Here is a 57671-nt window from a genome sequence, read left to right on the forward strand (position 1 = left end):
TTTCGGCGGCGAGCGCCAGGATCGCCGCACCATCGCGCAGTATAGTGCCGTAGTCGGTGCGCGAGAGATTGACGCGCGACACCATCGATTGCTGCGACATCTGCAGCGCGTCGATGAAAATGTTCTTCGAACGCTGGGCGTCACCATAGAGCGCCAGAGCGGCGGCGATATGCGCCTTGGCGAGCGGCGTCGGGAACTGGTTGATCATCGTATCGGCATAATAGCGCAGATCGCTGATCGCGGCCTTCTTGTTGCGGGCAAGAACATAGATGGCATAGGCGATCTGGTCGCCCTGGCCGTTGATGTCGGTGGTATAGGACAGCGTGTTCTGCAGATTTTCGAGCGCCTGCACGAAGGCCTTTTCCGGCACGTCATATTTCATTTCGCGGGCCCGCGTCAGGAAATCGGTGACGTAGGAATCGAGCCAGACATCACCGGAATCCGGTCCCCAGAGGCCGAAGCTGCCGGCCGAGGCCTGGTAGGAAAGCACGCGATAGATCGCGTCCTGCACGCGCTTGTGCACGTCCTCGTCGTTTTCGATGCCGGCCTGCTTCGCCACTTCGGCGAAATAGAGCAGCGGCAGCGCCCGGCTGGTCGTCTGCTCGGCGCATCCGAAGGGGTAGCGGTCGAGGGTCATCAGCAGCGCCGGAATGTCGAAGGCCGCCGAACGGGTGACGTTGACGCTGATTGAGGCGCCGGGCAGCACGCTGTCGGCCAACAGGTTCTTGTCCACCGTCAGCTTGGCCCCCGGCTTCAGCGCCAGCACCCTGCGTTGGGTGATCGGCAAGGATGCCGGACGGACCGGCACATCGACGACCTGGTCGAGCGAGATGCCGGAGGCGTCGGACAGGTTGATCGAGACGCTGCCGGCGCCCGGCTGTTTGCCGATGAGCGAAAGCGTCAGTTCGGATTTCGCGCCCGCTTCGAGGCGGATTGTTTGCGAGGCTGAAGCCTGCTCGATGCCGACCGCATCATTGCCGGTCAGCTGCAGCTTGTAGTCACCGGCCGGCGCATCGGTATTGGCGATGTCGAGGCGCAGATTGGCCTTGTCGCCGGGTGCGAGGAATTTCGGCAGGCTCGCCGTCACGACGACGGGATCGCGGATGATGACGTCCTTGACGCCGTGGCCGACACCCGTCTTCGACCAAGCGACCGCCATGACGCGCGCCGTGCCGTTGAACTGCGGAATGTCGAAGGAGACCTTCGCCTTGCCCTCGGCATCGAGCTTGACCGGACCGGAGAAGAAAGCGACGAGCTTCTGCGTCGGCGGGCTTGCCTGCAGCGCAATGGCGCCGCCGTCGCCGCCGGTCCTGAGCTTACCGGTCGCGCCCAGGGAGCCGTCGATCAGCCGGCCGTAGAGGTCGCGGATCTCGAGACCGAGCTGACGCTGGCCGAAATACCAGTCTTCCGGATTCGGCGGTTCATAGCGCGTCAGGTTGAGAATACCGACATCGACGGCGGCAACCGTCACGTAGGCATCCTCGTTGGCGCCGGCGCCGGTCACCTGCAGGCCGATCTCAAGCGGTCCGCGCGGCAGCATCTTTTCTGGTGTGTCGAGCTTGACCTGCAGCGCGCGCTGCTCGGGATCGACCTTCAGCCACTTGATGCCGATCGATCGCATCGGCATGTGGCTGTCCTGCGCGGCGCCGGGGCGGAAGAGCGTTGCCGTGACATAGGCGCCGGCGCCCAGGTCCGCGGTGACCGGGATGTCGATCTCGCCGCCGGTCTCGCCGATCGTGGCGTTCTCCACGCCGACGAGCTTTTCGGTTCCGGCCGTCACCATCAGTTCGCCGCCGTAGCGCGACGTGATTTTCAGCTTGGCGGTTTCGCCGACCTTGTAGCTGTCCTTGTCGAGGGCGATTTCCAGGCCGTCCGGCGTTTCGGTCGACGTCGAGGCGACGAACCAGCCGGCGTCGAATTCGACGCTGGAGGTCGGGCCGTCGGCATCAGGGCTTTCCACTTCGAGGCGGTAGCGGCCCCAGGTCACCGGCACGGAAATCTTGCCGCCATCCATCGTCGCGTCGACGCTGCCGTTCGAAATCTGCTCGGCGGTATAGACCGGCTCGTATTTCCAGGCAGTCCCCTCGCGATACCATTGGTACTCGCGGTTGAGGCTGTAGAATTTCCAGCGCAGACCCTTCGCCTCCTGCTTCTGCCCCTCGGCATTGACGCCGATCACCGTGAAGTTGGCGATGGAATTCTCGGGCAGCTCGTCGGAAAATTCCGGCTTTATGCCGATCGAAGCGCGATCGTTCTTCACGGGAAGGACAAGCGAGCGCTCGATGGCGCGACCGCCCGCTTCCTGCATGCGCATATAAACGGTGGCGTTGAGCAGCTGCGTCGTTGCCGGCAGGTCGCCGACGGTGAGGTCCGTCGAAGCTTCGCCGTTTTCGTCGAGTTCGGGCAGCCCCTCGATCGGCAGACGCGAATCCTCGTTCGCCTCCTCGTCGGCAAGCCCGAAGAGGAAGCCCTTATAGGCGGCGCTCTCACGCGTCGGCTTGACGACAACATCGCCCTCGAGCGTCAGGCCGACGGCCGGGGCGCCATAGAGATATTTGCCTGAGATGGTGATGTTCGCCGGCGTATCCGGGCCGATCTCCTTGGCCTCGGTCTTGATCTCCATGTCGGTGCGATCGGGCACGAAATCGTCGACGAGGAAACTCTTGCTGGCGATCGCGCTGCTCTTCGGGTCGGTGAAGATGTTCATCGTCCAGGTGCCACGCATGGCGTTTGCCTGGGTGGCGAAATCGACGGAATAACCGCCGAGATTGCTGGTCTGGCTGACGATCCGGCGGTCTTCGACGCCATCCGGCCGGCTGAAGATGAAAGTCAGCGGCAGATTCTCGATGGCATTGCCGTCGGTGTCGCGGGCAAGCGCCTGAGCATGGACGGTTTCGCCGGCGCGGTAGATGCCGCGTTCGGTAAAGGTCAGCACGTCGATCGCGCCGGGTGAGGCGCGGCCGGTAACACCGCGGTCGGAGAGATCGAAGCCGGCCCGCGTCATGTCGAGGAACACATAGTCCGCCGTGCCGTTCCTGGCGGCGATGACGGCGGGCGTCAGCGCCGCCGTTCCGCGGATCAGGCCGGCGGTGAAGGTGGCGCGGCCGTTTTCGTCGGTCGTCGCCGTGCCGAGCACCTCGTTGTTCTTGGCAAGCAGCTGCAATTCGACGCCTGATATCGGCTTTGCCGAGGCAAGCGAACGGGTGAAGACGTTGAGCCCGTCGGTGCCGGCATAGGTGCTGACGCCGATGTCGGAGACGAGGAACCATTGCGTCGCCTGTGAATCCCACTCCTGCGCCGGCGCATTCGGCGCCGTCGCCGTCATCACGTAGATGCCGGGCTTGCGTTCGGGCAGCGCCTCGTCGACGGGGAAGCTGGTGATGATGTCCTTGTTGAGCTCGTTGGCGATGTCGATCGACCCCTGCCAGACCAGCTCGCCGCTCTGTTCCTCGATGTTCTGGGCGCTGTAGCCGTCGAGCTGGGTCAGGAACTGCGAGTTGGTCAAGAGCGGCGCGATGGCGCGGTCGCCGATGCGGTAGAGTTTGAGGTTGGCCGAGGTCAGGTTGACCGAAACGATCGGGATGCCGCGGCGCGCTGTCGAGGGCAACACGAAGCTGTCGCCGGTGAAGCGCACCATCTGGCTGCGGTCCTTGATATAGACGTCGATGGAAACAGGCGCGTCGAGCGTCTCGTCGACCGATGACGGCAGGCCGGTGCGGAAGGCGATCTTGTAGGTCTGGCCGTGCGTCAGGCCCTCGACGCAGATCTGCTTATCCTTGGTCTCGACCGCCTTTGGCGCCTCGCCGTTCAGCGTCACGAAGGGCGTATAGTCGGTGGTCTTGATCAGCGCCTCCGAGAAGGTGGCACAGGCCCGCGGCGTGGCGCTGTCGGCGTCGACCGTGTGTTCGGTGATGCGGAAGCCCTGCGTCGATTTGAGCTGCAGGTAGGCGGTCTGCACCTCGTCGGAGGCAACCAGCGCCAAGCTCGCCTTGTAGGCGTCGAGCGCCGGGCGGTAATTGGCGTTTCGTTCGAGAGCGGTGGCCAGCACGGCGAGCGCCTCGGCGCGCTTGGCCTTGGTGCGGGTCAGCTCGTAGCCGTTCAGCGCGTCGACCACGGCCTGACCGGTGACGCTGCTTTCCGTGCTGCCGAAGGAAATTGCGGCGCGGGCAGATTCGAGCCAGAGATCGGCATCATCGGGCGTGAGCGACAGCGCGCCGTGGAACGCGATCAGCGCGTCCGTCAGGTTGTTGGCCGTCATGTCGAGACGGGCATTGGCCGTCAGGCTGTCGGCGCCCTGGCCCTGCTGGCCGTCTGTCAGGGCAAGATTGTCCTTGAAGTCGTGGGCCTGCTGAATGAGGTCGTTGCTTAGGAAGGTCGGGCGCGGCGCGGCGCCGATATCCGGTTCCTTCTGGGCTGCCGTCTCGACGATCTTGCCGGCGATGGCGCCGGGGAAGGCGTTCATCGTCTTGAAATCGGATTTCAGGAAGCACCATTTCACCTTGGGATTGTAGGTGAAGGCCTTGCAGCTCTTATCGCCGATGCAGGAGGTCTTGCACTGGTCGAGCGAGACGTTCTGCTCGGTGCGAAGATCGAAGCCGAAGAAATCGGCATCCTTGATCGTCTGGATGTCACGCTTGGTCTCCGCAGCGGCGGCTGGAAGGCCGATGGCGATCGCGGAAAAAAATGCGATGGTGGCGAAAGCAAAGAACGAGCGCACGGACATAGGTTCCCCCCGGAATGCTGGCTCAGACCGGCGGCACTCTCCTCACTCCTCATGAGATTGTCAACTCAACTTGGGCGCTGTTTCGCCTTCAAACACACGCTTTCATTTAGTTGTCACATCGGCGTGAGTGAACGGCTTGTGATTTGCCGCTTTGGCAAGGATGAGCAAGGATTTGAGCGACCGCCAGGAGGTAGCGCACATGTCCATGTCTTCCAACCGCTGGAGCCTTGCCGTGCTCCTTGCCGCCACTGCTGTCTTGCTCGACACGGGCATAGCAGGCGCCGCCGAGAAAGCGGTCGTCATTCCGCCGCCGGCCATGGACGAAGCCGTCAGGTCGAGCACCGAGACCGCCATTTTTGCCGGCGGCTGTTTCTGGGGCGTTCAGGGTGTCTTCCAGCATGTGAATGGGATCGAGAGCGCCGTCTCCGGTTATGCCGGCGGCGAGGCTGAAACGGCGCAATACGAAACGGTCAGCACCGGCTCGACCGGCCACGCCGAAGCCGTCGAGGTCAGGTTCGACCCGAAAAAGGTGACCTACGGCAGGTTGCTGCAGATCTTCTTCTCCGTGGCGCACAACCCGACGCAGCTGAATTTTCAGGGACCGGACCGCGGCACCCAGTACCGCTCGGTGCTGTTCGTCACCGCCACCGGGCAGCGAGAGGTGGCCGAGCGCTACATCGATCAGCTCGACAAGGCCCATGTCTTCCCGAAGCCGATCGTCACCAAGGTGTCCGATGCCGCCGGCTTCTATCCCGCCGAGGCCTATCACCAGGATTTCCTGACGCGCAATCCGACCTACCCCTATATCGTCTACAACGACCTGCCGAAGATCGAGAATTTGAAGGCGCTGTTTCCCGCCGACTACCGCAGCCAGCCGGTGCTCGTCGGGAAGACCAAGGGCTGAATTGAGCCTGCTCAGTTTCGGCGGTTGATCCCGGTACGGATCGCAGTCGCTCAAGGCATGATGTCGATGGGCGTATGATCGGGAACGCGGGCCCAAATTTCCCGCATCTCCCTATCGGTGACCGCTATACAGCCATCCGTCCAATCCCACAGGCGATGCATCCCTCCGAGCAGGCCCCAGCCATTCGGCAGCCCGTGGATCATGATGCTGCCGCCGGGCCGATAGCCGTTCACTTCAGCCTCATGTTGCTCTTTCGGATTCGGATAGGAAATGTGCAGGCTGAGATGGGCCACGGATTTTGGATTGCGCCAGTCTATTTCATAACGCCCTTCCGGTGTTTTCTCGTCGCCTTCGCGCTGCTTGGGGCCTGCATCGGCAGCACTTCCAAGTGAAATCTGATAGGTCGAGATCGCAGCGTCGCCTCTGAAAAGGACCATGCGGCGTTCGGACTTGTAAACGCGAATGAGGTCGGCGCGTTGCTCCGGCGGTGCATCCGCGGGCGGCAGGCCCGAGCCGATCCTGGCCATCACTTTGGTATAGGCAAACAGGCTGACGGCCACGATGACCAGGACAACAAATTTAGTTCGCAACGTGATCCTCAATCGCCGAGCCCGATGGAATAATCCGATCGTATCATTGCCCGCTCTCATCCAGAAGTAGGCGGTTGATTCAAGGTGATTGAGCGGCAGGTTTTTGCCTTGCCGGCGTCGTGTTAAGGATTTGTCAACGTTAACAATGCGTTAAGCGGCAAAAATCGCGTTTCACCCCGGAACATATCGTCAGGTTTCCCGTTACGACAATGAGTTTCGGGCAGGGAAGACTGCCGAGCGGCTCCTTCTTTCGAAGTATGTGCGTAACAAGAGGACGAATCATGGCCACCAACGTCGTGCGGCGCTGCCAACGAGATGATCTCATGAAGCAGAGAGTATTGATCGTCGAAGATGAATTCCTCATCGCGCTTGATCTCGGCGCGACCGTGGAAGGCATTGGCATGCAGGTCGCGGGCCTTGCGAATGACCGCGAACAGGCGCTGCGGCTGGCGCCGTCCGCCGATATCGCCTTCGTCGACGTCAATCTCGCCGATGGTCCGACCGGGCCTGAGCTCGGCAGGCGGCTGGCGGAAGAGCATGGGATCGCCGTCGTCTTCATGACCGGCAATCCCGAGATCGTCGCCGGCGGCGTCAAGGGAGCGGTCGGCGTCGTCCAGAAGCCGGTCATGCCTTCGCTTGTCGAACAGCTGGTGACATATCTTGCCGCGCGCCGCGTGGGCATGTTTGCGGTCGTGCCGGCGCAGATGACTGTTTTTACATGATCGCAAGGGGTGATCAGCCGGACATGGCCGCAAGCTGCGGCTCTCCGCCGGCCTTTTCGGCCTTCGGGCAGCCATAGGCCTTCAGAAAGGTGCGCACGGCATTGCGCGCCGCCTTTTCCAGGTCTTCATTGGTGGGTGTGCCGCCGAACAGCGTCATCATCTGCAGGTCGGCATTGGCGAGCGCCACGAACTGCCGGGCGGCGACGTCGTAATCATCGATAGCAAGCGCTTGACTGTGGGCAAGGCGGGCGAGAAGCGCGGAAAGCGCGGTGGTTAGTTTGCCCGGCCCCTGCTGGCGCCAGCTTTCGAAGAGGTGCGGATATCGCTCGCCCTCCGTCTGCACCAGTTTGCGCAGGAATTTTCCATCATGATTGCAGATGCAGTTTTTATTGAGGCGCACGGCAAATGCCGTCAGACCGTCCTCCAGATTGTCGGCGCTGTCAGGAAAGGTCGACAGCACGGAGAAGAGCATGGCATTGGCGCGGTTCATGACGTCCTCGACGACGGCGACGAACAGTGTCTCCTTTTCACGATAATGATTGTAGATCGTCTGGCGGGAGACACAGGCGACGGCGGCGATCTCGTCGATGCTGGCGGCTGAAAAACCCTGGCGGCAGAAGACATCGGCGGCGGCGTCGAGGATCGACATACGCTTGGCGCATTGTCCACGCTGCGTGTGCCCCGCCATCCGGTCTGCCGGTGTCATGCTGTCTTTCATGGAGCGAAGATAAGATGTCTTGACGGTTTAGACAATGGCGTCTAGTTTTACAGGCGTGTCCAAATTTATTGACACTCTTGGTTCCGCCGCTGGAGATATGAGCTCCCAACTTCGTCTTCGCGCGAACGATCATCATTGAACCCAGCGCATCGGCGCGAAAATCGGACTGATTTTCGGAGAGCACGATGCGTCGATTCCAAAGAGTGCGGAGCGACGATCCGGCGCATCCGCTGCGCTTTTACGAAAGATCACCATTATGACGGCTTCCTTCTTTCGCATTGCCCTCATTCTCGGCCTGTTGTCGGCCATCGGTCCCTTTGCCATCGACATGTATCTGCCTGCGCTGCCCTCCATCGGCCAGGACCTGCATGCCGACAACAGCGTCACGCAACTGACCCTGCTCGCTTTCTTTATCTCCTTTGCGCTTGCGCAGCTCGTCTACGGGCCGCTGTCGGACATGTGGGGCCGCAAGCTGCCGCTCTATCTCGGTATCGGCCTCTTCGCCGTCGCGTCGATCGGTTGCGCATTTGCGACCGATATCGAAACGCTGATCGCCTTCCGTTTCGTCCAGGGCATCGGCGGTGCCGCCGGCATGGTCATTCCCCGGGCCATCGTCCGCGACATGCATACCGGCGTCCAGGCCGCGCGGCTGATGTCGCTGCTGATGCTGGTCTTCTCGATCTCGCCGATCCTGGCGCCGCTGACGGGCAGCGCCGTCATCGAGCTCTCCGGCTGGCGCGGCGTATTCTGGGCCGTGACCGGCGCCGCGGTGATCGGCCTTGTCCTGCTTTCCACCCAGCTCGAGGAAACCCGCCCGGCCGAGGAGCGCAACGGCAGCGGCCTCGGCAGCGCCATGAAGGCCTATCGTCTGCTGCTCGCCGACCGCAATTTCCTGACGCTGACTTTCATCGGCGGCCTCGGCATTTCGAGCTTCCTCGTCTATCTCGCCAACTCTCCTTTCGTGCTGATCCAGCATTACGGGCTCACGCCGACCGAATACAGCTTCGCCTTCTCGATCAATGCCGTATCCTTCTTCGCGGTATCGCAGGCGACGGGCTGGCTCGGGGAGCGGTTCGGTCTGGTGCGCGTCATGCGGATTGCCGTCAGCGCCTTTGCGCTGGCCATGATCGTCATGGCGGTGGTGATGGCTTCAGGCTTCAACCAGCTGCCTGTTATGGCGACCTTCCTGTTCATCGGCTACGGCTTCCTCGGCCTCGTCATTCCAACGAGCGCGGTGCTTGCCCTTGAAGATCACGGCGCGATCGCCGGCACCGCCTCGTCGCTGATGGGCACGCTGCATTTCGTGATTGCCGCCGTCGCCATGGTTGTATCGAGCCTGTTCTTCGATGGCACCGCCGTTCCAATGGCCGCGGGCATCGCGCTTTGTGCCTTCTCGGCCTTCGTGCTGACCCAGGCGACGATCGGTCGCCGCGTCGCCGCCGCCGCCGCCGCCGAATAGCCGGAAACAGGCCGCACCCGGCAACGAGTGCGGCCATGCCATCTTTCTACAATGCCCATTGTCGGCGAGCCGATCGAGAGCATCAGGCAGCCTCAAGCCGGCCCTGCTGAATCTTTGCCTATAGACGGGGTTCAGCCCGCCAGTGTGAAGGCGTCGCTTTCGCCTGGAACGAGTTCCATCGGCCAGATCCTGTTGCGCGCGCCCTGCGGATAATGGTCGGCATAGGCCGGCATGGTGGCGAGCAGGGTTTCGCCGAGTTGGGCGCCGAGATCGCGCAGCGACATGCGGAAGGAGGTCAGCGTCGGCTGCAGGAAATGTGTGCGCGATTCTTCGCGGAAACCGACGACGGCAAGGTCGCGCCCGGGCACGATGCCGGCTTCCGCAAGCCGCCGGTACAGTCCGATCGCCATCAGTTCGTGGATCAGGATGATTGCGGTCGGCCTCTCTTCGATCATCAGCAATTCGTGGCCGGCCTGATAGCCGCCCTGTTCACTCGACTTCACACGGATGACGAGGGCGGGGTCGAAGGGAATGCCGTGCCGTTTCAGCGCCTGACGGTAACTGTCGAGGAAGATGTAGCCGAGATTGATGTCGGAGGAGGGGGCCGCCACCGCAATCCGCCGGTGGCCTTTGGCGACGAGTCGGTCGACGCCGCGCGCCGCCACGCCCTCGAAATCGAGATCCATCCAGGTATAGCTGCCGCCGGACGCACTGCGGCCGAGCGCCACGAATGGGATGCGGGCCTTTTCCAGAAACTCGATGCGCCGGTCGGTGCGCCGCGTCGCCGAGATGATCAGCGCATCGACGAGCCGGCGCGCCACCATGCGCTTCAGATATTCATGCGGGTCCTCGTCATCGGGGCAGGGCAGCATGACCAGATCGAGCTTGTGGCGGGAAAAGACGCTCTGCAGCCCGTCGGTGACGCCGAGGAAGAAGTCGTCGCTGTTCTCGACCGTCTCGCGGCTGACCTCGAGCATCAGCCCGATGACGTTGGTCATGCCCTGGCGCAGGCTGCGGCCCGACTGGTTGGCGACATAACCGAGTTCTTCGGCGGCGGCCAGCACGCGCCGGCGCGTGTCTTCATTGACATCCGGCTTGCCGTTCAACGCCCGGGACACCGTCCCGATCGAAATGTCGAGGTGCTCGGCGAGCTGGCGAATTCCTTTCATCTGCAGCGATCTTCCTCCCTGACGACGCCGCCCAAATGCGCAAAGAACGTAACGCCTCGATCCCAGTGTCCGGTCCTTCTTGCCACAGGATTGCGCCCGCGAAAAGCCAGGGAGAGACGTCAGGGCTTGAAGCTCTGGCGGATGATGAGTTCCGGAATGACGCGTTCGTAAGCCGGGGGCGAGTCCGGGTTTTCGAGCCGCCGCTCCATCAGATCGACGGCGCGCTGCGCCATGACCACCGGGTCCTGGCGGAAGGTGGTCAGCTGATAGCTCAGCCAGGAGGATTCCGGCACGTCGTCGAAACCGATGACGGCGATATCCTCCGGAATGCGCAGCCGCGCTTCCAGGCGCGCGACATCCATCAATCCGAAGGCGATCAGGTCGTTGGCGCAGAAGATGGCGTCCGGCTTCATTCTTTTGGATAAGAGGGCGCGGCCGGCGGTGACGCCGCCCTGATAATCCGAATCGTCGCCGCGTGCGACGACGACCGATGCACCGAGCGACTTGGCTGCCGAAACGAAGGCGCTTTCGCGCTCCATGATAGCAGGCGTTCCCGAGTTGGAGCCGATCACTGCCAGCTGACGCCTGCCGCTTTCATAAAAGGCCGTCGCCGCCTTGCGCGAGGCTTCGGAATTGCCGGCGCGCACATGGTCGGCGTCGGGCTCCGAGCGGCCGATGACGACGAGCGGCTGGCCGTTGCGCTGGGCGAGTTCGAGGAAACTCGCCGGCGGCGAGCCGGACAGGATGATGATCGCCTCGGCGCGGTGGCCGATCAGCATCTTCTGGGCGGCGAGCAGTTCGTCTTCCGTCTGGCCGGTGTTGATCAGAATCGGAATGCTGCCGCGCCGGATCAGGGCTTTGGCAAGGGCGGCGGCCAGATGCGCGCGAAAACCCACCTCCGGCCGTGTGGCGACCATGCCGACGAGGCGGCTTTGATTGGCAAGCACGCCGCGCGCCAGATCATTGACGTGATAGCCGAGCTCTTCGGCGGCCCGCAGCACTTTCTCGCGCGTTGCAGGCGCAACGCTCGCGCCTGGCGTAAAGGTGCGCGAGACAGCCGAGCGCGAAACGCCCGCCATTTGCGCCACCTGTTCGGCGCTGACGAAACGCATGCGCTCTTTTCTCAGCACCTTGCCGCCGTTCACGGGACCATCATCCATCGGCTCTCAACTATTGCGCGTCTCTGACAGCCGGATGACAGGCGGCGGGATGGGCGGGATCTTTTGCGTGCTGTTCGTTGGCGTGCCGGCTCACGCTAAGACCGCTCCCCACAAGGGGGAGGGGCTAAGCCACGGTCTCGGCGGCGATCAAAGAAGAGATCTTGTTGGACTTTTACGTGAAACGGTGCGGCATGGAGGGGGTCTTCGGCCCGGACGAGCGGCCGGGATGTCGCACAAAAAACCGAGGCTGCGGGACGCAGCCTCGGCTGGAGGCAAACCGGCGGCGATTAAAACCAATGCCGCTGCAAGAATTCAGGGGCTATTCGCAGACCCGCACGGTTTCGGTATGGTAATAGCCGTCATAGCGGTTGCGGACGTCGCGGTCCTCATACCAGCACCTCGGCGCCGGCTCGACATAACGAGGGCCTTCATCGACGTAGCGAGGGCCGCCATTGGCGAGTGCGCCGCCGATCAGGCCGCCGACGACACCTGCCGCGACGCCGCCGGCGATGATCCGGCCGGTATTGTCGTGATGATGGTGGTCACGCGCCGCAGCAGGCTGAATAGCCGATCCAACAAGGGCCGTCGCGATCAACAGGCTGCTAATAATTCTCTTCATGACATTCTCCTCAGTGGCACTTGCCCCGGATAAGAGGGAAATGCGGCAGGAACGCGTTTGTTCGTTCAATCTTTACGACACGCGTTAACGCAAGTCATCCCCATCAAGTTGCCGGCCCCGCCGCCGTCGTCTCTTCCAGCACGTCCTCGGGAATATCGTCGAACGAGGCGTAGTTGAGATTGTAGAGTCTGGAATAGAGCTTGCCGTTCTTCATCAGCTGGCGGTGGTCGCCGCTTTCGATGATTTCGCCGTTCTGCAGCACGATGATGCGGTCGGCTTCGCGGATCGTCGCCAGGCGATGGGCGATGACGAGGCCGGTGCGGTTTTCGAGCAGCTTCACCAGCGCCTTCTGGATCAGCATCTCGGTATAGCTGTCGATATTGGCGGTTGCCTCGTCGAGCACGAGGATCTTCGCATCCGCCACAAGGGCGCGGGCAAAGCTCAAAAGCTGGCGCTGGCCGAGCGAGAGATTGCCGCCGCGCTCGCCGAGAATGCTGTCATAGCCATCGGGCAGGCGCATGACGAAATCATGCGCGCCGACGGCCCTGGCCGCCTCGATCACCTGTTCGCGCGTCGCTTCCAGCTTATGGTAGCGGATGTTTTCGAAGACGGTGCCGGTGAAGAGGAAGGGTTCCTGCAGCACCATGGCGATCTGCGCTCCGAGCGAATCCTGGGTCAGGTCACGCACGTCGTGGCCGCCGACCAGCACCTGGCCTTGCTGCACGTCGTAGAAGCGATGGATTAGCGACATGCAGCTCGATTTGCCGGAGCCCGTCGGCCCGACCATCGCCACCGTCTCACCGGGATTGACCTTGAAGCTCACATGTTTCAGCACCGGATGCTTCGGATTGTAGCCGAAGACGACATCCTTGAATTCCACCGAGCCGTCCATGTCGCGCGACAGGGTCTTGGCGTCAGGCGCGTCCTTGATGTCGACGGGGACGTCGAGCACTTCGGTCAGCCGCTGGCCCGAAGCCATGGCGCGCTGCATCACCGAATATTGCAGGGTCAGCGAGCGGATCGGGTCGAAGAAGCGCTGGATATAGAAGAGGAAGGCGACGAGCACGCCGACATCGAGCGCCTGGTTGAGAACGCGGGCGCCGCCGACGACGATGACGAGCGCCATCGCCACGCCGGTCAGGCTGTCGACGATCGGCACCATCACCTGGGCATAACGCGCGGCCGTCAGATGCGTTTTGAGATTGGCATGCGCCTTGTCGTCGTAGAGCGTGAAGTTGACGCCCTGCCGGTCCATGCTCTGGACGGCGCGCACGCCGTGGATCGCTTCGGCAAGCGCGCCGTTGGCGACCGAATTGGTCTCGTGCGCGGCCATGAAGGACTTGCGGGCGAGCGGCAGCCAGAACAGCCGGACGACGAACAGCACCGGCAGCACCGAAAGCGTCAGCAGCCCCAGCTTGAAATCGAGATAGAGCATCACGAAGACGATGCCGAAGAGCAGCACGATGTCGCCGACGGACAGCACCGAGGTTTCGAGGAATTCCTGCATCGAGTTGACGTCGCCCTGCAGGCGCGACATCAGCCGCCCCACTTCGGTCTTGTCCATGAAGGAGAGCGAGACGCGCTGGAGATGCGAAAACATCGCCTTGCGGATGTCGAAGAGCACCTCTTCCGCGACATTGCCGACCAGCGTCTCCTGCGCGTAGCTTGCCGCATAATTGATAAGGATGGCGATGGTGAAGGCGGCAACAGCCCAGATCAGCGCCGCATGATTGCCGCCCGGCGACATGCCGTGATCGATGGCGTAACGGATGATCAGCGGGATCAGCAATTGCATCGTCGTGAAGGTCAGCACGGCGACAACAGCCCAGAGGACCTGGGTGCGGTAGGGGCGAACGAAAGCCCAGATGCGCTTGATGATGTTGCCGTCGAAGGCCTTGCCGAACATTTCCTCCTCGACGCGATGCGAACCGACCACCGCCCGCGGCGGACGGCGCCCATCCTCGCGAACGTCGGGACGCTCTGTTTCCAGTTCCTCGGCCATGTCTTTCCTCCTGCGGCCATCATGTCAGGTGGCCAGCACGTTCATTGCGTGTCCCCTTCTCCCCAGCGGGGGGTCCGAAGGACGGTGCCCGAAGGGCGGATGGGGGGGCCGCACGGCACGCCCTCTTTGCCCTTCGCTTCCGCTCAGGGCACTCGTCGCTGTCGCTCCTCGCCCTCTTCGCCTCGCTTTGCTCGGCACTTCTCCCCAGTGGGGAGAAGAGAGGCATCTCATCACGCGCTCAACACCTCGTCGCCCGGCCGCACCTGCAGATCGTAGAGCGCCTTGTAGCGCCCGCCGAGCGAAAGCAGCGCCTGATGCGTGCCGCGCTCGACGATCCGTCCGTCTTCGACGAACAGGATCAGGTCGGCATGCATAAGCGAGCTCAGGCGATGGGCAACGATGATGGTCACCCGGTCGGCGGCGTAGCGGCGCATGGCGCTGCGGATGCGCTGCTCGGTGGCCGCGTCGATTGCCGCCGTCGAATCGTCGAACACCATCACCGCCGGCTTCAGCATCAGGGCGCGGGCGATCGAAAGACGTTGGCGCTGTCCGCCGGAGAGCGACACGCCGCGCTCGCCGACGACGGTGCCGTAACCGGTGGGAAGGCCGAGCACGTAATTGTGCAGTTGAGCGCTTTCGCTGGCGCGTTCGATGCGGCTTTCCTTGGCCCAGGGGTCGCCATAGGCGATGTTGTTCTCGATCGTCGTCGTGAACAGGAAGGAATCCTGCTGCACGACGGCGACAGCCCGGCGCAGCGACTGCAGTGTCGCCTTGCGGATGTCCTGGCCGTCGATGGTAATCCTGCCGCCGCTGACATCGTAGAAGCGCGGGATCAGATGGGCGATGGTCGACTTGCCGCTGCCGGGAGGGCCGACGATGCCGATCGTCTGGCCGCGCCTGGCTTCAAGGGAGACATCATGGAGCACGGTGCGCTTTTCCGAGCCGGGATAGGCGAAGCTGACATTCTCGAAGCGCAGCACGCCCTCCGTCACCGCCAAATCCGTCGCGTCCGGCGCATCCTTGATCGCGATGTCGAGGTCGAGCAGAGCAAAGAGCCGCGAGCCGCAGGTGGAGGCGCGGGCAAAGGCATTGACCATCAGGCCGAGCTGGCGCACCGGCATCTGCAGGATGGTCATGAAGGTCAGGAACGAGGCGAGCGTGCCGACGGTGATCTCGCCCGACATGACCTTGCCGCCGCCGACCCAGAGCACGAGGCCCATGGCGGCGAAGAAGGAGAAGGTCATGGCGCTGGTGTTGACGACGCGGATGCCGACCCGCTGATGCGCAAGCGCCAGCGCGTTCTTCGAGGCGGCCTCGAACTTCGACAGTTCGTGTTCCTGGGCGGCAAAGGCCCGCACGACGCGAATGCCGCCGAGATTCTCCTCCATGATCCGGGTCAGCACCGACAGCCGCTCCTGGAGGTCGAGCCAGGTGGCCCGCAGCCTGAGCTGCGTCACCGAGGAGCGCCAACCGACGAAGGGCACGAAGGAGAGCGCCAGCAGCCCGAGCACGACATCTGTCGACAGCAGCATATAGGCGCCGATGCCGATCAGGATCGACAGCAGGACCATGCGGACCAGCGCGGTGGAAAAATACATGCGCACGCCCTCGAGATCGAGCAGGCCGACGGTGATCAGGTCGCCGGAATGGACCGTATCGTGAAAGCTGAAGGAGAGGCGCTGGATTTTCTCGTAGCAGGCCAGGCGCAGCTCGTAGCCCATGTGGTGACCGACGGATTCGCTGAAATAGTTCTGCACCATGGTGAAGAGACCGCGCAGCACGCTGGCGCCGAGCAATAGCAACGCCGTGGTCAGAAGCGCGTCTTGCGCCGCCTGGCCGGCCGCACCGCCGCCCATCGCCATCTGCGTGTGGTCGACCGCCCGGCCAAGAAGGCGGGGGATCATCAGCTGGAAGGTGGAGGCGATGAGGGTGGCGCCAATCGCCAAGCCGGCCTGCCAGGGATGGCGGAAGGCCATCACGGTGATGCGCACCAGTGTATAGAGGCCTCGGCCCCAGCCTGCCGCAGTTGCAAGCGCCATCGAAGCCGAAGGCTTCGTCGCGCGTGTTGACGCATCGCTGCTCACGGTATTTTTCCAATAGATGTGGTGCTCGGACGCTGGCCCGAAAAGACGGCAAATCCATGAAGGGATTGATAGCACCGTCATTTTTGCCGATTCCAACTGGGCGTTCAAGTAAAGAATTCACCAACTGGTTATTTTTGCGTGAGGCCCTCACGCATCCCTCTCGGGAACTATCGGCGCGCGGGTGGGTTGCAGCAGCAAGGCCCGAGAGGCGCCCGTTACGGAGAGACCCATGCCGCTGAAAGCCCTTGCTCTCAACGCGACGCTGAAGACCAGCGACGCCAAGGATCCGTCATCGACCGACCGGATGATCGCTCTCATCGACAAGGCGATGTCCGAATACGGCGTCGTGACCGAAGTGCTCCGCCTTGCCGATTTCAACGTCAAGCCGGGCGTGAGCTCGGACGAGGGCGCCGGCGACGACTGGCCGGATATTCGCGCAAAGCTGCTCGACGCCGATATCCTGCTGATGGCGACGCCGATCTGGCTCGGCCAGCCGTCCAGCGTCTGCAAGCGGGCGCTCGAGCGCATGGACGCCTTCCTCGACGAGACAGACGATCAGGGCCGTATGGTGTCTTACGGCAGGGTGGCAGCCGTTGCCGTCGTCGGCAACGAGGACGGCGCCCATCATATCTCGGCCGAACTCTACCAGGCGCTCAATGATGTCGGTTTCACCATTCCGGCCAATGCCGTCGCCTACTGGGTCGGAGTAGCGATGGGTTCAACCAATTTCGTCGATCTCGACAAGGTGCCGAAGGTCGTGACCAAGGCCGTCAACATGTTGGCCCGCAACACGGCGCATTTGGCAGGTCTGTTGAAGGCGAAGCCATATCCGGGCGAGGGCGGCTGAGGCCAATCGCGGGCAGCGCTTCAAATATGCATTCAGTTTAACGCGTTAGATCGATTCGGCAATAAAGCTCTTGCCAGGGAGAATTGCCGCATGACCTACCTTCATCGACGCGTGACCGGCCGTTTATGCGTTGAAACTTCGATCAACCCCAGGTGCGGATGAAGCCGCAAAGGAGTTGCGATGACGGTTCAGGGACTTTTTGTGTGTCCGACCGATCGGATGATCTATCTCGTCGACAAGGCAACGGCGAATATTACGTTTCGTTCGAAGTCCTCTCGCTCAGAACGCTTGCGTTCTCCCTTTCTTGTGTAAGGGAGAACGCGTGCCGGTAGTTCTTTCGGTTGCCGCGACGATCGTCACGCCGGCCGTTCAGAAGCACTTGTTCGCCACTTGATGAGATGCTTCTCGGCGATGTCCAGAATGCTGTCGATGATCAAGACAAAGATCGCGAGGATCAGGATGCCCGCGAAGACGCCGACCGCATCAAAATTGCCTTCGGCCTGAGCGATCAGATAACCGAGCCCGGCGGAAGAGCCGAGATACTCGCCGATGATGGCCCCCACAACGGCGAAGCCCACCGAAGTACGCAACGACGACAGAATCCAGCTCGCCGCTGCCGGGAAATAGACATGGCGAAGCAGGTCCCTCCGATTGCCGCCCAAAATGCGGGCGTTCGACAGCACCACCGGGTTGACTTCGCGCACGCCTTGCATCGCGTTGAAGAACGTCACGAAGAATACCAACGTCACGGCGAGCGCCACCTTGGACCACAGCCCAAGGCCGAGCCAGAGCACGAAGATCGGCGCGAGCACGACGCGCGGTATTGCGTTCAGCCCCTTGATGAAGGGGTCGAGAATGCGCGCAGCCGAACGGCTGAGACCAAGCCACACGCCTGCGGCGACGCCGAGTGCCGTTCCGACGAGGTAGCCGAGCACGGTTTCTGTCAGCGTGATGGCGACGTGGCTATAGAAGTCGACGTCGGCCACCCAGGATAAGACCTGGTCGAAGATGTCGAGAGGAGCCGGGAAAAAGAAGACGTCTATGACGCCTGCCGCGACACCGAGCTGCCAGCCGCCGACAATTGCCACGAGCAGCACGATTTGAATGAGGCGTTCAGTCATGACGTTCATAGCTTTTCTCCACTTCACCGCGCAGCGATGACCAGATGTTGCGATAGAGATCCAGGAAGCGCGGATCGAGCTTGATTTCGGCGACATCACGCGGGCGTTCGAGGTTGACGGGGAAGCTGTCGATGACGCGCGAGCGCGGTCCGGCGGCAAGCACGACGACCCGATCGCCAAGGGCGATCGCCTCCTCGAGGTCGTGCGTTATCATCACCACTGCGCGCCGTTCCTCCTGCCAAAGCCGCAGCAGCTCGTTCTGCATCAGGTGGCGGGTATGGATATCGAGCGCGGAGAAAGGCTCGTCCATCAGGATCACCTTGGGGCCGGTGATCAATGCCTGTGCCATCTGCACACGCTTGCGCTGGCCGCCGGAAAGTTGATGCGGATATCGATGCTCGAACCCCTTCAATCCGACCTTCGCCAGCCATCTCATCGAGTGCTCCCGACGTTCGGCAGCTCCGACACCCTTGAACATGGGACCGAGTTCCACGTTCTCGATTGCGGTCTTCCACGGAAGCAGTGCGTCCTGTTGGAACAGGTAACCTATATCGGTCTGGACCCCGCGGACCGGCTGACCGTCGATGGAAACAGTGCCGCTGGCAGGCTTCAGAAGACCGGCAATTGCGTTAAGTATGGTGCTTTTGCCGCATCCAGTCGGTCCGACGATGGCCAGGAATTCGCCATCGGAGACGCTTAGATTAACCTCCTGCACCGCCACATAAGCACCGAAGGACATGGTGATTGCGTCGATGGAAACCATCGGCTTCGAATGATCCGGACGGTTGGTCGGGGGTGCAGTTTTCACGACGGCCAATTCCATGACCTCCTCCTATCAGTTGGCAGCGGCGTTCGGGACCTTGCCGACGAACTCGTTCGTGTAGGTTTTCGCTAGGTCGATTTCACCCGCGGCGACTTTGTCGTTAAAGCTCTTCAGGACGGCGAGCGGGATCTTGATGTCCTCCTCGTTAATGCGCCCGTCCTTCGAGAAGATCGCCTTGGCGTTCTCGACCGCCTTGACGTAGGTGTCACGATCGCCGGAAATGAACTCCTTCGGGAGCTTCTCCACGATTTCTTCCGCGGAGTGGCTGTTCATCCATTCGAGCGCTTTGACCGTCGCATTGGTGACCTTCTGGATCGTCTCGGGATTTTCCTCGATATAACTTTGCGTGGCATAGAGGACGGAGGTCGGGTAAATCCCGCCATAGATCGCTCTGGCACCGTCGTCGCTGCGCCCATCGATCAGGATCTTGCCGACGCCCTTGGCTTCGATGAACGTCGCAGCCGGATCGTAGTTGACGAGCAGGTCGACCTTCTGCTGTTCGAGCGCTGCGACGGCGGAAGAGCCGGAGCCAACACCGATCAGCGACACGTCGCTTGCGGACAAGCCGTTGCGCTGCAGGTAATAGCGAACAAAGAAATCGGAGGACGAACCCGGCGAGGTGATACCGATTTTTGCGCCTTTGATCGTTTCCGGCTTTGCCGGATCGAATTTGCTGCCCTTGCCGCCAGCCAATACGAGCCCTGAATTGCGGGCGAGCTGTACGAAGGCGACGACGGCCTTCTTCTGCGATTGCATCTGGATCGTATGATCGTAGAAGCCGACGGCGATGTCGGTTGAGCCGGCAACAAGCGCCTGAAGCGTCTTAGAACCGCCCGACGCAAAATTTTCTACGGTCACCTCCAGCCCTTCCTTTTCATAAAGGCCAAGCCCCTGGGCGACGGGAAACGGAAGATTATTGAGGTTGTAAGAGCCGACGCTGATACGGACCGGATCCGCAAGTGCGGAGCCGGCGAGCGCGACGGTTGCCGCGAGGGCGAGCATAAGCTTGCGCATGATGATATTCTCCTCCTGTTGTTGGCGCCCTCCTGGCGGCCAGAGCTATTATGCCGCGCAACCCAGTTGCGTGACAGGTTTTGCTAGCACATGTCCCTCGAACAGCCGGCGGGCGGTGCGAAGGATTCCGGCGACGGTCTTGCCGTCCCGTTCATACAGCTTGACGTCCAGGTGGCCGCTGGGGTGCTCGATGGAAAGAACAAGCGGAGGGGCCCTCCGGCCGATCAGAAGCGAAGCGACCGTATCCTTGGTGATGCAGGCTGTGGCAATTCCGACGGCGCCCGTGGTTGCCAGCGACGGATGACATTGATGCGGCATGAAATAACGTACGCTGAGGTCGCCTCCGGCCTTTGGCCGCGATATGAGCACCGGCTTTGGCGTTACCTGGTTGCGCACGTTTCCAAGGCCCATTCGTTCGCCAGCCGCAATCCGCAGCTCTTCCAGCCGTTCCAGCAATTCCCTGTCAGCATTGAGTTCGGCTGCCGATTCCAGGCCGGTTGCGCCGATCGAAACTGCCTCGATCAGGATCATCGGCATGGCGCAGTCGATGCAGGTGACAGCCACGCCGCCGATCAGGTCGATGGCTTTGCCGGTGGGAAAGAGCCGTCCGGTACGAGCTCCGGCTGCGTCCATGAAAGTAAGCGCAATTGGCGCGGCGCGCCCGGGCACTCCGTCGATTGCAGCTTCACCGAGATAGGAGACGCTGCCATTCGGAGTGGGAACTTCGGCCTCGATCAGCTTGCTGGTGTTGACGTTATGGATCCGAACGAGCGTCGTCTCTCCACGCACCGGAACCAGTCCAGCCTCGATGGCAAACGGGCCAACTGCGGCGAGCATGTTGCCGCAGTTCGGCGAGGTATCGACGATCTGTTGGTCGACTCGCACCTGGGCAAAGAGATAATCCACGTCTGCGCTGGGAACGCTGGCAGGTCCGATGATGGCGACCTTGCTGGTAACCGGGTTGCCGCCGCCAATTCCGTCGATTTGCAACGGATGACCCGAGCCCATGATCGACAGCAGAATCTTGTCACGCTGGTCGGTGTCCGCGGGAAGATCCCTGGCGAGGAAGAAAGGGCCTTTCGAGGTGCCTCCTCTCATCAGAACGCAGGGAATAGCCATCAGATCGTTCATCGGTTGTGCTTTCGCCGGAATTATGCCATCACCGTATCAATCGGCGTTGTTTGATCCGATTATTGGAAGAATTTTTTATTTGTAAAATGCTAAGATTTGAAGGATTGATGCGAAATGAGCATTAATTGTGAGATCCTCGACCTAAGAGCCTTCCTGAGCGTCGTAGAACTGGAGAGCTTCAATCGCGCGGCCGATGCCCTGCATATGTCGCAGCCTGCGTTGAGCCGCCGCATTCAAAAACTGGAGCAGGCCATCGGGGCACCGCTTCTGGAACGCACAACCAGGCATGTGTCAGCGACGGCCCTCGGGACGGAACTGGTGCCCCTCGTCCGACGCATGCTGGAGGAGTTCGATGGCTCCCTCTTTGCTGTGCGTGACGTTGGACCCAATCGAGGGGGGTTGGTGACTATCGCATGTCTTCCAACCGCGGCATTCTACTTCCTGCCTACGGTCATTCGCCAGTTCAATGAAGAATATCCGAACATCCGCTTTCGTATCCTCGATCTGCCTGCCACCGACGGGCTTCAAGCCGTGGCAAGCGGGGAAGTGGAATTCGGAATCAATATCATGGGCACCTCCGACCCGGACCTTACCTTCGAGCGGCTTGCGGAAGACCCATTCGTACTTGCAGCGCGCAAGGATCATCCTCTTGCAGCAAAACAATGGGTCGAGTGGGCGGAGTTAGAGCCTTATCACGTGATCACCGTTCATCGGTCGAGCGGCAACAGAACGCTGCTCGACGCGGCACTGGCAAAATCGAACATTAAGCTGCGCTGGTTCTATGAGGTAACTCATCTGTCTACCTCCCTTGGGTTGGTGGAGGCGGGCCTTGGGATTTCGGTGCTGCCTCGAATGGCAACCCCGCGAGAAGATCATCCGTTCCTGATCACCCGCCCTATTCGCAACCCCGAGATATCTCGAACGATCGGTGTGGTTCGCCGCCGCGGCGGCACCTTGTCGCCTGCGGCGGAGCGGTTTCTCAAGATGTTGATAGGCGTATGGGGAGCCTGATTGAACGGTGCCTTCAGGACCGTCCGAGCAGGCCGATCAGACTTGGCAAGCACGACCGCGGCGAAGGCAGCGGCATGGCCACTTCGGGAGAAGTCAAAAATCTTCTGCGGTATCAATGACTTAATCGCGTGTCTAACAAACCTCTTGCCACTTCCGGTTTTTGGCGCTTTCATACACGACTAGTTTAATAGACTATGGCGAGGGATCATGCCCTCGTTTTCTTGGGGGGCCTCGGTGAGGCCCGAGCTGCGGCGCGAATGGCCGCGTAACCCTCATCAACGCGTAAGCCGCTGTTTATGCGTTGAAACCTCGATCGAGCCCAGGCTGCGAATGAAGCGCAAAGGAGTTGCGATGACGGTTCAGGGACTTTTTTCCGGAAGGGCCAAGGCGGCGGCGCAGATCTCAGCCGTGCCGCGCATTGCGATCGTCGGGCGCGGCTTCTCCGGAATGATGACGGCCATTGCGCTGATGAAGACGCTGCGCGCACCTTTCCATCTGCAGTTGTTCGATCCGAATTCGTCGGTCAGTGGCGGCCAGGCGCTGGCCGCCGCCCGCGCCTCGACGATCCTCAACACCCGCGTGCGTGATCTCTCGGTTTCGGTCGGCGACAGCGACGATTTCAACGACTGGCTCTGTAGCAACGCCGCTTTCCGCGCTGCCGTACCGGCCGCCATTCCCGGTTTCCGGCAGATCTTCGTGCCGAAGGAGATCTTCAGCGATTACGTCTATCAGCGCTTTTCGGAAGCGCTCGCCGCACGCCGGGACATCACCGTCCAGGTCTGCAACGATCCTGTGGTGGCGATCCGCCGGAGCCATGGCAACCGCTTCCTGCTCGAAAGCGCCAATCCGGCCAATCCGCTGTTCGATACCGTGATTCTCGCCACCGGCTACGGCCTGGGTGAACCGGACGCCGGCGAGCCGGATCCTTCGCCGGTCAGGGCTCAGCGCCTTGTCGCGCGGCCGCATGCCGTGTTGCTCGGCAGCGGCATTCGCGTCGTCGATCAGTTGCTGCAGCTGCGCGATTCCGGTTTTGCCGGCCAGGTGACGATCATTTCGCGGCGCGGCTTCCTGCCCCAGAGCCATACGCCGAATTCCGCCGATCCGGTGTTTCCGGCCGAAGCGCTGCCGGAGAGCCTGCCCGACATCGTGCGCTTCATCCGCCAGGCCTGTCGCGAGGCGGAAGAGGAGGGGCGAAGCTGGCAATCGGTGATGAACGGGCTGAGGAAACATGCCCGCTCCCTGTGGAGATCGCTGCCGGCCCGCGACAAACATCAGTTCAACCGCCATTTGCGGGCAATCTACGACAGTCACCGCAATCGCCTGCCGGAGGCCATGCACCTGCGCCTGAAACGCGAGCTTGCCGAAGGCCGCACGGTGCTGCGCCGCGGCCGGGCCGGCCGCCGGGGCCTGAGCGGTCTGTTCTTCACGCCGGCCGGCTCCTCTGTCGAGGAGGTCATCCATGCCGAGCGCATCATCGACTGCCGCTGCCGGGCGCCGGATCTTTCCGCGCCGCTGATGCAGAGCCTGTTTTCCGCCGGCCTCGCCATGCCGGACGAACTTTCGCTCGGACTGGCAGTCAATGCGCGCGGCGAGCCTTTCCTGGAGGACGGCTCGACGGTCGCCGGACTTTTTGCCGTCGGCCCGCTCGGCCTCGGCAGCCTGCCCGATATCGATCTCGTGCCGGAGATCGTCTCGCAGGCTTATGCAGCCGCCGAGCGTATCGGTGAGCGGTTCCATCCGCAGGTCAGGGCGGTGTGAAAAAGTGTGATATTTTGGAACCTTCTGCCTGATGCCGCGTTATGAGCGCTGGTAACCGAGAGGGGCAGATGGAAGTGCTGGATCGACATGATACGTCTCTTGACGAAGAGGGGCGCTTTCGTCTTCTGGTCGATGCCATCACCGACTACGCCATCTACATGCTGAGCCCGGAAGGCATCGTCACCAGCTGGAATACCGGCGCTCAACGTTTCAAAGGCTACAAACCTTCGGAGATTCTCGGCGAGCATTTTTCCCGTTTCTATGTGGATGAGGATCGCGCCGCGGGTATCCCCGAGCGCGCGCTCGCCACGGCGATGGAAGAGGGCCGGTATGAGGGGGAGGGCTGGCGCCGGCGCAAGGACGGCAGCCGCTTCTGGGCGCATGTGGTCATCGATCCGATCCGCCACCCCTCCGGCGAACTGGTCGGCTTTGCCAAGATCACCCGCGATCTGACCGAACGCAGGGCCGCCGAACACGCGATCCGCCAGAGCGAGGAGCAGTTTCGCCGTCTGGTTCAGGGCGTTTCGGACTATGCGATCTACATGCTCGATCCCGACGGCAATGTCAGCAGCTGGAATTTCGGCGCCGAGCGCATCAAGGGTTATCGGCCTGATGAAATCATCGGCCGGCATTTCTCGACCTTCTATACGCCCGAGGATCGCGCGGCCGGCCTGCCGGAGAAGGCGCTCCGCGTCGCGCGCGCCGAAGGCCGGTTCGAAAGGGAAGGCTGGCGTGTCCGCAAGGATGGCAGCCGTTTCTGGGGCAGCGTCGTCGTCGACGCTATCCGCGACGAAGATGGCGAAGTGCTCGGTTTCGCCAAGATCACCCGCGACATCACCGAAAAGATGGAAACGCAGCGGGCGTTGGAGCAGGCGCGCGAAGAGCTTTTCCAATCGCAGAAGATGGAGGCGATCGGCCAATTGACCGGCGGCATCGCCCATGATTTCAACAATCTGCTGATGGCCGTGCTCGGCAGTCTCGAACTCCTGAAGAAGCGCATGCCACAGGACCGCTCGCTGACTTCGCTGGTCGACAATGCCATGCAGGGCGCCCAGCGGGGTGCTGCCTTGACGCAGCGCATGCTTGCCTTTTCCCGCCGGCAGGAGCTGCACATAGAGCCGATCGACGTCTCGGGCCTGGTGCGCGGCATGATGGACATTCTGAGCCGGTCGCTCGGCCCCCTCACCACGATCGAGACTTCCTTCCCGATCAGGCTGCCGACAATCCTCACCGACCCCAACCAGCTGGAGATGGCGATCCTCAATCTCGTTGTCAACGCGCGCGACGCCATGCCTTCCGGCGGCCGCATCATGCTTCGCGCGTCCGAGGAAACGATAACCGCAGGCAAGGGGCCACTGTCGGCCGGCCGCTATATAAGAATAGCAGTGATCGATGAAGGCGAGGGCATGGATGCGAAGACGCTGGAGCAGGCGGTCACACCGTTCTTCACCACCAAGGGTGTCGGTAAGGGCACCGGCCTCGGCCTTTCCATGGTGCAGGGTCTCGCAAGCCAGTCCGGCGGCCGGCTCCTCCTCAAGAGCACGCTGGGCGAAGGCACGACGGCCGAGCTATGGTTTCCTGTCGTCATTGCCGAGCAGACTGCCGAAGCACCGGCCGACACGCCGCAAAAACCGGATAACCCGCCGCAGGGGCTGCGCATCGTCGCCGTCGATGATGACGGGCTGGTCCTGATGAATACGACGCTGATGCTGGAGGATCTCGGCCACACCGTTTTCGAGGCCATGGCCGGTCCAGAGGCGCTCGACATTCTGCGCAAAGAGCAGGTCGATCTGGTCATCTGCGATCATGCCATGCCGCGGATGACGGGAGCGCAACTCGCCGAGGCGATCCGCAGCGAGTGGCCTGAGATGCCGATCATTCTCGCCACCGGTTACGCCGATCTGCCCGACGGCGACGGCGCCGCCAATCTGCCCCGCCTGGGCAAGCCCTTCTCGCAGGCGCAGCTTGCCGAAGCGATCAGCCGGATCGCTTGTTGACCGCTCTAGGCGCGAAGCTTCTCGTCACCATTATCCTGAAGGGCAGTGCGGCCGGCTCCGAGTTCAGAGGTCGTCGGAATTTGCTGTTTACCCGTCGCGCCCGGAGTTGCGCCGTCCAGCAGGCGCTTTTCGGTCTCTTGCAGGTCGACGATCGCCTGTTCGATCGTCTCAGCCGGAGTTTCCCGCGCGGCTGCGCGCCACCGATGATGCTGCCACAAGCCGACGAGCAGGCGTCGGCTCGGAACTTCTATCGTCTCATGAATGAACCATGCTCCTGCCGCCGCAACAAAAAGCGCCACCAGGATGAGCGCCGGTTCCGGCATCAGAGCCTCGAAAGCCCGGCCTACAAGGAACATGATGGGGACGTGGAAAAGATAGAGCGAAAAGCTGATCGCGCCGAAGAACCGCACGGGTGGCGCTGCCAGGACATGGGCTGCGATGGGAGGCTGTCGAGCGACCAGCGCCACGATTATGGCTGCGGCGGCCGCGCTTTGCAGGCTCCAGAATTCAGGGGAGAAATCAGGCAAGACATGCCTGTAGGTGAAGAACACCGCCAGAAGGAACAGGGTGAAAGCGCCCGTGAGGGGGGATGGCGTCCACCTATCCCAGTGGGGATGCATCGCCCCGGCAAGGGCGCCGAACAGAAAATAGGGGAGCTTGGAAAGAAGCAGTATGCCTGGTCCCGGCAGCTCAAGCAGACCATCCACCACGACCAGCACCGCCAAACCTGCGATCCCACCGCTATAGCGCTGCGGGCAGGTCAAGCAGAGCCAAAGGATCGGGAAGAACAGATAGAATTGAATTTCGGGTGGAATTGACCAGAAAACGCCGCTTGAGCCTAGAAGAAAGACGTGGCGGAGAAATTCCGTGCCGCCGGTGATCGGCTGAACGAAATTGAGATCTTGCGTGCTCGACAGCATTGCCACGAGCAGGACGGCAACCAGATAGACCGGATAGATACGGGCAAAGCGGCTCACCAGAAAATCCAGGACATTTTCTCTGGTCACCGGCCGCGCGCCATAGAGATGGGCCATCAGAAAGCCGCTGAGGGCGAAGAACAGGCCAACGGCTTCGCTGCCCATCGTCATGTTACGCAAGGCTGTATTCGGAAAGATGAGCCCGATATGCGCCTGCACGACCAGAAGCGCGGCGACACCGCGCAGACCATCGAGACTGGGGATGTAATCCGGCCGGCTCATGTGCAACTTTGAAATGTTCTGTTGAGGCAAGCAGTATCGCACATCGCTTTACAAGAGATTAAGCCGGCGCGCGCAAACTGCCGGCGTGCAACTGTTGCTTGCCGGAGCGCTCGCGCCCTTGCAAAGCGACAGCGAGGCCGGCCTACGCTCGGCCTCTTCCGATCTCGCCGCGAACAACAAACACCAGCAATGCCAGCACCATCACCGCCAGTCCGTACCAGGTGATCGCATAGACGAGATGGTTGTTGGGAAAACGGATGACGGTGAGGCCGCCGACGGGCAGGCCCCCGGGATTTGCAGCGGCGTCGGCATCGATGAAATAGGGCGCGACCGCGCCGAGGCCGCGTTTTTGGGCGATCGCTGCGACATCGCGTGAATACCAACGGTCGGCGGCGACGTCGTTGGATTGGAGCAGCGATCCCTTCGGCTCGGTCATCCGCATCAGTCCGGTGATCTCGATCAGGCCCGATATCTGACCGTCGCGGCGCGACGCGGGGTCGCGCCTGTCCGTCGGCACGAAGCCGCGATTGACGAGGATGGCGGTGCCGTCGGCGAGCATCAGCGGCGTCATCACCCAATAACCCGGGCCGAGCACGGTCGAGGCGTAGACCAGCGTCTCCTTGCCGTTTGCCAGCATTCCCTCGACGGTCACCCGGCGATATTCGTCGCTGCCGGCATTGACCTTCCCCCAGTCGGCGCGCGCCGGGGCCGGCACGGCGGCGTCGTGCACGCGCTGGTCCACGCGGGCGATGAGGTCGCGCTTCCAGCCCAGGCGTTGAACCTGCCAGGTGCCGAGGCCAAAGAGGATGGCGGCAAGCAGCGTCAGGCAGACGGCGAAAAGCGCACGTTTTGCCCGGAAATGCTGTCTTTCCGATTTTTGCGTGGGGGCTTCGCTCATCGACTTAGGGCGGCGCTGCCGCCGCCCCTCATTGCTGTCACGGCATGTTCTTCATCATCTCGGGGCTCATCGGCATCATATTGGAATTGAGATGATGCATGACCCAGAGCGAACCGGAGAGCGCGATGGCGACGATGATGAGGGTGAAGATCAGCGCCATCATCGTCCAGCCGCCTTCGCTCCTGGGGTTCATGTGCAGGAAGAAGACCATATGGACGACGATCTGGATGGCGCCGAGGCCCATCACCAGCACCGCTGTCAGTGCCGGGCTGGCGACGACGCCGGACATGACCGCCCAGAAGGGAATGGCGGTCAGGATGACGGAAAGTGCGAAGCCCGTCATGTAGCTTTTGAACGTACCGTGGCCGGCCTGGTGACCATGGCTGTGGCCGTGATGCGCCTCGTGGGCATCCTCATGGGTGGGTGCTTGCGAACTCATCCGAGAACTCCGAGCAGATAGACGAAGGAAAAGACGCCGATCCAGACGACGTCGAGGAAGTGCCAGAACATCGAAAGGCACATCAGGCGGCGGCGGTTGGCCTCGACCAGCCCGTGCATCGACACCTGCACCATCAGCGTGATCAGCCAGATGATGCCGAAGGTGACGTGCAGCCCGTGTGTGCCGACGAGCGTGAAGAAGGAGGAAAGGAAGGCGCTGCGGGTCGGTCCGGCGCCCTCGTGGATCAGGTGGATGAACTCGTAGAGTTCGAGCCCGATGAAGGCTGCGCCGAACAGGCCGGTGACGGCAAGCCAGAACAGTGTTTCCGCCTTGGCGTTCCGCTCCATCTGCAGCATGGCGAAGCCGTAGGTAATCGAGGAGAAGAGCAGCATCGAGGTGTTGAGAGCGACGATCGGCAGATCGAAGAGATCGGCTGGCGACGGCCCGGCGGCATAGTTGCGGCCGAGCACGCCGTGCGTGGCAAACAGCACCGCGAAGATCAGGCAGTCGCTCATCAGGTAGAGCCAGAAGCCGAGATTGGTGCTCCCTTCCGGATGATGGTCTTCGGTCAGATAGAATTCAGGCTTTTCGGCCGTGTCGATGGTTTGATCGCTCATGGTCATTACACCTGCTCGGCAAGCAGCGCCGTGCGCTTGCCTTCCGTTTCGGTCACCTTGCCGGCGGGAATGTAGAAGTCGCGCTTGTAGTTGAAGGTATGGCCGATCGCCACCACCAGCAGCGCGACGGCGGAAAGGATCACCAGCCACCACATGTACCAGATCAGGCCGAAGGCAAGCGCGACGCTGATGGCCGACAGGATGGCGCCGGTGCCGGTATTCTTCGGCATGTGGATCGGCTTGAAGCCGCCGAGCGGGCGCTCGTAGCCGCGCCTTTTCATGTCGTACCAGCTGTCATGGTCGTGGACCACGGGCGTGAAGGCGAAGTTGTAGTCCGGCGGCGGCGAGGAGGTCGACCATTCCAGCGTCCGGGCATCCCAGGGATCGCCGCTGTCGTCGCGCAATTCCTCGCGTTTCATGAAGCTGACGACGATCTGGATCAGGAAGGCGGCGATGCCGAGCGCGATCAGGCCGACGCCGAAGGCGGCGATGATGAACCAGATCCGCAGCGACGGGTCCTCGAACTGGCTCATGCGCCGGGTGACGCCCATCAGGCCGAGCACGTAGAGCGGCATGAAGGCGAACCAGAAGCCGATCTGCCAGAACCAGAAGCTCATCTTGCCCCAGAAGGGATCCAGCTTGAAGCCGAAGGCCTTCGGGAACCAGTAGTTCACGCCGGCGAACATGCCGAAGAGAACGCCGCCGATGATGACGTTGTGGAAATGGGCGATGAGGAACAGCGAATTGTGCAGCACGAAGTCGGCCGGCGGCACCGCCAGCATGACGCCGGTCATGCCGCCGATGACGAAGGTCACCATGAAGCCGACCGTCCACAGCATCGGCACCTCGTAGCGGATGCGGCCGCGATACATGGTGAAGAGCCAGTTGAAGATCTTCGCTCCCGTCGGGATCGAGATGATCATCGTGGTGATGCCGAAGAAGGAATTGACGGAAGCGCCCGAGCCCATCGTGAAGAAGTGGTGCAGCCAGACGATGTAGGACAGGATCATGATCACGCAGGTGGCGTAGACCATCGAGGCGTAGCCGAACAGGCGTTTTCCCGAGAACGTGGCGACGACTTCCGAGAAGATGCCGAAGGCCGGCAGCACCAGGATGTAGACCTCCGGATGGCCCCAGATCCAGATGAGGTTGATATACATCATCGGATTGCCGCCGAGGTCGTTGGTGAAGAAATTCGTGCCGGCATAGCGGTCGAGCGATAGCAGCGCGAGCGTTGCCGTCAGGATCGGAAAGGAGGCGACGATCAGCACGTTGGTGCAGAGCGCCGTCCAGGTGAAGACCGGCATCTTCATGAAGGTCATGCCGGGCGCGCGCATCTTGACGATGGTGGCGATCAGGTTGATGCCCGACAGCGTCGTTCCCACACCGGCCACCTGCAAGCCCCAGATATAGTAGTCGACGCCGACGCCCGGACTGTAGGCGGCGCCCGACAGCGGCGGATAAGCGAGCCAGCCGGTCTGGGCGAATTCACCGATGAACAGCGACAGCATGATGATGATCGCGCCGGCTGTGGTCATCCAGAAGGAAAAGTTGTTGAGGAAGGGGAAGGACACGTCGCGCGCCCCGATCTGCAGCGGCACCACGAAGTTCATCAGACCGGTGACGAAGGGCATCGCCACGAAGAAGATCATGATGACACCGTGGGCGGTGAAGATCTGGTCGTAATGGTGCGGCGGCAGGTAGCCCTCCGAGCCGTTGAAGGCGATCGCCTGCTGGACGCGCATCAGGATCGCGTCGGAAAAGCCGCGCAGCAGCATGATGACGGCCAGGATCACATACATGATGCCGATCTTCTTGTGATCGACGCTGCAGATCCAGTCGTGCCAGAGCGGACCCCAGAACTTGAAATAGGTGATGGCGCCAAACACGGCGAGACCGCCGATGACGACGCCGATGAAGGTCACGACCAGAATTGGCTCGTGGTAGGGAATGGCGTCGAGGGTCAACCGGCCGAAGATCAACTTCAGGAGGTCAGGATTGGAAAACATGGAACAACCCGTTCATTATGTCTTGCGACGCAAAGCGCCAGGTTAATTGTTGTTGTTGAGCTGCGCCGGCGCCGGATCGGCGCCGTTGCCCGTGTCGGGCATGGAATGGCCGTCATGCTGCATGTCCATTCCGGGCGTGCTGTGCATGCCGGGCATGTCGTGCTGCATGCCGTTGCCATCGCTGCTCTTGGGCGGCTCGACCTGTGCCGGAACGCCCGTTGCCGGCACAGTAGCTCCAGGCTCGACGACGTCTTCGGCGGCATGGCGGTTGTCGTATTGCAGCTTCTCGCGGTTTTCGGCGCTTTCCTTGCCGCCGCCGCCCGTCATGTCGATATGCATCATTTCGTTCATGCACATCTTGCCCGGGGTGGCGCACATGTTGAGGATGGCGTCGTAGAGATCGGCGTCGGCGCCGGCATAATAGCGCACCGGCTCCTTCTCGCTCGGCTTCTCGAGCTTGAGATAGGCGTCGCGATTGAGCATCGTGCCCTGCTGCTTGACCTTGGCCACCCAGGCGTCGAAGCCTTCGCGGGTGAGGCCATGGAACTTGAAGCGCATGTGCGAGAAACCGGCGCCGCTGTAATTGGCGGAGAAGCCTTCATATTCGCCCTCCCGGTTGATGACGGCGTGCAGCTTCGTCTCCATGCCGGGCATGGCGTAGATCTGGCCGGCAAGGGCGGGGATGTAGAAGGAGTTCATCACTGAGGATGCGGTGATCTTGAAATTGACCGGCATGTCGACGGGGGCGGCGAGCTCGTTGACGGTGGCAATGCCGAGTTCGGGATAGAAGAACAGCCATTTCCAGTCGAGCGCCACGACCTCGACGGTCAGCGGCTTTGTATCGGCCGGGATGGCGCGCTCGGCATCGAGCCGGTCGAGCGGGCGGTAGGGATCGAGCTTGTGCGTGGAAATCCAGGTGACGGCGCCGAGCGCAATGATGATCGCCAGGGGTGCCGCCCAGATGACGATTTCGAGGCGGGTCGAATGATGCCATTCCGGCGCGTAAGCGGCGGCCGTGTTGGAGCGGCGGTAGCGCCAGGCGAAGAGCAGCGTCAGGAAGATCACCGGGACGATGATCAAAAGCATCAGCACCGTCGAGATGACGATCAGATCGCGCTGTTGCACGGCGATGTCGCCCGAGGGCGCCATGACCACCATGTTGCATCCTGCCAGGAAAAGCAGCGGCAAGACGGATAGAAGGCGGGAAAACTTCATGAGTTTTTGCACGTCTCTAAGCTCTTGTTGTTTCGTTTTGACCGCGACTAAAGCACTGAACCCGATAGCGACATGAGGCGGAAAGTCGCAGTGCAGCAAAGATGCCGCAGTGCGGCAGAATCGTGTTGCGCTACCGCCTTGAAATCCTGATGAAATTAAGAAGGATTTTTTGCGCGCGCATGTCCACTCAATATATCCGCAAGAGCCGGGCCGGCCAGCTTTAGCAGGGGAAAAATCACCGCCGGGATCACGCAATTTTTCCCGGCCCGGCTCAATTTAAGCCGCGATGATGAACTATTTGCATCTTACGGACTTGATAAGCCTGCGGGTTTGATCAAGATCAGGTTGAGGCGCCGTGCCGAAAGCGCCTCAATGAGGGAGGCATTTCATGGCCACAGCATCGCATTACGGACCGTCATCGTCGTCGCTGGAACGCGACGCGCGGCGCATTCACGACGACAAGCCGGTTTCGCCGGGCAGCATCGCCATCGGCGTGGTGATCGGCCGCATGTCGGAATTCTTCGATTTCTTCGTCTATGGCCTCGCCTCGGTCCTGGTCTTTCCGCAGCTCGTCTTTCCCTTCGCACCGGACCGGCTGACAGCGACGCTCTATTCCTTCGCCATCTTCTCGCTCGCTTTCCTCGCCCGTCCGGTCGGCTCCGTCGTCTTCATGACGATCGACCGGATGTACGGGCGCGGCACAAAGCTCACCATCGCGCTCTTCCTGCTCGGCGGCTCCACGGCCTCGATCGCCTTCCTGCCGGGTTACGCGGAGATCGGCGTCTGGTCGATCGCCCTGCTGGCGCTTTTCCGTCTCGGCCAGGGTTTTGCGCTCGGCGGCGCCTGGGACGGTCTTGCCTCGCTGCTCGCGCTCAACGCGCCGCCCAATCACCGCGGCTGGTACGCGATGATCCCGCAGCTCGGCGCGCCGATCGGCTTTGCGCTGGCAAGCACGCTCTTCGGTTATTTCGTCGCCAACCTGTCCAGCGAGGATTTCCTCTCCTGGGGCTGGCGCTATCCCTTCTTCGTCGCCTTCGCGATCAACGTCGTGGCGCTGTTTGCGCGTCTGCGGCTGGTCATGACCAAGGAATTCGGTACGCTCCTGGAGCAGCATGAGCTGGAGGCCGCACCGATCCTCCAGGTGCTGCGCGTTCACGGCCGCGACATCCTGATCGGCGCCTTCGTGCCGCTCGCCAGTTTCGCCATGTTCCACCTGGTCACCATCTTCCCGCTCGGCTGGATGAGCCTTTACGGCAATCAGCCGATCGGCGCCTTCATGGTGGTGCAGGTGATCGGCGCCCTGGTCGGCGTCGTCGCCATCGTCGCCTCGGGGCTGATCGCCGATCGCATCGGCCGGCGTGCCCAGCTCGCCATCTGCGCCGTCATCATCGCCATCTTCAGCTTTATCGGACCGATCCTGATCGCCTCGGGCAATAACGGCCACGACGCCTTCGTCATCATTGGCTTCGGCGTGCTCGGGCTGTCCTTCGGCCAGGCGACCGGTTCGATCTCGTCGCGCTTCGGTCGCGGCTATCGTTATACCGGCGCCGCCTTCACCTCCGACCTTGCCTGGCTGATCGGCGCCGGCTTTGCGCCGCTGGTGGCCCTCAGCCTCTCCAGCCGCTTCGGCCTGACCTTCGTCGGTTACTACCTGCTCTCCGGCGCCATCTGCACGCTCGCAGCACTCGCCTTCAGCAAGGCGCTGGAGCAGCGGGAATAAGATCGAGACAGTCCGCCGGGAAACCGGCGGCCGTCTTATTCATCTATCGAAGCGAAGAGCGGCATCGTCGAAATGCAACATCTGGTCGTTGGCGATATCCACGGCTTTCCCGAAACCTTTGTCGAGTTGCTGGATGCTGGCAGCTTTCAGCGACATTTGCAACTGGCCGACCTGAGCGGGCGTCCCGATCTGCGTGGAGACGCGCTTCACGACCATCTTTTCAACCGTGACGGCATGCGGCATGCGGTCCGGGCACTTCATGAGATCGACGGACGCGGGTGCTTGGGGATCGGTTTTAGCGCCGGTGGAACGGTCCTGTGGAATGCGGTCAAAGAGGGTCTGGAACTCCAGGCGCTGATCTGCGTGTCATCAACCAGATTGCGCTTCGAAACGTCTCCCCTCGCTATACCCACCATGGTCTTCTGGGGAGAACTCGATCCATACCGGCCAATTGAAAGCTGGAATAACGCTGTTCCCCAGTGCTGGAAAATCTACGCCGGCAAGCAGCATGATTTTTATCGGCTCGATGCGCATACCGCTCAATCTCCGTTGAGGTCGGATATTGCCGCCTTTGTCGAAGGCCGAGTCCCGTTTGAATAGGGTGTATTCTGTGTCGCTTGGCCGCTTCGGCCTGACTTTCCCTTGCCGGCGTTGCACCCTGTAACGACGATCGTGGAAGATATCATGGCAGACACCGCATCCAGGGTGGTCGCGAACGCCCGCGAAAGAGTCTGTTCATGTGCATATTCCCTCCGTTCCCCGCCAGCCTCTCGCAGGTCACGTCCCCTCGCCCCGTTTACCGGGAGAGGGTTAGGGTGAGGGGCAGCCACGCGGCACAAAGGCTGCAGCAGCCGTGGCCTTGCGCCTGACATCTGCTGGACCATTGCAAATACAATGTCAATTATTGAATGCATTGCAATCTATAATTAAATGCGCCAATCTTCGGGATCAGCGAGGATTTGACATGACCGCAGAAACCATCGATCATTCGACGCTTTCCCGTCTTGTCGAGGCAGGGGCGGTCGATGCTGCTCACGTCGTCGGCAAAACCGGCGGCTGGTCCGTCGTCATCCGCTACGGCAAGGCCGAACGCCCGCTTGCCGCCCAGCGCAGCCGCAAGGTGCGCCTGTTCAAGCGCATGGATACCCTGGTTTCCTATCTCAAGGATGTCGGCATCTCCCAGTTCGATGTCGATGCGGCCGATTACGCTCCCGAGACTGTCTCTCGGCCGGATCGTGCGGCAGCCCTGCGCCGCACCCATGAGGCAGCAGAATACGACAAGTGGTTTCGCGAACAGGTCGAGGAGGCGATCCGGGAGGCCGATGATCCTGACACGGTCGGGATTCCGCACGAGACGGTCAAGAAAGAGATGGCGCGCGAACGAGCAGAGTTGGTGGCGCGCCTTAAGGGTAAAGCCAAGTGAAGCTCATCTGGCGTGCGAAAGCTGCGTCAGATCGCAAGCGAGCAATACAGTTTATCGCCGATCAGAATCTCAGCGCCGCGATAAGCCACCTTGACGAGATCGAGCGCCAAACGGATTTGCTCATCGATCAGCCGGAGATCGGCCGGCCCGGACGAATTGGCGGAACGCGCGAACTCGTCATTTCGCGCACGTCCTTTATTGTGATCTATCGTGTTCGTCAGAAAATCAGACGGGTGGAGATTTTGCGCCTTCTGCACGGCGCTCAACAATGGCCACCGAAACGCTGAATATTCTTACTGCGCCATCTGCGGCTGCTTGGCAGCCCGCGCTGCCGTCAGTTCGGCGGTCGTGTGGTTCAGGCGGTCGGCAAGCACGCGCATGATTTCCACGGCCATCTCCGGGAAATCGCTGAGCAGCTTTAAAAAGTGCTCCTTGCTGATGCGCAATACTTCGAGCGGCGAGGTGGCGCGCACCGTTGCCGTGCGTGAGACATCGCAGAGAATGGCGATTTCGCCGACGATGGAATTGAGCTCGACGTCGGCGACCTTGATCTCGCCGGCCGGCGAGGAGACGATGATATCGGCGCTGCCGGAGAGGATGACATAGGCGGCGTCGCCGACATCGCCCTGATGGAAGAGATCCTGACCGGCCTTGTAGGTCATGCGGTCGGAGGTGAAGGCCAAAAGCTTGAGTTTCGCTGGCGCAATCCTCGAAAAGATCGGCACCCGGCGCAGCATTTCGACTTCGTCTCTCAATAGCATGAGCGTTTCAATCCCCTGACGCAGGGTTCTTGGAACCAGGCGCCTCAATTCGGGGCGTTCCCCCGGGAACGCCTACCATCGCCGCCCCAATAGAATATTACGATAACAGTTCCTTGAACATACCGTTTTTCTCGGAAAGTTCCGGATAGTTTCCGGCTTCCGCCAGCCCGCCGCGGTCGAAGAGCAGGATTCGGTCGAACATTTCGGCCATCCGCGCATTCGAAAGAACCCAGATGATCGCTGGGCGCTCACCTTCCTTATGCAGGTCTTCGATGATGTTGCGGGTGATCTGATCCTGAACGCGCTGATCGAGTGCCGACAACGGCCGATTGAAGACGAAATAATCCGAGCGCTTCAGAAGCGCGCGGGCCAGGTTCAGTTTCTGGCGCTGCACCATGGTCAACCGCTTGCCGCCGGAGCCGACGTCGAATTCGAGGCCGATCGACAGGACATCGTCATAAAGGTCGAGTGCGTCGAAGAGCTCGCCCATGATGGCGCGGATGCGGTCGGAGGCGTCGGCCTGCTGATAGGCGATGCGGCCGAAGAGCACATTGTCCATCAGGCTGGCCGACGGCGTGAAACGCTCGGCGTCGTAGCGCTCGATCAGCTCGGCGAGATCGGCCGGAATATGCGCGTGGAACTGCTTGCGGGCGCTGACGATCTTGTCCATCAGCTCGTTGGTCAAAAGGCCGAAGCGGTGGCGCGGCTCGATATAGGCGAAGCTCAGCCGGATGATGGCGGAGCGCTCCTCAGGCGTGGCGTCCTCGAAGCGGCGGCTTTGCAGCTTCTGCAGGAGCGCCTGATAGGTCGGAATGTCGTCCGCCGTCATGAAGGTCAGCTGCTGGAAGAAAGGATGATCCGGCGGCAGGTCGTGGAAGAGTTCGACGGCGTTTTCGGCAATCTCGAGGCCCATGGCGTAGAGATCGGTGCTGAGGCCCGTCTCGCGGAAGAGCTGCTGGAAATAGGGATGGGCGGCGAGCCGGCGGTTGGTCATCAACGGCCGCTTCATGGTGCCGAAGAGCAGGTTCTCACCGACCGTCGCCTGGGCGTTGTAGGCGTCGAAATCGAAAGGCACGACGATGCCGTCGAGACCTTCGTCGCGCAGCCGGTCGCGCAGCGACGCGCGCAGCGCCACGACATGGTCGCTGACCGCCACATGCACGTCGGTATTGACGTTCGAGCGCAGCGCCAGGTCGAGGATGTCCTGCGAGATCAGCACGGCGTCGAGCACCGGCCGGATCGCTTTGAGGAGATCATCCGGTCCATTGGCGCCGGCCGCCTGATAATCCACCCAATCGCTGTTGAGGTCGAGCGTCGGGTTGCCGGCCTTCACCGCCTCGATGGAATGCCATTTATACTCCTGCGCTTCTTTCTCGTCGTAGACGGCGTCGATCATCGGCGCGTGCTTGAGGCCGTAGAGCAGATTGCTGGCGAGCGTGCCATGGAAGAAGAAGGTGTCGGCCGAGGCATAGGAGATGCGGCGACCGGTGATCGATTCCGGCAGCTCGAGCAGGTCGCGTCCGTCGATGGTGATGCGGCCGGAGTCGGGCCAGACCATCCGGCCGAGCGCTTCGGCGAAGGCTTCGGCGCCACTGCCGTTCGGACCGACGATCGCAACCGTCTCGTTCGGCTTGATTTCGACCGAGACGTGGTCGACGAGGCGGGCGCCGCTGTCATCGGAGAGCGTGAGGTTGGTGACGACCAGCGCGCTGGTCAGTGCGCCCACGGGTGCGGTCGCCAATTCCTGGATGTGGCTCTCGATCAAGGGCTCGACGTTGAACTGCTCGTAGACCTGCTGGTATTTCACCTGCACGTCCTGACGCATCTGGTCCCAGTCGATCAGTTCCTTCAGCGGCCCGGGCAGATCCTTGTAGGCCGAGATGACTGCGACGAGCTGGCCGATGTCGAGCCGGCCCTGCAGCGCCAGATAACCGCCGATCGCGTAGAACAGGAAGGGCGTGACCTGGGCGAGGAAGTTGTTGATGAACTTCACCAGGAATTTCCACTGGTAAAGGTCGTAGCGGATCGAGAAGATGCGGCCAAGCCGCCAGGCGATGTCGGCGCGTTCGAGGTTGGACGTGTCGTTGCCGTGGATCGTGCCGATGCCGTCGACGATTTCGCCGACACGGCCGGAAAGTTCGCGCGCCGTCAGCTGCCGCTGGCGGCCGAGATCCAGCAGGCGCTTGCGCATGCGGGGAATGACGACGGCCTGGACGCCGACGATGGCGGCGGCGATCATGCCGAGCCAGAAATTCTGCACGATGATGAAGGCGAGCGCGGTGATCGCCTGGCCGCCGAGCAGGGCGGGCGAGACGAAGGCGTCGCCGGTGAAACCGCCCATCGGCTCCACTTCGTCCTTGATCATGGTGGCGATCTCGGCCGATTTCACCCGCTTGAAATGAGCCGGCGGAAACCGCAGCACCCGGTCGATCAGTTCGAAGCGGATGCGGCGCAGCATGCGTTCGCCGAGCCGGCCCTTATAGGTGTTGATGTAGAACTTGAAGAGCCCGTTTAGCACCACCAGCGCCAGGAACACGAGGCTCAGGGCCATCAGCATCTGGAAGCGGTCGAGCTGCACGCCCTTGAAGAATTCGACATGGCCGATCAGCGGAATGTCATAGGCGATGTGCATGAAGGTCTGGGTTGCGCCGGGGCCTTCAAAGCCGTCGCCCTGGATCGGTCCGTTGACGATCTGCTTCGGCAGGTCGAAGGACAGGAAATAAGGGATCATCGAGGCCGCGACGACAGCCAGGATCCACAGCTGCTGCAGCCGCGTGTTCTTCCAGATATAGCGGGCGAGGCTCTTTTCCATTGGCTAACCGTCAGCGTGCTGGGAAATTTCGAAGGCGCGATCCTGGCGCGGGACGGGAGGAATTGTCGAGAACAGGACCATGCAGCCGGACCGCCGATATCGCAATGAAAACAAGGCGAAGGGACCGGCTGCAGAAAGGCCGATTCTCGCCGGAACTCTGCTTATATCACAGGATTTTTAAATTAGGCGAGCGATTCGGCAATCATCGAGCGAATGATGGCGGCCGTCTTCTCCGCCCCGTCGAGATCGAGCGAAACCGGCTCCTGCCGAGGCGCTGTCAGCGCCTTTTCGACAGCCTCTTTCACATGTGTGGAGGTCAGCCCCCGTTCCGGCAGGATGTCGGCAAGACCCAGCGCCTGCAGCCGTTCGGCGCGCACTGTCTGTTCGGTCTCGCCGCCGGCGACGAAGGGGATGAGGATCGGCCGGCACTCGGTACGCAAGAGGTCGCCGACCGTGTTGTAGCCGGCCTGCGAGATCGATACCCTGGCGCCGCGCAAGAGCGAGGGAAAATCCTTGCGAAAGCGAACCAGAGTCACATTCGGGGCTGCGTCCCGCGACAGTCTGGCGAAATCGGCCTCCGGCAGGTTGGGACCTGAGATCAGCAGCCAGCGAAGATCGCCCGGCAGCAGCGCCGCCGCCTCCTTCGCCGCGCCGATCAGCTCGGCGCCGACCGCGCCGCCGCCGGCCGATGCGATAATGTCGAAGGTTTCCGTCGGTTCGGGCGCCGGCGGCGGCGTAACGAGGCCGGTATAACGCAGCCTGTCGGCGATTTCTGGCGTCAGCGGGAAAGTATCTTCGAGCCTGACGAAGCCGGGATCGCCATGGACGAGCACAGCGTCGAAGTGATGGTTGACCAGGGCGGCGGTCTCCGCGTCGCGGCCGGCCTTGCGGTTTTCCTGCAGGATGTCGCGAACCGAGCTTAGGAGTTTCGGCCGCGGTTCGGTCTTCTCGATCGCAGCGAGCAAGGGCAGGAGTTCGAAGCGCATCTGCCGCCGGCCGAAGGGGAAGGCCTCGATGATGACGACATCGGGCCTTGTGGCATGGAAGGCATCGAGCAGCAATTGCCGGCGGGCGGCCAGGAATTCTTCCCCGGCCGGCTGGCCATCGGCATCGGCGAGGCCGGAGAAACCGGCATTGCTGGCGACGACCGCCGGCAGGGCAACGGTCTTCACACCCTCGCCGGGAAAGCCCGGTACCGGCAGGCCGCCGGTGACGACGGTGACGTCGAAACCGTGCCTGACCAGCGCATTGGCGATGCGGCTGGCGCGGGCGATGTGGCCGATGCCGAGCAGATGCTGGACATAGAAGAAGATACGCGGTGCCGTCATGACGCCTTCTGCCATTCGGCCTCGAACAGGCCGGCGAGCTGTCTGATGCTGGAGTGATAGTCGAAGTCCTCGCGCACCCGCCTTTCGGCGGCGTCGCCGAGGCGCTGGCGCAGCGCCGGATCGCGGATCGCCGCCTCGAGCGCCCGGGCGAGCAGCGCCGGATCCTCCGGCGGCACGACGAGGCCGTTCTCGCCATCCGTCAGCAGTTCCGGCACGCCGGATACTGTCGTGGAGACGCAGATGAGACGCTGGCTCGCGGCCTCGACCAACACGTTCGGCAGGCCGTCGCGGTCGCCGTTGGCGGCGATGCGGCAGGCGAGCGCAAAGACGTCGGCGCGGCGGTAGTGGTCGAGCACGTCTTCCTGCGCCATGGCGCCCTTCCAGATGATGCGGCCGGAGAGGCCGAGCTCGGCGGCGAGCGCCTTCAGCCTGGCAAGCTCGTCACCGCCGCCGATATGCTCCATGCGCCAATGGAGGTCCGCCGGCAGCAGCGCCAGCGCCCGAAGCAAGACGTCGTAGCCCTTCTTCTCGACGGCGCGGCCGACGCTGAGGATGAAGGCCGGATCAGCCGGGTTGTTGCCGGTCCTCTGCGAATGCGCGCCGAAAAAATGGCCGAAGCGGGCGAGATCGAGGCCGTGATAGCTCAAATGTACCGCCTCCTTGCGCGATGTCAGCACGCGCATGTGTTCGTAGCCAGACCGAGTGCAGGTGACGGTCCAGCGGGCGCGCTTCAGCTTCTCCTTCAGTTCCCAGTCGGGCGAGGTCCATATGTCCTTGGCATGGGCCGAACAGGTCCAGGGCGTGCCCGTCAGGATGCTGGTATATTCCGTCACCGAGGCCGGCGTATGGATGAAATGAGCATGCAGCCACTCGCCTCCATCAGGCCATTCGCGCGCCAGCACCAGCGCCTGGCCGAGACGGCGGAAGCGGTTGCGGGAGAGGTCGCGCTTGAGGTCGGCGAAGAAGCGTTTGATCAGCGCCTTGAAGCCGGTTTTACCGAAGCCGGCGACGAGGCCTTTCAGCACGCGAATCGGTTCCTCGTGCAGATATTCCGGCAGATAGACGACACTCGCCTTGATCTCGTCATGCACCGGATGGCGCTTCTTGTCGGTCGGCCGGCGCATGGAAATCAGCGTCAGGTCGAAGCCGGCCCTTTCGAGGCCGAGCAATTCCTGGGCGATGAAGGTTTCCGAAAGGCGGGGATAGCCTTTCAGCACGACGAGTATCTTGCGGCGTGGCGGCAAGGCTGTGCCCTATTCTGCGCCGACAACGGCTAGGTGGGTGGCCCGGCCGTCGAGCCATCGGCCGACGGTCTGCGAGATATGGTCCAGCCCTTCGAGATGCATATTGCTGCCGCTTTTCGACGGCGGCAGGCGAGAGGGCAAGCGCTTCAGCGCCGCGGCCATGATGGCGGGATCAACCGATTGCTCCGGCAGCAGCATCTCGACGAGGCCGAGTTCGCTGGCCCGCTTCGCGCGCAGCAGCTGCTCCTCGCGCGGCTTGACGCGGGGCACGATGAGGGCCGGCTTATCGAAGGAGAGGATCTCGCAATAGGTGTTATATCCGCCCATGGCGACGACGCCGGTGGCGCCGGCGATCAGCTCTTCCATGTGATTGTCGAATTCGATCACCTCGATATAGGGAATGGCTTCGCCCTTCTGCACCAGCTTGGCGCGCTCGGCGGCCGGCATATAGGGCCCGAGCACGACCAGCGCCTTCTGCGTCAGCGTCGGATCGGCCTCATAGGCATTCATGACGTCATGGACGAGATCGGAGCCGTCGCCGCCGCCGCCTGTGGTGACGAGCAGATAATTGTCCTTGCGGGCGTTGATCGAGCTCTTGCCTTTGGAGACGCTGCGCTGCAGGAAGCCGACAAAATCCATCTTCCGGCGCAGGCTGGCCGGCACGTCGAGACCAACAAGCGGATCGTAGAAATCCGGGGGGCCGTAGACCCAGACGCTGTCGTAATATTGGTCGATCTTCTGCATGACGCTGTTCTTCTTCCACTCGGCCTCGAGCAGATGCGGCGCGTCCATGATCTCCCGCAGCCCTAGCACCAGCACGGTGCCACGGGCCTTGAGATAAGCGAGCGTATCCTCGACCTCGCCCTTCAATCCCATCGGCTCCTTGTCGACGATGAAAATGTCGGGCTGGAAGGTCTCGGCCGTGTGGCGGATGCTCGATTCGCGCATCTTCAGCGTTTCGTGCAGATCGATGTGGCTGGCAAGCGACGTATATTCGCCGTTGCGCAGCTTGATCACGCTCGGGATCTTCACGAAGTCGACGCGGGCGCGGTAATCGAAGGCGCCGGCGATCGTCGCCCCTGAAATGATCAGGATGTTGAGGCCGCGATAGTCTTCGACCAGCGCATGGGCGATGGCGCGACAGCGCCTGAGATGGCCGAGGCCGAACGTGTCGTGGCTGTACATGAGGATGCGAGCATCTTCGAGACGTCTGGCCATGGGTGTTCCCTCCGGGGTGAACATCATAGTTAGCACCCCCACCATCCGGAGGCCAAGAGGCGGGCGCGATGCCGGACGGCGCCGCCGAGCTTGCCGCTATTTGTAGGGATCTGCCGCATCGCGCAAGCCGTCTCCCAGAAAGTTGAACGCCAAAATGACAAGAACAACAGGAATGATCGGAAAGAGCAGCCAAGGATAGAAGGCGATGACGCTGACGCTTTTTGCCTCGGTCAGCAGAATGCCCCAGCTGGTGATCGGCGGTCGAAGGCCGAGGCCGAGGAAGGAGAGCGCGGTCTCGCCGAGGATCATGCCGGGGATCGAAATCGTCGCCGAAGCGATGAGATGTGACATGAAGCCCGGCACCAGATGGCGGCCAATGATGCGCGGCGTGCTGGCCCCCATCAGCTGCGCGGCCTGGACGTAATCCTCCTCGCGCAATGCCAGGAGCTTGGAGCGCACGGCCCGCGCCAGCCCGGTCCAGTCGATGATTCCGAGGATGACGGTGATGCCGAAATATATGACGATCGGGCTCCAGGTCACCGGCATGATGGCGGCGAGCGCCATCCACAGCGGCAGGCTTGGCAGCGATTGCAGCACCTCGATCAGGCGCTGGACGATGAGGTCGAAGACGCCGCCCCAGTATCCGGCAAGGCCGCCGATGACGATGCCGAGCACGAAGCTGATCGAAATGCCGATCAGGCCGATCGTCAGCGATATACGCGCGCCGTAGAGGATGCGCGACAGCACGTCGCGGCCGAGCCGGTCGGTGCCGAGCAGGAACATCTGGCCACCGATCGCCGGGCAGATGAGATGGTAGTTCGAGGCGACGAGACCCCAGAATCTATAGGAATCGCCGCGGCAGAAGAAGCGGATCGGCTGCACGTCGTTCGGCCTGTCGGTATAGACGCGGTGCAGCGTGTCGAGATCGAGCGTCATGCTGCGGCCGTAGACGAAGGGACCGACGAACTCGCCCTTGTCGAAGAAATGGACGCGCTGAGGTGGTGCATGGATGAAGTCGACGTTGCGCGTGTGCAGGCCGTAAGGCGCCAGGAACTCGACGATAAGGATCATCAGGTAGACGGCGGCGAGAAAGATGCCGGAGATCAAAGCGAGCCTGTGCTGCTTGAACTTCCACCACATCAGTTGCTTCTGCGAGGCGAGATGGATGCGCGATTGCGCCGCCGTCATGCTCTCGGTCGCATGCGGATCGAAGGGAGCGGTGGAGACGTAGTGCGGCAGCGGCGCGCCGGGTGCGGGAAGGGGCGACATTATTTGGTGCTCCTGCCTTGCAGACGGATGCGGGGATCGAGGAAACCGAGGGCGATATCGGAGATCAGCACGCCGATGACGTTGAGGAAGGCGAGGAACATCAGGAAGGAGCCGGCGAGATACATGTCCTGGCTCTGCAGCGCCTTGATCAGCATCGGCCCGGTCGTCTCCAGCGACAGCACGATGGCGACGATCTCGGCGCCCGAGATGATCGACGGCAGGATCGAGCCGATATCGGCGATGAAGAAATTGAGCGCCATGCGCAGCGGATATTTGACCAGCGCCCGCATCGGATGCAGGCCCTTGGCGCGGGCCGTCGTCACATATTGCTTCTGCATCTCGTCGAGAAGATTGGCGCGCAGCCGCCGGATCATGCCGGCCGTGCCGGCCGTGCCAACGATGATGACGGGGATCCAGAGATGGGCGAGGATCGACTTCGCCTTTTCCCAGCTCATCGGTGCGTTGAGATATTGCTGGTCCATCAGATGGCCGATCGACAGCCCGAACCAGACATTGGCGAAATACATCAGGATCAGCGCCAGCATGAAGTTCGGAATGGCGATGCCGAGCAGGCCGAGAAAGGTCAGCCCGTAATCGCCCCAGCTATACTGATGCGTCGCCGAATAGATGCCGATCGGAAAGGCGATCAGCCAGGTGAGCAGGATCGTCGTGAAGGAGACGAGGATCGTCAGCCACAACCGTTCGCCGACCACGTCCGAGACCGGCAGCTGGTATTCGAAGGAATAGCCGAAATCGCCGTGCAGCATGCCGCCGACCCAGTAGAAATAGCGCACGATCTCCGGCTTGTCGAAGCCGTATTGCTGGCGCATCTCCTCGATTTCCTGGAGGTTGGCGGCCTCGCCGGAGGCGCGCAGCTCGGCGATCTGGCTCTCGAAGAAGTCGCCGGGCGGCAGCTCGATGATGGTGAAAACAAGCGCCGAAATGACGAAGAGCGTCGGCACCATGGCGGCGATGCGCCAGAGAATGTATCTGAGCACGCCTCAGGCCTCCTTGTACCAGAAAACATCCGGCATGTAGACGCCGAGATAGGAGGTGGGATCGAAGCCGTAGAGCGCTTTCTCCGGCAGGTTCTGCAGCTTGGCGGCGCGCAGGATCGGCTGCAGCGTGCTGTTGATGAGGCCGATTGAGAAGACCTGCTGCGTATAGAGCGACAGCATTCTGTGCCAGATCGCCTGGCGCTCCTCGAATTTTGCCGTCGAGCCCCATTGGCCGAGCAGGTCCACCAGCTCTGCCGCCTCCGGCAGGTCGGGAGCGACACCTTCCTGGCCGGCGGAGAGATAATGCATGCCCCAGAGCGGCCATTGCAGCTGATCATCGAGCGTCGGCGCAAGACCGGACGGCGACATGTCGGCCGTCGGCACGCCATTGTCGAGGCCGTACCAGATCGACATCATGATCGTGCCGCTCATGGCGCGGTTGCGGAAGACGTCCCGCTGCGAGGTGCGGGTATAAAGCGCAAGGCCGATATCGGCCCAGTGATCGTGCACCAGTTCCAGCACGTCGGTGTCGAGATTGCTTTCGCCGGCGGTCTCGACGGTGATCTCGGCGCGTCGCCCGTCCGGCAGCAGCCGGATGCCGTCGTCGCCGCGGCGGGTCAGGCCGAGCTCGTCGAGCAGGCGGTTGGCCTCGTCGGGATCGAACTTGACGAAGGCGTCGGCATATTCCTGCTTGAAGAGCGGACTGTCGGGCAGCACGGTATCGGCGCTCGGCGTGCCCAATCCATAGAAGGCGACCATATTGATCTCGTGCCGGTTGATCGCCAGCGACAGCGCCCGGCGCAGGCGCACGTCGCGGAAAAGGCCGCGCCACACCTCGTCGGCGCAGTTGAGATTCGGCAAGAGCGTGATGCGCGAGCCGCGCGCGACCTTCCAGAGATTGACCTTCACCGGAAAGCGCTTCTCCGCCTCCTTCAGGAAGGTGTAGTCGTTGAAGTCGATGCCGGTTGCCTGCAGGTCGGCCTCGCCCGCGCCGGCCTTGGCGGCGATGATCGACGAGGAAGAGACGTTGAGGATATAACGATCGAGATAGGGAAGCTGCCTGCCGTTTTCGTCGACGCGATGGAAGAACGGGTTGCGCTCGAAGACGAACTGCTCGGCCGGCAGCGCCGTCGTGTTGCGCCAGGGATCGAGCGTCGGCAGGTTGGGATTTTCCGGACGATAGGAGCGCGCCATCTTGATGTGCAGGTCCTGCCATTTCTTGACGCGGAAGGTCTGCATCATCTGTTCCATCTTCGCCTGGTCCGGCTGGAACTTCTTGTGGAACTGCTTCAGGTAATGCGCCGGCCCGAAGATGACGAGCGGCTGCGGGCCGGCCAAGCTCGGCAGGAACATCGGGTTGGGTTTATCCCAAGTATAGCGAACGGTCAGCGGATCGAGCATCTCGAAGCGCGGCAGGCTGCCGTGTGGGCGAAGCTCGAGTGCGCCGCCGCCCGGCGTCAGCTTGTCATTGAGGATGACGTCTTCCCACCAGTAGCGGAAATCATCGGCGGTGAACGGCGCCCCGTCCGACCATTTATGGCCCTCGCGCAGCGTGAAGGTGAAGACCGTGTCTTCCTCGGAACGGAAATCGGCCAGAATGTCGGGCCGGAACTGCAGGTGCTTGTCGTAGCCGATCAGGCGGGCATAGCCGTAGATCGTCATGAAGCGGATATCGCGCTGGCTGCCGATGATGGTGCGCACCGTGCCGCCATAGGCGCCGGGTTCGAGCCCCATCTCCTTCAGGTTGACGATGCGCGGGCGGGCGGGAATGCGTTCGGCCATACCAGGCAGGCTGCCTGATGCCAGCCGCTCCTTCAGGAATTCCGGCTCGCCGACCTGTTCGGCCCGCAGCACCGCCGGCGCGATCGCAGCACCGACGAGGCCGCCGAGAAAGGTGCGACGCGTCACCATCAGCGCAACTCCCGGATATCAGCGCCCTTGCGGGCGCGCACCAGATGGCCGTCGCCGAGATCGGCATAGGCAAGCTCGGAGGCGTCGTCATGCTCGGCGGTGAAGGTCTTGCCCCAGTTCTGCTTGTCGGCGGCGCCGTTTTCCCGAAGCGCCTTGAAATCGAGCGGCCGGTCGAGATCGGGGAAGGGGACGGCGGCGAGCAGTGATTTCGTATAGGGGTGCACCGGATCGCGCAGAATGATCTCGCGCGGAGCGATCTCGACGATGCGGCCCTTGCACATGACAGCGATACGGTCGGCCATGTAATCGACGACGGCGAGATTGTGCGAGATGAAGAGATAGGTCAGGCCCAGCTCCTTCTGCAGATCCTTCAAGAGGTTGAGGATCTGCGCCTGCACCGAGACGTCGAGGGCCGACACCGGCTCGTCGAGGATGACGAGCTTCGGCCCGAGCGCCAGGGCGCGGGCAATGCCGATGCGCTGCCGCTGGCCGCCGGAGAAGCTGTGCGGGTAACGGCTGAGGTAACGCTTGTCGAGGCCGATCGCGCCCATCAGTCCCTCGACCTTGCGCTTGCGCTCGGCGCTGTCGCCGCGGTCGTGGATCTCGAGCGGCTCGCTCAGGATGTTGCGCACCGTCATGCGCGGCGAGAGCGAGGAGACCGGGTCCTGGAACACCATTTGGATCTTGGTGCGCAGCTCCTGCAGCTCGGCGCCCTTGACGGCCAGCACGTCGATGACCTCTTTGCCGTCGTTGAACACCACCGAGCCGCCATCAGGGGTGACGGCGCGCATGAGGATCTTGCTGAGTGTCGTCTTGCCGCAGCCGGATTCGCCCACCAGGCCGAGACATTCGCCGCGGCGGATGTCGAAGCTGACGTCGTCGACCGCATGCACGACGGCGGCTTCGTGCTTGCCGAACAGGCTGCGCCTGCGCGTCCTGTAGGTCTTCGACAGATTGGCGACGGAAAGCAGCGTGCCCGGCGTTTCAGCCTGCAGCGGCTTCTTCTTGCCGACCAGCGTCTCGAGATTGACCGGCACGTCGCGCAGCGCCTTCAGCCGTTCGCCGGGTTTCATGTCGAAATGCGGAACGGCCGCCATCAGCGCCTTGAGATAGGGATGCTGCGGATTGCGGAAGATCGCCTCGACCGGTCCCGCTTCCATGATCTCGCCGTGATAGATGACGACCACCTCGTCGGCCATGTTGGCGACGATGCCGAGATCGTGGGTGATCAGCAGCATCGCCATGCCGAGCTTGGCCTGCAGGTCGCGCAGCAGTTCGAGGATCTGCGCCTGGATCGTCACGTCGAGCGCCGTCGTCGGCTCGTCGGCGATCAGGAGAGCCGGCTTGCAGATCAGCGCCATGGCGATCATCGCGCGCTGGCGCATGCCGCCCGACAGTTCGAATGGATACATGTCGTAGGTGCGGTGCGGATTGGAGAAGCCGACGAGGCCGAGCATTTCCTCGGTCCTTTGGCGTGCTTCCTGCTTGTCGACGTCGGTATGGATTAACAGCACTTCGCTGATCTGGTTGCCGACGGTATGCAGCGGCGACAGCGAGGTCATCGGCTCCTGGAAAATCGTCGCCATGCGCTTGCCGCGCAGATCACGCATCTCTTCACTGTCGCGCGGCAGCGACAGGATATCGGTCGTGCTGCCGTCGAGCGGATCGGTGAAGAGGATACTGCCTGACGCATTGGCCGGGTTGGGCAGGATGCCCATCACCGACTGGCTGATCACCGATTTACCGGAACCGGACTCACCGACGAGGGCGGTAACCTTACCCGGAAGAATGCGGAGATTGGCTTCCTTTACGACACGCAGGCGGTCGCCGAAAACGGAGAAGGAGACGTCGAGATTCTCGATACGCAACAGATCGGCAGCGGACGCCATACCAATGAAATTCCCCAGTCTTCTATGTTCCCGTTAAGGCAACACTATCGTACCGCAAACGGGGTGTCTAGCTGATGACAAGCAAGGGGAAATTGCCGCGGTTCACCATCTCTGTAACGCGCAGTTCTGGCGGCCGCAACCTGGCGTTTTACTGAATGAACTTCTCCATGCTTGTGCGCTTGACCTGTTTCTTGGCGTCGCGGTGCAGGAGAATGACCTGTTCGGCTTCGGAAAGTCCGTTCTGCACGGCCTCGCGGAAATGTTCGTCGACATGGATATCCGGGGCCGGGGCGCGTGGCTGCAGTACCGTCACCTTCTGGCGGATGCCGCGCAGCTTCTCCTCGCCGAGGGTTGTCCATTCGCCGCCGCAATAACCGGCGAAGGCCTGGCTGGCGACGACCTCCCGGCCGTATTTTTTGGTCAGGATCTGCAAACGCTGCACCTCGTTGACCGCCGATCCGAAGGCGGAGAAGGTCAGCCGGTCCTTGAGGCCGACATTGCCGAACATGACGTTGCCGACATGCATGCCGATGCCGTAGCCGATCCTGGATAGACCCTTCTCCTCGCGCTCCCGATTGAGCTCGGCCACCCGCGCCTGCGCCTGGTGGACGGCCGAAAGTGCTGCCTCGCAGGCGATTTTCGATGGGTCCTTGTGACGCCCGCAGGGATAGACGGCGAGAAAGCCGTCGCCGAGGAAGCTCAGAATCTCGCCGCCATTGCGGTTGAAGGGAGCGGCGATCGCGTCGAAGAACTGGTTCAGCGTATCGATATAGGCCTGGCGGCCTTCCTTTTCGGCATACATGGTGGATTCGCGCATGTCGCCCATGACCAGCGCCGCCCGGATCGTTTCGCCGTCGCCGCGGCGAATCTGGCCATTCAGCACCCGTTTGCCGGCGTCGCCGCCGAGATAGGTGGTCAGCATGTTGTTGGCGAGCTTGCCGAGCACCGCCATCTTGGCGGCCACCGCCAGATGGTTCTGCATCCGGAGCAGCGCGTCGATCATGTCGTCGGTAAAACCGTTATGATGGTCAGTCGACCAGGAGCCCATCATGCCCTGCACCGAATCGTCGCCGAAGGGCTGCACGAAGGCGAGGTAATCGGTCATCCTGTCCTTGCGCAGATCCTCGAAGATCGGGAATTCGGCCGGGCCTTCCTGCATCAACCGCCGCCGAATATGCTGCAGGTTGTTGTCGAGCAGGTAATAATAGGGGCTCTGCAGGAAGCGGTCCGGCTTCTGCCCGGCCGGCATGCGGAGGCCCTCGATAGTGACGCCGCTGGCCCGCCGCCAGGTGAAGCTCAAGGCATCGTAGAGCGGATGCAGCATCGAAAAGGTCAGGTGCACGCGGGCGATCGGAAGGCCGGCGGAAGCAAGTCTTTCGCAGAAGCCGCGCACGATGTTTTCGAGGTCGTCACCTGCCAGCGAGGAATGTGTCAGCCATTCGGCGACCCGGTCCAACAGGATGGAGGACACGCTGGATTCGATCGTGCTCATTCTCGGTATGATCCTCATAAGGCACGCCATCCCCAAGAGCCAAAAGTCCCCCGGCCGACGCATTTTCATGCGCAGGTCACAAGGAAATCAGGATGTACGAGCGGTAATATTTGTCAACGATCTGCCGAAAGCCCGGCAGCAGCGCCCTCAGTTCCCCGGAACGCGGATCGGAGGGGAAGTCCTTTCTCGATGGTTCAATATCAAACTCACATAGGGGTGCTGCAGATGCGAAACAATGGGACCCGGATTCTTTTGTGCGCTCAGGTTGCGGCAAAGGCCGCCGCCGGGGCATTTCGGCCACACCCCGGAGAGGTGGTGCTCTGGGATATCGGCGAGACCAGCCCTCGTGCGCTCTGAGGGCACGGCGTAAACAGGGGTGGCACCGTGGCGAGAAGAAGCTCCGGGTTTAATTCCCCGCCATGATGCATTAGATCAGCTTTCTAAATTCCCATTCGAAAGATCCCGCCTTGGCCACCTCCACCTTCGACACGCTCCTGCAGAAGATCGAAAGCCGCGCGGCGCGTGCCGGCATTATCGGGCTCGGTTATGTCGGCCTGCCGCTGGCGATCGCCGTCGCGCACAGCGGTTTTGCGGTCACCGGCTTCGACATCGATCCCTCAAAGATGGTGGCGCTCGATGCCCGCCGCTCCTATATCGACGCCGTCAGCAACGAGGCGCTTGCCGCCGAGATCGATGCGAACCGATTCCAGGCGACGACGGATTTCGCCGGCCTTGGTGAATGTGATGTCATCATCATCTGCGTGCCGACGCCGCTCACCAAGCATCGCGACCCCGATCTTTCCTTCGTCGAGGCGACCTCGCGCTCGATCGCTGAGCATTTGCGCCCCGGCCAGCTCGTCGCGCTGGAATCCACCACCTATCCCGGCACGACCGACGATATCGTCAAGGTCATCCTCGAAGGCACCGGCTTGAAGTCCGGCGCGGATTTCTTCGTCGGCTTCTCGCCGGAGCGCGAGGACCCCGGCAACCAGCATTACCACACCGCGACTATCCCGAAGGTTGTCGCCGGCGACGGGCCGGAGGCGCTGGCTCTGATGAAGGCCTTCTATGGCGCGGCGGTGTCGACCGTCGTTCCGGTTTCCTCGAATGCGACGGCCGAGGCCGTCAAGCTCACCGAAAACATCTTCCGTTCGGTCAACATCGCCCTAGTCAACGAGCTGAAGACGGTCTATGCGGCGATGGGCATCGACGTCTGGGAAGTGATCGACGCGGCCAAGACCAAGCCGTTCGGCTACATGCCCTTCTATCCTGGCCCCGGCCTCGGCGGCCATTGCATCCCGATCGATCCCTTCTACCTCACCTGGAAATCGCGTGAATATGAGCTTCCGACCCGCTTCATCGAGCTTGCCGGCGAGATCAATTCGGCGATGCCGCGCTATGTCGTCGGCAAACTGGCCGAAGCGCTCGACATCCGCGCCGGCAAGGCGCTGAGCCGCAGCCGCGTGCTGGTGCTGGGGCTCGCCTACAAGAAGAACGTCGCCGATATAAGAGAGAGCCCGTCGCTGCGGCTGATCGAGATCATCGAGGAGCGCGGCGGCAGCGCCGATTACCACGATCCCTTCGTCGCCGAGATCCCGCCGACGCGCGAACATCAAGCGCTGAAGGGGCGCCAATCGGTGGCACTGACGGCGCAGGCCGTTGCCGGCTATGATGTCGTGCTGGTCGCGACCGATCATGACGGGGTGGATTATGCGGCGCTCGCCGAAAGTGCGGCGTTGATCATCGACACGCGCAACGTCTTCGACCGGCTCGGCCTTTCCGCCGATCACGTCGTCAAGGCGTAACGGAAACGGCCGAAAGCGACTTGCCGGTCATCCGGCTGGCGGCCACCGCATAACCGCCGGCGGCGCCATCGATGAAATGCATGTGGTCGCGCGAGATCGGCGTCGGCACAAAGCAGGTCATCAGCGCCGAGGACTGGCGATGCAGGCCGTAGCGGGCGATGCCTCTCGCCCGCGCGTCTTCCAGCAGCGTCTCGATCCGTTTCAAGCGCGCGGCGTCGACATCGACTGTCATCTTCAGCCCGTCGTCGAACTTGCGGAAATCGGAATTGCCGGCGACGTCGCCCTTGTAGCGGCGGGCATCGAAGCGGCCGAGCGGAATGCCGAGTTTGTAGCAGAGAACGGTGATCGCGAGCTGCAGGAAGATGATCAGCTTCTGCCGCAGACGTTTGCCGGCCGGCGCGGTGGCCTTGGCCTCGCGATTGATACCTTTCAGCGAGAAGGCGAATTTCGGGCCGTCGGCCGGCACCGGATGGCTGCCGCGGCTCTGCTCGGCGGTGATGGCGACGATGCCGTTGACGAGATCGCGGAACTCTTCGCCCGGCCGGCCTTCGCCGGGCACGGCGATGATCGAGACGATCTCGCCATTCTCGGCCTCGATCGGGCTCCATCGGCAGGAAAGGCCGGTGAGATCCGGCCGCGTTCCGGGGGCGGCGCGGCCGACGCCATAGTGGCCAAGCTTCATCTGTCGTTCCGCCCAGCTCGTGCCGCCGCCCCAGAACATTGCGTAAGTGACATGCGGGCTTGCGGAATAGCGGGCGACACGGACGTCGAGGCCCTCTGCGCGGGTATCGGCGACCGGTACGATGGCGATGCGCAACATCAGGCCGAGATCCTCCTCGACCCAGACCTGCACGGCGGCCAGCGCATCCCGCGCCGCCTTCTCCAGCGAACCCGGAAGCGCAATCAGGGCGCCGTCACCACCGAAGACGAAGGGATAGTCGCCCTTGCCGACCGCATTCAGCACCGCCGAAATGACGCTGGCGCCGGCCATGTTGACGTCCTTGTAGCGGCCGCCGGCGATCGCCTGCGTCGAACCGACGATATCGGCAAGCGCCAGCACCCATCCCTCCGGCAGCGGCCGGTAATTGCCGGCATCGGTCACGCCCTCGAAGGCGCTGAAGCGCGGCACGTTCGCAAAGAATTCTTCGTCATTCACGATTGTCATGGCATCGACCTTAGCACAGACCCATATCGCTGCTGCAACGCCAATTCCCATTTACGGCAATCGACTTGGCAAGGTTTCATGTGTTAGCACGCGCTCACGATTTTCATCACGGATACGGATTTCGATGAGCCGCCTCGACAGCTTCATTCGCCGCTTGACGGCCCAGCGCGACATTCTGAACGCAATCACCGATCTGGTCGAGGACATCGAAGGCCCGGTGCTGGAGTTCGGCCTCGGCAACGGCCGCACCTATGACCACCTGCGCGAAAAATTCCCCGACCGCCGCATCATCGCCTTCGACTGGGAGGTCCGTTCCTATTCGGCCTCGACCCCGGAGCCGCAAGATATGGTGACCGGCAACATCCGCGATTCCGGTCAGGCCTTCCTCGGGATCGGCGCGGCCCTTGCCCACGCCGATATCGGCACCGGCCATGACGAGATCGACGCGGTGACGCTGACCTGGCTGCCGCAGCTGATGGCCGGCGTGCTCGCCCCGAACGGCATTGCGGTCAGCGGCTTGCCGCTGGAGCATTCGGAGCTTGCGGCGATGCCGCTGCCGGAGGGAATCAAGGAAGGGCGTTACTTTCTGTATCGGCGGGTGTGAGGGGGAGAGTAGGCCCCGGCCCCACCCGCCTGTTGAAGGAGGAGAAAATGAAACGCATCGAGATGGAAGTGAGCGGCGGCTGCCAGTGCGGTGCCGTGCGCTACCACGCCACCGCCATGTTCGACAATTCGCATCTCTGTCATTGCCGCATGTGCCAGAAGGCCTCGGGCAACATCTTTGCCGCGCTGGTCGCCGCTCCCGATGATGCGCTCAGCTGGACACGCGGCAAGCCGAGCGTCTGGAAGAGTTCGGAGCTTGTCGAGCGCGGCTTCTGCGCCAATTGCGGCACCCCATTGTTCTTCCACCACCTGGAAAACGGTCGCACCAACCTGATGATCGGTTCGCTCGACAATCCGCACCCTTTCTCGCCGCATGCCAATACCTGCACCGAGAACATGGTGACATGGTTCGACACGATCACCGACATAGAAAATACCGGTGCAACCGAAAATAACGGCGCCGACTGGGCGGCGGCGATCAAGGAGAGCAGCAATCAGCACCCCGATCGCGATACAACCTCCTGGACGGTGAGGGGGCGTGACGGCTGAATTCTAGGAGCTTCCGCTCACGAGGCACAGGAATAAGCCGCTGCCGAGCGCGCCGTCAGTTTTGCCTCGAATTCAGCCGCGATTTCCTCCAGCGTCACGCTGCCCAGCCGCCTCAAAAGCAGCGCCTCCGCCTCCTTCATCGCATCGGCCAGCGCGTTATTCACCGCCTGCTCGACCAGACATTTGGGCTGATCGTCGGCGGGGCCGATGGCAAAGACGTGCGGTTCGCCAAGCGCGTTGTAGACGTCGAGCAGGGTGATCTCGGACAAGGGTCGCACCAGCGTCCAGCCGCCGCCATGGCCCTTTTCCGAACGCACATAGCCCTGCTGGCGAAGCCCGGCCATCGTGCGGCGAACGACGACGGGATTGGTGTTCAGCATCTTTGCAATCATTTCGGAGGTCGCCGCATGCTGATGCCGATCCATGTGGATCAGCACGTGCAGCATGCGGGAAAGGCGGCTGTCGTTGCGCATGGTTCTGTCCTGTCGAGCGAGCGCGCCATTATCGCAGCCAGTTTGTAACAAGACAAGTGACATGAGTCTTGACCGCCAGGTTTCATGTAACTTATGATGATTCATGAACCAATATCGAAGGAGTCAGCGCATGTCCTACGAAGTCATCGTCATCGGCGGCAATTTTGCCGGCCTGTCGGCAGCCATGCAGCTCACCCGGGCGCGGCGGCGGGTTCTGCTCGTCGATGCCGGCGCGCCGCGAAACCGGTTTTCGCAAGCTTCGCACGGTTTTCTCGGCCAGGACGGCCAGGCGCCGGCGGCGATCATGGGTGAGGGGAAGAGGCAGCTTTCGCTTTATCCGAACATAACATTTCGCGACGGCAAGGTTACCCGCGCCCGGAAGGAGGGTGAGGAATTCGTCATCACCATCGAAGGCGGCGGTGAAGAACGCGCTGCCCGCCTCATTCTCGCGACCGGCGTCAGCGATACGCTGCCCGACATCCCCGGCCTTGGGGAGCGCTGGGGCCGCTCCGTGCTGCACTGCCCCTATTGCCACGGCTACGAGGTGAGCGGCGGCGAACTCGGCGTCCTTGCAAACCACCCGCATTCGGCCCATTCCGCCATGATGATCCCGGACTGGGGCGCGACCACCTTCTTCGCCCAGGCACTGTTCGAGCCCGATGAAGAGCAGCTGGCGCGGCTGACGAACCGCGGTGTACGCATCGAACGCAGCCCGATCGTGGAATTGCTCGGCGACAGTCCGAAACTCCAGGCGGTACGTCTCGCCGATGACCGCATCGTGCCGCTCGACGCCGTCTTCGTCGCGCCGAAGACCGCGATGGCGAGCCCGATCGCCGAACAGCTGGGCTGCGCCTTCGACGACGGCGCTTTCGGGCCGGTGATCCGCACCGGCGAAAACAAGGAGACCAGCGTCAAGGGCGTCTTCGCCGCCGGCGATGCGGCGAGCTCCATGCACAGCGGCACGCTCGCCTCCGCCTCGGGTGTTCTCGCCGGCGTGCATTGCCATCAGTCGCTGGTGATGCCGCCTGCCAGCTAGTGTTTGGCGGCGGTGCCCGCGGCAAGGGCGTTGAGGATCTGTCGTCGTTCCAACAAAGCGCGAGCGTGTCAGCAGAAAAATGGACCGCCCGCCTTGCGCCTCCGCGGGTAACGCCAGCCAAAGCTGCCCGTCAGCCACGCTCCCCAACCAGTTCCCATAGATCAACCTTCTCAGCCCGCCCCTTCACCTGCACCAGCCCCAACGGCCGAAACTGGAAGCGGTCGCCGACGGCATTGTGGACTGCGGCGCTCACCAGGATCGAGGTGCCGTAATCCTTGTTCAATCCTTCCAGCCGTGAGGCGACGTTGATCGTATCGCCCATGGCCGTGTATTGCTGGCGCGAGATTGCTCCGAAACTGCCGACGACGGCGGGACCTGTGTGGAGCCCGAACCGCGTGAAGAGTTCGGGGCGGTCATGAACTCTGTTTTCCCGATTGAGGTCGTCGATCGCGGCTTTCATCGAAAGCGCGCAGCGACAGCCGTGTTCGACATGCCCGCCATCTTGAACAGGGGCATTCCACATGACGAAAATGGAGTCGCCGAGATATTGCACGACCGTGCCCTCATGACGCTCGGCGATGGTGTTCAGCAGCTCGAAATAGGCCGACAGCGTATCGACCACGTCCTCGGGTGAATTCTGCTCCGATATGGTCGTGAAGTCCCTGATATCGGTGAAAAGCACGGTCACGTCCTGCCGCTTCGCCTTGACCACCGTTCGCCCGTCAGGGCTGACGATACGGCGAACCACTTCGCGCGGTACATAGAGGGCAAACTGGCCGATGGCGTGACGGCTTGCCGAGAGCGCGCTCGCCAATGTGTTGATTTCGGTTATCCAGGAGTGCGACGAGGCTTTCTCACCGACATCGAGATCACCGATCCTGCGCGCCTCGTCGGCGAGTCGGTAGAGAGAGCGGCTGACCATCCGCGAGAGAATGACCGATGCCGCGACACCCGCGAGCACTAAGGCGCCGGCAATCAGCAGATTGCGCACGAGCAGCCGGTGGGCATCGGCCACGAGGTCTTCCAACGGCACGACGATCGCAGCGCTGCTTCCCTGGAACAGACCGGATATGCTGACGGGAGCGATCTGCACGAGATAGCCTTCGCCATCAAGATCGAACCGCGCCAATCCGCCGCCTGCGAAGGCGGGATCTCGCCGCAGCCTCGCAACCGTTTCCAGACTGGTATCGAAAGCGTTCGCCGTCATGGCGAAAGAGCCTGAGGTCCTCGACCAGATCGAGATGATCCTGCTCATGATGTCAGGGTCGGAGTGAGCAATGAGATTGTCGCTCCCGTCGATGACATAGGCTCGGGCATGCGGCGAAATTCCCTGCGCATCCAACAGGCGACCGATGGTCTGCAGGTGAACGTTGATGCCGACGACCACCCGCCCATCGTCCCTCGTCGGTGCCGCGATCGTCAGGGTCGGAACCTGGAGCGTTCCGGTCACATAGGGTCCGACCGAGACCGGAACTCCATCCTGGACCACCGCTTGATACCAGGGGCGTTGCCGCGGATCGAAAGATGCATTTTCGATCTTCCGCTCGCCGATGGGTCTCGCCTTGCTGTCGAGAAAGCGAAGCGTCGATATGACGCTCGCGCTTTGTCGCTCGGCGATCGTTCTGATCGCGAAAGCCGCATTGTCAGGCGCCGAGAGGGTCTGGCGGACATCCCTCCTTGCAGCTTTGATGACCTGCAGGTACGAGCCGTCGGGATAACCGGTATAGATGCTCGTTGCCTCGGGGA

46 protein-coding genes (2 of these 46 cut by a window edge) are annotated in these 57671 nt (G+C 62.2%); 15 read left to right on the top strand and 31 right to left on the bottom strand.

Annotation, left to right across the window (positions count from 1 at the left end):
- Positions 1–4723 carry the 5' portion of an alpha-2-macroglobulin family protein gene (locus HJB91_RS00265; RefSeq protein ID WP_221153270.1) on the bottom strand. Its footprint begins 746 nt before the window's first position, so only the first 4723 of its 5469 coding nucleotides appear in the window; its start codon is at positions 4721–4723; the stop codon falls past the left edge of the window.
- 199 nt (positions 4724–4922) lie between these two features.
- Between HJB91_RS00265 and msrA the strand changes: the two genes are divergently transcribed.
- Complete coding sequence (gene msrA / locus HJB91_RS00270) at positions 4923–5627, top strand: peptide-methionine (S)-S-oxide reductase MsrA (RefSeq protein ID WP_221144809.1); 705 nt, start codon at positions 4923–4925, stop codon at positions 5625–5627.
- Between the two features lie 50 nt (positions 5628–5677).
- On the opposite strand, the gene HJB91_RS00275 is transcribed toward msrA, so the two are convergent.
- Positions 5678–6217: a murein L,D-transpeptidase family protein gene (locus HJB91_RS00275; RefSeq protein WP_221145203.1), complete on the bottom strand. Its 540-nt coding sequence runs from the start codon at positions 6215–6217 to the stop codon at positions 5678–5680.
- A gap of 281 nt (positions 6218–6498) precedes the next feature.
- Here HJB91_RS00275 and HJB91_RS00280 point away from each other — a divergent pair, with 281 nt between their 5' ends.
- A complete protein-coding gene (locus HJB91_RS00280) occupies positions 6499–6939 on the top strand; it encodes a response regulator (RefSeq protein WP_221153271.1) in 441 nt (146 codons plus the stop codon).
- 13 nt (positions 6940–6952) lie between these two features.
- Here the strand turns inward: HJB91_RS00280 and HJB91_RS00285 are convergent, their stop codons facing one another.
- Positions 6953–7657 carry a TetR/AcrR family transcriptional regulator gene (locus HJB91_RS00285; RefSeq protein WP_210632478.1) on the bottom strand — a complete coding sequence of 235 codons (705 nt, stop codon included), beginning with the start codon at positions 7655–7657 and terminating at the stop codon, positions 6953–6955.
- A gap of 256 nt (positions 7658–7913) precedes the next feature.
- On the opposite strand from HJB91_RS00285, the gene HJB91_RS00290 reads away from it, so the two are divergent.
- Entirely contained in the window at positions 7914–9116 is a 1203-nt protein-coding gene (locus tag HJB91_RS00290) for a multidrug effflux MFS transporter (protein ID WP_210632479.1), read from the top strand.
- Between the two features lie 131 nt (positions 9117–9247).
- Here HJB91_RS00290 and HJB91_RS00295 read toward each other — a convergent pair whose 3' ends face one another.
- The 5 genes from HJB91_RS00295 to HJB91_RS00315 form a co-directional block, all read right to left on the bottom strand.
- The gene (locus HJB91_RS00295; protein ID WP_210632480.1) at positions 9248–10285 is read right to left on the bottom strand and encodes a LacI family DNA-binding transcriptional regulator; all 1038 of its coding nucleotides are present in this window, start codon (positions 10283–10285) and stop codon (positions 9248–9250) included.
- A 119-nt stretch (positions 10286–10404) separates the two neighbouring features.
- Complete coding sequence (locus HJB91_RS00300; protein WP_221144812.1) at positions 10405–11445, bottom strand: LacI family DNA-binding transcriptional regulator; 1041 nt, start codon at positions 11443–11445, stop codon at positions 10405–10407.
- Positions 11446–11764: 319 nt separating this feature from the next.
- On the bottom strand, positions 11765–12064 hold the full coding sequence (locus tag HJB91_RS00305; protein ID WP_210632482.1) for a hypothetical protein: 300 nt from the start codon (positions 12062–12064) through the stop codon (positions 11765–11767).
- 103 nt (positions 12065–12167) lie between these two features.
- Positions 12168–14066 carry an ABC transporter ATP-binding protein gene (locus HJB91_RS00310; protein WP_221153272.1) on the bottom strand — a complete coding sequence of 633 codons (1899 nt, stop codon included), beginning with the start codon at positions 14064–14066 and terminating at the stop codon, positions 12168–12170.
- A 230-nt stretch (positions 14067–14296) separates the two neighbouring features.
- On the bottom strand, positions 14297–16105 hold the full coding sequence (locus tag HJB91_RS00315; RefSeq protein WP_210632644.1) for an ABC transporter ATP-binding protein: 1809 nt from the start codon (positions 16103–16105) through the stop codon (positions 14297–14299).
- A gap of 274 nt (positions 16106–16379) precedes the next feature.
- Here HJB91_RS00315 and HJB91_RS00320 point away from each other — a divergent pair, with 274 nt between their 5' ends.
- Positions 16380–16997, top strand: coding sequence for a flavodoxin family protein (locus HJB91_RS00320; RefSeq protein ID WP_210632484.1), 618 nt, complete (start codon positions 16380–16382; stop codon positions 16995–16997).
- 356 nt (positions 16998–17353) lie between these two features.
- On the opposite strand, the gene HJB91_RS00325 is transcribed toward HJB91_RS00320, so the two are convergent.
- Genes HJB91_RS00325 through HJB91_RS00340 form a run of 4 tightly spaced genes read right to left on the bottom strand, consistent with a single transcriptional unit; the run spans position 17354 to position 21086 of the window.
- Entirely contained in the window at positions 17354–18127 is a 774-nt protein-coding gene (locus HJB91_RS00325) for an ABC transporter permease (protein ID WP_210632645.1), read from the bottom strand.
- On the bottom strand, positions 18111–18941 hold the full coding sequence (locus tag HJB91_RS00330; RefSeq protein WP_210632485.1) for an ABC transporter ATP-binding protein: 831 nt from the start codon (positions 18939–18941) through the stop codon (positions 18111–18113). Before HJB91_RS00330 ends, HJB91_RS00325 begins: the two co-directional genes overlap by 17 nt.
- A 12-nt stretch (positions 18942–18953) precedes the next feature.
- Complete coding sequence (locus HJB91_RS00335) at positions 18954–19955, bottom strand: ABC transporter substrate-binding protein (RefSeq protein ID WP_210632486.1); 1002 nt, start codon at positions 19953–19955, stop codon at positions 18954–18956.
- 48 nt (positions 19956–20003) lie between these two features.
- On the bottom strand, positions 20004–21086 hold the full coding sequence (locus HJB91_RS00340) for a 4-oxalomesaconate tautomerase (protein WP_210632487.1): 1083 nt from the start codon (positions 21084–21086) through the stop codon (positions 20004–20006).
- Between the two features lie 114 nt (positions 21087–21200).
- Here HJB91_RS00340 and HJB91_RS00345 point away from each other — a divergent pair, with 114 nt between their 5' ends.
- The 3 genes from HJB91_RS00345 to HJB91_RS00355 all read left to right on the top strand — a co-directional run bounded on the left by HJB91_RS00345 (position 21201) and on the right by HJB91_RS00355 (position 25852).
- Positions 21201–22097, top strand: coding sequence for a LysR family transcriptional regulator (locus HJB91_RS00345; RefSeq protein ID WP_064707350.1), 897 nt, complete (start codon positions 21201–21203; stop codon positions 22095–22097).
- 351 nt (positions 22098–22448) lie between these two features.
- Complete coding sequence (locus tag HJB91_RS00350) at positions 22449–23855, top strand: FAD/NAD(P)-binding protein (protein WP_221153273.1); 1407 nt, start codon at positions 22449–22451, stop codon at positions 23853–23855.
- 68 nt (positions 23856–23923) lie between these two features.
- Positions 23924–25852, top strand: coding sequence for a PAS domain-containing sensor histidine kinase (locus tag HJB91_RS00355; protein ID WP_210632489.1), 1929 nt, complete (start codon positions 23924–23926; stop codon positions 25850–25852).
- Positions 25853–25857: 5 nt separating this feature from the next.
- Here HJB91_RS00355 and HJB91_RS00360 read toward each other — a convergent pair whose 3' ends face one another.
- The 6 genes from HJB91_RS00360 to cyoA all read right to left on the bottom strand — a co-directional run bounded on the left by HJB91_RS00360 (position 25858) and on the right by cyoA (position 32241).
- Positions 25858–27051 carry an acyltransferase gene (locus HJB91_RS00360; RefSeq protein ID WP_221153274.1) on the bottom strand — a complete coding sequence of 398 codons (1194 nt, stop codon included), beginning with the start codon at positions 27049–27051 and terminating at the stop codon, positions 25858–25860.
- 142 nt (positions 27052–27193) lie between these two features.
- Positions 27194–27949, bottom strand: a complete 756-nt coding sequence (locus tag HJB91_RS00365) for an SURF1 family protein (protein WP_210632491.1) — start codon at positions 27947–27949, stop codon at positions 27194–27196.
- 37 nt (positions 27950–27986) lie between these two features.
- A complete protein-coding gene (cyoD, locus tag HJB91_RS00370; protein WP_210632492.1) occupies positions 27987–28388 on the bottom strand; it encodes a cytochrome o ubiquinol oxidase subunit IV in 402 nt (133 codons plus the stop codon).
- Complete coding sequence (gene cyoC, locus HJB91_RS00375; RefSeq protein ID WP_064812310.1) at positions 28385–29005, bottom strand: cytochrome o ubiquinol oxidase subunit III; 621 nt, start codon at positions 29003–29005, stop codon at positions 28385–28387. Before cyoC ends, cyoD begins: the two co-directional genes overlap by 4 nt.
- Positions 29006–29010: 5 nt before the next feature.
- Positions 29011–31014: a cytochrome o ubiquinol oxidase subunit I gene (cyoB, locus tag HJB91_RS00380; RefSeq protein ID WP_210632493.1), complete on the bottom strand. Its 2004-nt coding sequence runs from the start codon at positions 31012–31014 to the stop codon at positions 29011–29013.
- 42 nt (positions 31015–31056) lie between these two features.
- The gene (gene cyoA, locus HJB91_RS00385; protein ID WP_221123086.1) at positions 31057–32241 is read right to left on the bottom strand and encodes a ubiquinol oxidase subunit II; all 1185 of its coding nucleotides are present in this window, start codon (positions 32239–32241) and stop codon (positions 31057–31059) included.
- A 376-nt stretch (positions 32242–32617) separates the two neighbouring features.
- On the opposite strand from cyoA, the gene HJB91_RS00390 reads away from it, so the two are divergent.
- From HJB91_RS00390 to HJB91_RS00405, 4 genes are all read left to right on the top strand, one after another.
- Complete coding sequence (locus HJB91_RS00390) at positions 32618–33949, top strand: MFS transporter (RefSeq protein ID WP_210632495.1); 1332 nt, start codon at positions 32618–32620, stop codon at positions 33947–33949.
- A gap of 72 nt (positions 33950–34021) precedes the next feature.
- A complete protein-coding gene (locus HJB91_RS00395; RefSeq protein WP_221153275.1) occupies positions 34022–34549 on the top strand; it encodes an alpha/beta hydrolase in 528 nt (175 codons plus the stop codon).
- A gap of 364 nt (positions 34550–34913) precedes the next feature.
- On the top strand, positions 34914–35372 hold the full coding sequence (locus HJB91_RS00400) for a hypothetical protein (protein ID WP_210632497.1): 459 nt from the start codon (positions 34914–34916) through the stop codon (positions 35370–35372).
- Positions 35369–35659 (top strand): type II toxin-antitoxin system RelE/ParE family toxin, encoded by a 291-nt coding sequence (locus HJB91_RS00405; RefSeq protein WP_210632498.1) that lies wholly within the window; start codon positions 35369–35371, stop codon positions 35657–35659. The genes HJB91_RS00400 and HJB91_RS00405 overlap by 4 nt, the downstream gene beginning before the upstream one ends.
- Before the next feature lie 6 nt (positions 35660–35665).
- Here HJB91_RS00405 and HJB91_RS00410 read toward each other — a convergent pair whose 3' ends face one another.
- The 10 genes from HJB91_RS00410 to HJB91_RS00455 all read right to left on the bottom strand — a co-directional run bounded on the left by HJB91_RS00410 (position 35666) and on the right by HJB91_RS00455 (position 50294).
- Positions 35666–36133 (bottom strand): cyclic nucleotide-binding domain-containing protein, encoded by a 468-nt coding sequence (locus tag HJB91_RS00410; protein ID WP_004679746.1) that lies wholly within the window; start codon positions 36131–36133, stop codon positions 35666–35668.
- 97 nt (positions 36134–36230) lie between these two features.
- Entirely contained in the window at positions 36231–38945 is a 2715-nt protein-coding gene (locus HJB91_RS00415; protein ID WP_210632499.1) for an ABC transporter ATP-binding protein, read from the bottom strand.
- A 182-nt stretch (positions 38946–39127) separates the two neighbouring features.
- Positions 39128–40273: a glycosyltransferase family protein gene (locus HJB91_RS00420; protein WP_221153276.1), complete on the bottom strand. Its 1146-nt coding sequence runs from the start codon at positions 40271–40273 to the stop codon at positions 39128–39130.
- Positions 40270–41517, bottom strand: coding sequence for a glycosyltransferase (locus HJB91_RS00425; RefSeq protein ID WP_221153277.1), 1248 nt, complete (start codon positions 41515–41517; stop codon positions 40270–40272). Before HJB91_RS00425 ends, HJB91_RS00420 begins: the two co-directional genes overlap by 4 nt.
- 9 nt (positions 41518–41526) lie before the next feature.
- The gene (locus HJB91_RS00430; protein WP_210632502.1) at positions 41527–42735 is read right to left on the bottom strand and encodes a glycosyltransferase family protein; all 1209 of its coding nucleotides are present in this window, start codon (positions 42733–42735) and stop codon (positions 41527–41529) included.
- A 96-nt stretch (positions 42736–42831) separates the two neighbouring features.
- Positions 42832–44004, bottom strand: a complete 1173-nt coding sequence (locus HJB91_RS00435; RefSeq protein ID WP_210632503.1) for an ABC transporter permease — start codon at positions 44002–44004, stop codon at positions 42832–42834.
- The gene (locus HJB91_RS00440) at positions 44004–45002 is read right to left on the bottom strand and encodes an ABC transporter permease (protein ID WP_210632504.1); all 999 of its coding nucleotides are present in this window, start codon (positions 45000–45002) and stop codon (positions 44004–44006) included. Before HJB91_RS00440 ends, HJB91_RS00435 begins: the two co-directional genes overlap by 1 nt.
- A 3-nt stretch (positions 45003–45005) precedes the next feature.
- Positions 45006–46913 (bottom strand): ABC transporter substrate-binding protein, encoded by a 1908-nt coding sequence (locus HJB91_RS00445; protein WP_221153278.1) that lies wholly within the window; start codon positions 46911–46913, stop codon positions 45006–45008.
- Positions 46913–48802: an ABC transporter ATP-binding protein gene (locus HJB91_RS00450; protein ID WP_210632506.1), complete on the bottom strand. Its 1890-nt coding sequence runs from the start codon at positions 48800–48802 to the stop codon at positions 46913–46915. The genes HJB91_RS00445 and HJB91_RS00450 overlap by 1 nt, the downstream gene beginning before the upstream one ends.
- A gap of 148 nt (positions 48803–48950) precedes the next feature.
- A complete protein-coding gene (locus HJB91_RS00455; RefSeq protein ID WP_210632507.1) occupies positions 48951–50294 on the bottom strand; it encodes an adenylate/guanylate cyclase domain-containing protein in 1344 nt (447 codons plus the stop codon).
- A gap of 467 nt (positions 50295–50761) precedes the next feature.
- Between HJB91_RS00455 and HJB91_RS00460 the strand changes: the two genes are divergently transcribed.
- Positions 50762–52099 carry a nucleotide sugar dehydrogenase gene (locus tag HJB91_RS00460; RefSeq protein WP_210632508.1) on the top strand — a complete coding sequence of 446 codons (1338 nt, stop codon included), beginning with the start codon at positions 50762–50764 and terminating at the stop codon, positions 52097–52099.
- Here HJB91_RS00460 and HJB91_RS00465 read toward each other — a convergent pair.
- The gene (locus tag HJB91_RS00465; protein WP_247241785.1) at positions 52089–53264 is read right to left on the bottom strand and encodes a DUF3095 domain-containing protein; all 1176 of its coding nucleotides are present in this window, start codon (positions 53262–53264) and stop codon (positions 52089–52091) included. The genes HJB91_RS00460 and HJB91_RS00465 overlap by 11 nt on opposite strands.
- Before the next feature lie 124 nt (positions 53265–53388).
- Between HJB91_RS00465 and HJB91_RS00470 the strand changes: the two genes are divergently transcribed.
- Positions 53389–53868: a class I SAM-dependent methyltransferase gene (locus HJB91_RS00470; RefSeq protein ID WP_221153279.1), complete on the top strand. Its 480-nt coding sequence runs from the start codon at positions 53389–53391 to the stop codon at positions 53866–53868.
- A 47-nt stretch (positions 53869–53915) separates the two neighbouring features.
- Positions 53916–54416 (top strand): GFA family protein, encoded by a 501-nt coding sequence (locus HJB91_RS00475; RefSeq protein ID WP_221153280.1) that lies wholly within the window; start codon positions 53916–53918, stop codon positions 54414–54416.
- Between the two features lie 17 nt (positions 54417–54433).
- Here the strand turns inward: HJB91_RS00475 and HJB91_RS00480 are convergent, their stop codons facing one another.
- Positions 54434–54889, bottom strand: a complete 456-nt coding sequence (locus HJB91_RS00480; protein ID WP_210632512.1) for an Rrf2 family transcriptional regulator — start codon at positions 54887–54889, stop codon at positions 54434–54436.
- Between the two features lie 130 nt (positions 54890–55019).
- Here HJB91_RS00480 and HJB91_RS00485 point away from each other — a divergent pair, with 130 nt between their 5' ends.
- Entirely contained in the window at positions 55020–55925 is a 906-nt protein-coding gene (locus tag HJB91_RS00485; RefSeq protein WP_210632513.1) for an NAD(P)/FAD-dependent oxidoreductase, read from the top strand.
- 130 nt (positions 55926–56055) lie between these two features.
- On the opposite strand, the gene HJB91_RS00490 is transcribed toward HJB91_RS00485, so the two are convergent.
- On the bottom strand, positions 56056–57671 hold the 3' portion of the coding sequence (locus HJB91_RS00490; RefSeq protein WP_210632514.1) for an adenylate/guanylate cyclase domain-containing protein. 295 nt of this gene lie beyond the right edge of the window; only the last 1616 of its 1911 coding nucleotides appear in the window; its start codon lies beyond the right edge, outside the window; its stop codon occupies positions 56056–56058.

The sequence above is a fragment of the Rhizobium sp. NLR10b genome, from assembly GCF_019685435.1.
Classification (GTDB): Bacteria; Pseudomonadota; Alphaproteobacteria; order Rhizobiales; family Rhizobiaceae; genus Rhizobium.

What these genes read in the sequence shown, in the direction of transcription:
- HJB91_RS00310 (WP_221153272.1), bottom strand. Translation starts at nt 14,066, where the DNA reads ATGGCCGAGGAACTGGAAACAGAGCGTCCCGACGTTCGCGAGGATGGG.
- HJB91_RS00280 (WP_221153271.1), top strand. Translation starts at nt 6,499, where the DNA reads ATGGCCACCAACGTCGTGCGGCGCTGCCAACGAGATGATCTCATGAAG.
- HJB91_RS00340 (WP_210632487.1), bottom strand. Translation starts at nt 21,086, where the DNA reads ATGAACGATCTGATGGCTATTCCCTGCGTTCTGATGAGAGGAGGCACC.
- HJB91_RS00315 (WP_210632644.1), bottom strand. Translation starts at nt 16,105, where the DNA reads ATGGCGCTTGCAACTGCGGCAGGCTGGGGCCGAGGCCTCTATACACTG.
- HJB91_RS00355 (WP_210632489.1), top strand. Translation starts at nt 23,924, where the DNA reads ATGGAAGTGCTGGATCGACATGATACGTCTCTTGACGAAGAGGGGCGC.
- HJB91_RS00330 (WP_210632485.1), bottom strand. Translation starts at nt 18,941, where the DNA reads ATGGAATTGGCCGTCGTGAAAACTGCACCCCCGACCAACCGTCCGGAT.
- HJB91_RS00290 (WP_210632479.1), top strand. Translation starts at nt 7,914, where the DNA reads ATGACGGCTTCCTTCTTTCGCATTGCCCTCATTCTCGGCCTGTTGTCG.
- HJB91_RS00350 (WP_221153273.1), top strand. Translation starts at nt 22,449, where the DNA reads ATGACGGTTCAGGGACTTTTTTCCGGAAGGGCCAAGGCGGCGGCGCAG.
- HJB91_RS00415 (WP_210632499.1), bottom strand. Translation starts at nt 38,945, where the DNA reads ATGGAAAAGAGCCTCGCCCGCTATATCTGGAAGAACACGCGGCTGCAG.
- HJB91_RS00430 (WP_210632502.1), bottom strand. Translation starts at nt 42,735, where the DNA reads ATGGCCAGACGTCTCGAAGATGCTCGCATCCTCATGTACAGCCACGAC.
- HJB91_RS00475 (WP_221153280.1), top strand. Translation starts at nt 53,916, where the DNA reads ATGAAACGCATCGAGATGGAAGTGAGCGGCGGCTGCCAGTGCGGTGCC.
- cyoB (WP_210632493.1), bottom strand. Translation starts at nt 31,014, where the DNA reads ATGTTTTCCAATCCTGACCTCCTGAAGTTGATCTTCGGCCGGTTGACC.
- HJB91_RS00285 (WP_210632478.1), bottom strand. Translation starts at nt 7,657, where the DNA reads ATGAAAGACAGCATGACACCGGCAGACCGGATGGCGGGGCACACGCAG.
- HJB91_RS00410 (WP_004679746.1), bottom strand. Translation starts at nt 36,133, where the DNA reads ATGCTATTGAGAGACGAAGTCGAAATGCTGCGCCGGGTGCCGATCTTT.
- HJB91_RS00395 (WP_221153275.1), top strand. Translation starts at nt 34,022, where the DNA reads ATGCAACATCTGGTCGTTGGCGATATCCACGGCTTTCCCGAAACCTTT.
- cyoD (WP_210632492.1), bottom strand. Translation starts at nt 28,388, where the DNA reads ATGAGTTCGCAAGCACCCACCCATGAGGATGCCCACGAGGCGCATCAC.
- cyoC (WP_064812310.1), bottom strand. Translation starts at nt 29,005, where the DNA reads ATGAGCGATCAAACCATCGACACGGCCGAAAAGCCTGAATTCTATCTG.
- HJB91_RS00470 (WP_221153279.1), top strand. Translation starts at nt 53,389, where the DNA reads ATGAGCCGCCTCGACAGCTTCATTCGCCGCTTGACGGCCCAGCGCGAC.
- HJB91_RS00320 (WP_210632484.1), top strand. Translation starts at nt 16,380, where the DNA reads ATGCCGCTGAAAGCCCTTGCTCTCAACGCGACGCTGAAGACCAGCGAC.
- HJB91_RS00480 (WP_210632512.1), bottom strand. Translation starts at nt 54,889, where the DNA reads ATGCGCAACGACAGCCGCCTTTCCCGCATGCTGCACGTGCTGATCCAC.
- HJB91_RS00455 (WP_210632507.1), bottom strand. Translation starts at nt 50,294, where the DNA reads ATGAGCACGATCGAATCCAGCGTGTCCTCCATCCTGTTGGACCGGGTC.
- HJB91_RS00435 (WP_210632503.1), bottom strand. Translation starts at nt 44,004, where the DNA reads ATGTCGCCCCTTCCCGCACCCGGCGCGCCGCTGCCGCACTACGTCTCC.
- HJB91_RS00300 (WP_221144812.1), bottom strand. Translation starts at nt 11,445, where the DNA reads ATGGATGATGGTCCCGTGAACGGCGGCAAGGTGCTGAGAAAAGAGCGC.
- HJB91_RS00390 (WP_210632495.1), top strand. Translation starts at nt 32,618, where the DNA reads ATGGCCACAGCATCGCATTACGGACCGTCATCGTCGTCGCTGGAACGC.
- HJB91_RS00295 (WP_210632480.1), bottom strand. Translation starts at nt 10,285, where the DNA reads ATGAAAGGAATTCGCCAGCTCGCCGAGCACCTCGACATTTCGATCGGG.
- HJB91_RS00465 (WP_247241785.1), bottom strand. Translation starts at nt 53,264, where the DNA reads ATGACAATCGTGAATGACGAAGAATTCTTTGCGAACGTGCCGCGCTTC.
- HJB91_RS00345 (WP_064707350.1), top strand. Translation starts at nt 21,201, where the DNA reads ATGAGCATTAATTGTGAGATCCTCGACCTAAGAGCCTTCCTGAGCGTC.
- msrA (WP_221144809.1), top strand. Translation starts at nt 4,923, where the DNA reads ATGTCCATGTCTTCCAACCGCTGGAGCCTTGCCGTGCTCCTTGCCGCC.
- HJB91_RS00420 (WP_221153276.1), bottom strand. Translation starts at nt 40,273, where the DNA reads ATGACGGCACCGCGTATCTTCTTCTATGTCCAGCATCTGCTCGGCATC.
- HJB91_RS00450 (WP_210632506.1), bottom strand. Translation starts at nt 48,802, where the DNA reads ATGGCGTCCGCTGCCGATCTGTTGCGTATCGAGAATCTCGACGTCTCC.
- HJB91_RS00305 (WP_210632482.1), bottom strand. Translation starts at nt 12,064, where the DNA reads ATGAAGAGAATTATTAGCAGCCTGTTGATCGCGACGGCCCTTGTTGGA.
- HJB91_RS00335 (WP_210632486.1), bottom strand. Translation starts at nt 19,955, where the DNA reads ATGCGCAAGCTTATGCTCGCCCTCGCGGCAACCGTCGCGCTCGCCGGC.
- HJB91_RS00485 (WP_210632513.1), top strand. Translation starts at nt 55,020, where the DNA reads ATGTCCTACGAAGTCATCGTCATCGGCGGCAATTTTGCCGGCCTGTCG.
- HJB91_RS00400 (WP_210632497.1), top strand. Translation starts at nt 34,914, where the DNA reads ATGACCGCAGAAACCATCGATCATTCGACGCTTTCCCGTCTTGTCGAG.
- HJB91_RS00365 (WP_210632491.1), bottom strand. Translation starts at nt 27,949, where the DNA reads ATGAGCGAAGCCCCCACGCAAAAATCGGAAAGACAGCATTTCCGGGCA.
- HJB91_RS00445 (WP_221153278.1), bottom strand. Translation starts at nt 46,913, where the DNA reads ATGGTGACGCGTCGCACCTTTCTCGGCGGCCTCGTCGGTGCTGCGATC.
- HJB91_RS00325 (WP_210632645.1), bottom strand. Translation starts at nt 18,127, where the DNA reads ATGAACGTCATGACTGAACGCCTCATTCAAATCGTGCTGCTCGTGGCA.
- HJB91_RS00360 (WP_221153274.1), bottom strand. Translation starts at nt 27,051, where the DNA reads ATGAGCCGGCCGGATTACATCCCCAGTCTCGATGGTCTGCGCGGTGTC.